Origin of the sequence: Stutzerimonas azotifigens (assembly GCF_013522725.1) — a bacterium.
Classification (GTDB): Bacteria; Pseudomonadota; Gammaproteobacteria; order Pseudomonadales; family Pseudomonadaceae; genus Stutzerimonas; species Stutzerimonas azotifigens_A.
Window position 1 is genome coordinate 173,014 of record NZ_JAAMRF010000010.1, and the last position, 56,724, is coordinate 229,737.

The following is a 56,724-nucleotide window of genomic DNA, read 5'->3' on the forward strand; positions in this document are numbered from 1 at the left end:
CTGGACAAGCGCTATATGCACAGCTGCCGCGACAACTTCCTGCGCGCCAGCCTGCACGACGGCCGCCTGACCAAGCGCGACATCGGCGCCAACATCAACTTCTTCATGAACGTACCGGTCACCCCCGAGGGCGGCCTGACCTTCGAGGACGGCATCTCCGCCCCCGGCAAGTACGTGGAAATGAAGGCCGAGCAGGACGTGATCGTGCTCATCTCCAACTGCCCGCAGCTGAACAACCCGTGCAACGGCTGGAATCCGACGCCGGCGCAGGTGTTGGTGTGGGATTGAAGCCCATCGGTGGATGACGCAAGCGGTCACCCATCCTACACCGAGCCTCGGCGATCGTAGGGTGGAAAACGGCGCAGCCTTTTCCACCGATGAACCCACCGAGCCACCCCGGACGACCGGGGATGAACGAATAAAGGCGGGACGGCCCGCCAAGCCCCCTGAGGCTCATGGAACATGTTCGACAAACTTCTGATCGCCAACCGCGGGGCCATCGCCTGCCGCATCCTGCGTACCCTGAAGGCACTCGACTGCCAGGGCGTGGCCGTCTACTCCGAGGCCGACGCCGCCAGCCTGCATATCCAGCAGGCCGACGAGGCGCACAGCCTCGGCGACGGCCCGGCCGCCGGCACCTACCTGGTGGTGGACAAGATTCTCGGCATCGCCAGGGCCACCGGCGCCAAGGCCATCCACCCGGGCTACGGGTTCCTCTCCGAGAACGCCGCCTTCGCCGAAGCCTGCGAGGCGGCGGGCATCGCCTTCGTTGGCCCGACCCCGGAGCAGCTAAGGGTATTCGGCTTGAAGCACACCGCCCGTGCGCTGGCCAAGCAGCACGGCGTGCCGATGCTCGAAGGCACCGAGCTGCTGGACAGCCTCGCCGAGGCGCTGGCCGCCGCCGAACAGGTCGGCTACCCGGTGATGCTCAAGAGCACCGCCGGCGGTGGCGGTATCGGCATGCGCGTCTGCCGCTCGGCCGCAGAACTCTCGGACGCCTTCGAGGCGGTCAAGCGCCTGGGGCAGAACAATTTCAGCGACGCCGGCGTGTTCATCGAGAAGTACATCCAGCGCGCCCGCCACCTTGAAGTGCAGGTGTTCGGCGACGGCCGTGGCGAGGTGATCGCCCTTGGCGTGCGCGACTGCTCGGTACAGCGGCGCAACCAGAAGGTCCTGGAAGAAACCCCGGCGCCCAATCTGCCGGCGGGCATGGCCGAGGCACTGTGCACGGCGGCAGTCAAGCTGGCCAAGGCGGTCAACTACCGCAGCGCCGGCACCGTCGAGTTCGTCTACGACAGCGAGGCCGAGCGCTTCTACTTTCTTGAAGTGAACACCCGACTGCAGGTCGAGCATGGCGTCACCGAGCAGGTCTGGGGCGTGGACCTGGTGCGCTGGATGATCGAGCTGGCCGCCGGCGATCTGCCGCCGCTGGCCGAACTGGTCAGCAGTCTTGAACCCAAGGGCCATGCCATTCAGGCGCGCCTCTATGCCGAGGACCCGGGCCGCGACTTTCAGCCGAGCCCGGGTCTGCTGACCGCTGTGGACTTCCCCGAGGCCGACGGGAATCTGCTGCGCATCGACACCTGGGTCGAGGCCGGCTGCGAGATCCCGCCCTACTTCGACCCGATGACCGCCAAGCTCATCACCTGGGCACCGACCCGTGACAAAGCCAGCGCCGCGCTCGACCAGGCGCTGGCAGGCAGCCTGCTCTACGGCGTCGAGACCAACCGCGACTACCTGCGCCAGATCCTTGCCTACGCGCCCTTCGCCGAGGGCAATCCCTGGACCCGCTGCCTCGAGGGTCTGAGCTACCGCGCCAGCACCTTCGAAGTGCTCTCCGCCGGCACCCAGACTACCGTGCAGGACTATCCCGGCCGGCTCGGCTACTGGGCGGTGGGCGTGCCGCCATCGGGGCCGATGGACAGCCGCGCGCTGCGCCTGGGCAATGCCCTGCTGGGCAACGCGCCCGATGCCGCGGGCCTTGAAATCACCATGAGCGGGCCGTTGCTGCGCTTCAACACCGATGCGGTGGTCGCCGTGACCGGCGCGGTCATCCCGCTGAAGCTGGACAACGTCGACCAGCCGATGTGCACGGCGATCCGGGTCGAGGCCGGCAGCACCCTGGCGCTGGGCACCATTGCCGGCGCCGGTGCGCGCACGTACCTCGCCGTGCGCGGCGGCCTTCAGGTGCCGGACTACCTTGGCAGCAAGAGCACCTTTACCCTCGGTCAATTCGGTGGCCATGCCGGCCGCGCACTGCGTGCTGGCGACGTGCTTCACGTCCTGCCCCTGACCGACGCCAGCGCGGGCGCCAGCCTGCCCGCAGAACTCTGTTCGGCGCTCCCGGCGGTACGCGAGATGCGGGTGATCTACGGCCCGCACGGTGCGCCGGAATACTTCACCGAAGGCTATATCGAGACCTTCTTCGCCACCGCCTGGGAAGTGCACTTCAACTCCAGCCGCACCGGCGTGCGCTTGATCGGCCCGAAACCCGAGTGGGTGCGCGAGAGCGGCGGCGAGGCCGGCCTGCATCCGTCGAACATCCACGACAACCCCTACGCCATTGGCGCGGTGGACTTCACCGGCGACATGCCGGTGATTCTCGGCCCGGATGGCCCGAGCCTGGGCGGCTTCGTCTGCCCGGTGACCATTATCGAAGCGGACCTCTGGCAGCTCGGCCAGCTCAAGGCCGGTGACAAGGTGCGTTTCGTGCCAGTGGACGTGACGACCGCGCGGGCGCTGGCCAAAGCACTGAATGAGGAATGCGCGACGCTCCGTGGGAGTAATGCCTGTGAGAGCGGTCTTGACCGCGAATCCGGTGCATCCCCCTTCGCGGTAGAGACCGCTGCCACGAAGAGCAGAGCCCTCACCTCCCCGATCGTTCTCGACATCGGCCAGGCCGACACCCGACTGGTGGCGCGGCTGTCCGGCGACACGCATCTCTTGCTGGAAATCGGCCAGCCGGAGCTGGACCTTGTGCTGCGCTTTCGCGCCCATGCCTTGATGCAAGCCTTGGAAGCAAAGCACCTTGATGGCGTAATTGACCTGACCCCCGGCATCCGCTCGCTGCAGGTGCACTACCAGCCGGAAACCCTGCCGCTGCAAACGCTGCTCGACACCGTCGCTGGCCTGTGGGACGCGGTGTGCTCGGCGCAAGATCTCAAGGTCCCCTCGCGCGTCGTCCACTTGCCGCTGTCCTGGGACGATCCGGCTTGCACGCTGGCCATCGAGAAGTACATGACCACCGTGCGCAAGGATGCGCCCTGGTGTCCAAGCAACCTGGAGTTCATCCGCCGCATCAACGACCTGCCCAACCTCGACGAGGTCTACCGCACCGTGTTCGAGGCCAGCTACCTGGTGATGGGCCTGGGCGACGTCTACCTCGGCGCGCCGGTGGCCACCCCGCTGGACCCGCGTCATCGGCTGGTCACCACCAAGTACAACCCGGCGCGCACCTGGACCGCGGAAAACTCGGTGGGCATCGGCGGCGCTTACATGTGCGTTTACGGCATGGAAGGCCCGGGCGGCTACCAGTTCGTCGGCCGCACGTTGCAGATGTGGAACCGCTACCGCGAGGTCGAGGCCTTTGGCGGCCAGCCGTGGCTGTTGCGCTTCTTTGACCAGATCCGGTTCTACCCGGTCTCGGCAGACGAACTGCTGAAGATCCGTCGCGACTTTCCACTAGGCCGCTACCCGCTGCGCATCGAGGAAACCGAGCTGCGACTGTCGGACTACCAGGCGTTCCTCGACCGCGAGGCAGAAGGCATAGCCGCCTTCCGCCAGCAGCAACGCGCGGCGTTCGATGCCGAGCGCCAGCGCTGGATCGAGTCCGGCCAGGCGCATTTCGAGAGCGAAGAAGTAGCCGTCGAACTCGACGAAGACGCCCCGCTGGGCGCTGGTGAACACGGCATCGAGAGCCACATTGCCGGCAACCTCTGGCAGGTGCAGGTGGAGCCGGGCGCGACGGTCGCGGCCGGCGACGTATTGGTCATCCTCGAGAGCATGAAGATGGAAATCCCTATCACCGCTCCGGTCGGCGGCGTGGTGAAGGACGTCCGCGTGCAACCCGGCTCCCCCGTGCGCGCCGGCCAGCGTGTGGTGGTGATCGAGCAAGCGTAGCCGGACCAAGCCCTACACCTGGGAGGACCACGCTCCACCGACCCACCAACCGGCCCCGAGCCGGCCCGAAATCAATGGCGGAAAAGGCTGCGCCGTTTTCCACCCCCCGAAGGACACGAGCATGAACGACACATTCGACCTGCGTCTCAACACCTTGCGCGCGGCCTATGCCTCCGGTGAAACCACCCCGCGCCGGCTGATCGCCCAGCTGAGCGAAAAGGCCGCTGCGCTCAACCCTGAGTTCAAGCTATTCATCCATCTGATGACAGCGGACGAACTGGAACCCTATCTCGCCGCACTCGACGGCAAGTCCCCCGCCGAGCTGCCGCTGTTCGGCGTCCCGTTCGCCATCAAGGACAACATCGACCTGGCCGGCATTCCCACCACCGCCGCCTGCCCGGCCTTTGCCTACACGCCAGGCACCAGCGCCACCATCGTCGATCAGTTGATCGCCCTCGGCGCTGTTCCGCTGGGCAAGTGCAACCTCGACCAGTTCGCCACCGGCCTCAACGGCACCCGCTCGCCTTATGGCGAATGCCGCAACAGCGTACTCCCGGACTACCCCTCCGGCGGCTCCAGCGCCGGCTCGTCCCTGGCCGTGGCACTGGGCGTGGCGAGTTTCGCGCTGGGCACCGACACAGCCGGCTCGGGTCGCGTGCCCGCGGCGCTAAACAACCTGGTGGGGCTCAAGGCGAGCCGTGGCCTGATCTCCACCGCTGGTGTGGTGCCGGCCTGCCGCACGCTCGATTGCGTCACCTACTTCACCGCCACTGCGGCCGAAGCCAGCCAACTGCTGGCGCTGACCGCCCGGCTCGACCCACGGGACGCGTACAGCCGCGCCAACCCGTCGTGGAACGACGGCTCGGCCTTCGGCAAGGTGGCTCGCTTTCGCTTCGGCGTACCGACGAACCTGGAATTTCTCGGCTGCTCGGAAAGCCCCACGCTGTTCGCGGCCACCGTTGAGCATCTGCAAGCGATGGGCGGCGAGCCGGTGGGGATCGATTTCGGACCGTTCCTCGAAGCCGCGCGTCTGCTTTATGAAGGCCCCTGGGTTGCCGAGCGCTACAGCGTTGCTGGCGAGCTGATCGAGCAGCAGCCCGACGCCGTGCTGCCGGTGATCCGCGCCGTGCTGGAGAAAGCGCCCGGCACAACCGCTGTGCAGCTGTTCCGCGCCCAGTACCGCCTGCAGGAACTCAAGGCAATCTGCGACCAGATCATGGACGAGGTCGATTGCGTGCTGACCCCAGCCTATCCACGCCCGGTCACCCTGGACGAGCTGCACGCCGAACCGGTCAAGCGCAACTCGGACTTGGGCTACTACACCAACTTCATGAACATGCTGGACTACGCCGCAGTGGCTGTGCCGGCCGGCACGATGCGCAGCGGGCTGCCTTGGGGCGTGACGCTATTCGGCCGAGTGTTCACCGACCAGTACCTGCTAAGCCTGGCCGATGCCCTGCAGCGCGAGACCACGCTGCCGCTGATTGGCATCAACGCCATCGATACCCCTGCCCCGGCCACATCGGCACGCAACGACCGCGCACGGGTAGTGGTCTGCGGCGCGCACCTGGACGGCCTGCCGCTGAACTGGCAGCTCAGGCAGCGCGGCGGGCGCCTGCTCGAAGCCACCCAGAGTTCGCCGGACTACAAGCTCTACGCACTGGCTGGCGGCCCGCCGTTCCGCCCGGGCATGGTCCGCGTTACCGAGGGCGGTGCGGTAATAGAGGTGGAAGTCTGGGAAATCCCCAGCAGCGAGCTGGGCTCCTTCCTCAGCGGCATCCCGGCGCCCCTCGGCCTGGGCAAGGTGCAACTGGCCGACGGGCGCTGGGAAACCGGATTCATCTGCGAGCCGTACGGGCTCGACGGCGCGCAGGACATCACCGGGTTCGGCGGCTGGCGCGCCTATATCAAGAGCCGGGGCTGAGCCCACAGCCGCATCGACGGCAGGCGCAACCGTCACGGTCGACAGGCGGCGCGTGCGGGTCGTTCGATCTCGGCTGTCGCTGACGTCAGACACTGGCGAAACAGCTGGTGAAGGGGCAGCTGCCGGTTGGCATGGCGGCTGACCAGCATCAGCTCGCGATGGAAGGTGGCGCTGCCCAGGGACAGGATGCGCACCGTCGGCGGACGTTCGAGCCAGAGGCCGGCGCAGGGCACCAGGGCGACGCCCAGGCCGCTTTCGACCATCTTCACGATGGCGTCGAGCTCGTCCAACTCCAGCCCCGGCCGCACGTCCAGGTGATGCTTGCGCAGGAAGCGGCTGACCTGGCGACCGCCGAAGGAGTTGCGGTCGTAGCGCACGAACGGCTGCTCGACCAGCAACGCGAACGGGTCGTCGCCCGGCAGGTCGATTGGCGTGATGAGCACGAACGGCTCCCGCTGGATCAGCTCGGCGTGCAGCTCCTTGGGTAGCGCGAAGGGTGGCCGGATCATGATCGCCAGATCGATGTCGCCGGAGTCGACCAGCGACAGCAGGTTCAGCGACACGCCGGGCACCAGCTTGGGCTCGACGCCGGGCGCCTCCTCCAGCAAGCGCAGCAGCACGGGCGGCAACAGGCCGGTCTGCACGGTGCTGATCGCGCCGATGCGCAGCGCGCCGCGGTACTCGTCCAACGTCTCGGGACGGCCCATCAGCGCAAAGGTTTCGATGATCTGCTCGGCCAGGGGCAAGGCGCGCCGCCCCGCGGCGTTGAGATGGGCAGAGCGACCGGTTCGATCGAACAGACGAAGGCCCAGCGCGCTTTCGAGGTTCTTGATCTGGGCGCTGACCGCCGATTGGGTGAGGCCTATCTTCTGGCCTGCGGCGGCGAAACTGCCGCACCGCGCGATCGCCAGCAACGTCTTGAGTTCACGAACCATGGTCACTCCGATCGATCGATTTCTTTAAGGCTCGCGGCAAAAGATATCCGCTGTTGGCGAGCCCCTCAAATCGGCAAGATGGCTCACAACCTACGATCAGCAGGAATCCTCGATGAGCCTCTCTCCTTTCCACCTCGCGATCCCCGTCTACGATCTCCCCGCTGCGCGGCACTTCTATGGCGAGGTGTTCGGCCTGGCCGAGGGCCGCTCCTCGGATCACTGGGTCGATTTCGATTTCTATGGCCACCAGCTGGTGATTCACGAGCATCCACGCACCGAGTCCCAGGAAGCGGCCCATACCAATGCTGTCGATGGTCACGACGTACCGGTGCCGCACTTCGGCATCGTCCTCAGCTGGCCGGAATGGGAAGCCCTGGCCGAGCGCCTGCGCGCCCGCGGTACGCAGTTCGTCATCGAGCCCTACGTGCGGTTCAAGGGCCAGGTCGGCGAGCAGGCCACCATGTTTCTCTTCGATCCTTGCGGCAACGCCCTGGAGTTCAAGGCGTTCAAGGACATGAGCCAGCTGTTCGCCAAGTGAGGGTGCCGCCCGCTTCGTGATCCGGAAGGCGCGGTCCCCGGGGTGTCAGCCGCGCCACGGCCAGACGGGTACCCCTGCACCCGTCCGGCGAGCCGGAAGAGCGGGCGTCTTTGCGTCAGGTCACTGACTCACCCACAATGCCCGGTCCCGCCTTAGCGAGACGCTTCGATGGATTCGCGCAAAGCCCTCGACGTTACAGCCGTTAGCCTGATGCTGCTCCTGTGCGTGACCTGGAGCATGCAGCAGATCGCCCTGAAAGCGACCGAGCCGGACTTCTCACCCGTGCTGCAGATCGCCCTGCGCTCGGGTATCGGCGCCCTGCTGGTGGCACTGCTGATGCTGTGGCGGCGCGAGCGGCTGACAGTATCCGACGGCATCTGGATCCCGGGCTGCCTGGCCGGCGCGCTGTTCGCGTTGGAGTTCCTGCTCGTCGGGGAGGCGGTGCAGCACACCTCGGCCGGACACGTGGTGGTGTTCGTCTATACCGCACCGGTCTTCGCCGCCCTGGGCCTGCACTGGAAGTTGCCGAACGAGCGCCTAGCGCCGCTGCAGTGGCTGGGTATCGGCCTGGCGTTCGCGGGCATTGCCGTGGCCTTCCTGCGCGGCGCCCGGACCGACACGGCGCTTGCCGGCATGCTCTGGGGCGACTTCCTCGCCCTGCTCGCCGGCGCTGCCTGGGGCGCGACCACCGTGCTGGTGCGCACTACCGCCCTCTCTTCCCTCCCGGCAACCCAAACGCTGCTGTACCAACTCCTGACGGGCTTCGTGCTGCTCTTGCCGGTGGCGCTGCTTGCCGGCTACACGCGATTCAACCCGACACCGCTGGTCTGGCTGAGCCTGGGCTTCCAGTCCATCGTCGTCTGCTTCGCGAGTTTCCTGATCTGGTTCGCGCTGCTGCGCCGTTACCTCGCCTCCCGGCTCGGCGTGCTGTCGTTCCTGACACCCTTGTTCGCCGTCGCACTCGGCGTCTGGCTGCTGTCGGAACCGATCGAGCCCGGCTTCATCGCCGGCGCCCTCCTGGCGCTGGGCGGTATCGTACTGGTCAGTGGCCATGGCTGGATTGCCGCCCTGCTCAAGCGCTGACCCAAACCATTGCGTCCGAGATAGACGCCGTCCTGCCGATTAGGGGCGGCCGAGCCCGTCGGGTTAGCATTAGCGTTTGCATTGACTATCGACGCAGGTGCTTGGCGAATGGCGGATTGGCTTGAAGGTGGCGGCGCGATGGCCGAGCAGGTCCGGCTGCATGACTGGGCGAATACGCCGCTGGGGCCGCTGGACACCTGGCCCGAGGTCCTGAAGACCACCGTGGCGCAGACCCTCAGCTCCCGCTTTCCCCAGGCGATCGTCTGGGGCGAGGCGCTGATCATGCTGTACAACGATGCCTTCGTACCCATCCTCGGCAAGAAACCGCCGGCCCTCGGCCGGCCGTTCAGCGAGGTCTGGCAGGAAGCCTGGAACGAAGTGAAACCGATTTCCGATGCGGCCTTTGCCGGGCGGGCCACCTACATCGAGGATTTCCCCCTCGTCATCGAGCGCAGCGGCTATCCCGAGCAGGCGTACTTCACCTTCTGCTACAGCCCGATCCGCGACCACAACGGCGCCATCGTCGGGATGATTGACACGGTCATCGAGACGACCGCGACGGTCCTGGCCCAACGCCGCCTGGCCTTTCTCGACGAGCTGGGCCGCGCGGTGGCGAGCGCGCCGGATGCCGAGGACATCATGGCCACGACCACCCGGCTGATGGCCGAGCACCTTTCGCTCTCCAATTGCGCCTATGCCGACATGGACCCCGACGAGGCCCACTTCACCATCCGCGGCGACTGGGCCGCGCCGGGCTCGCCGAACATCGTCGGTCATTACCGCCTGGCCGACTTTGGCAAGCAGGCGGTGAGCCGTCTCAGCGCGGGTGAGCCGTTGGTGATCAACGACAACCGGCAAGAACTGGGGGAGGACGAAGCGGCGACGTTTCAGGCCATCGGTATAGCCGCCACGATCTGCATACCCTTGCTCAAGGACGGGCGCCTGACCGCCCTGATGGCCATTCACGACAGGGTGCCGCGTTACTGGACCGCCTACGAGCTGTCGCTGATCGTCGAAGTGGCCGAACGCTCCTGGGCACACATCGAACGCACCCGGGCGAACGTCAAGGTACGCGAAGCGGTCGAGGCGCTGGCTCGCCTGAACGCGACCCTGGAACAGCGGGTCGAGGAACGCACCGCGAAACTGAGACAGACCGAGGCGGCGCTGCATCAGTCGCAGAAGCTCGAAGCGATCGGCCAGCTCACCGGTGGGGTCGCCCACGATTTCAACAACCTGCTGACCATCATCCGCTCGTCAGTCGACTTCCTGCGCCGCCCCAACCTCCCGGCCGAGCGCCGGACACGCTACCTGGACGCGGTCTCCGACACCGTGGATCGGGCGGCGAAACTGACCAGCCAGCTGCTCGCCTTCGCTCGCCGCCAGGCACTCAACCCCGAGGTGTTCGAGGTCGGCCAGCGCCTGGAGGTCATTACCGAAATGCTCGATGCGGTGACCGGCGGACGCATCGAGGTCAGGCTCGAACTGCCCGACCGGCCCTGTTTCATCCATGCCGATCTGAACCAGTTCGAAACCGCGCTGATCAACATGGCGGTCAACGCCCGCGATGCCATGCAGGGCCAGGGCCGGCTCGGCCTGCGCCTGACCCGCTGCGCCTCCAGACCACCGATACGGGGCCAGGCCGGCGCGGCCGGACCGCATGCCGCAATCGCGATGACCGACACCGGGCACGGCATCGAAGCCGACGCTCTGGAGCGAATCTTCGAGCCGTTCTACACCACCAAGGAGGTCGGCAAGGGCACCGGCCTCGGCCTGTCGCAAGTCTTCGGCTTCGTCAAGCAGTCCGGTGGCGATGTCGCGGTGTCGACCGAACCGGGCAAGGGCAGCACCTTTACCTTGTTTCTGCCAGAGGTAGCGGCCGAATGCACCGAGGCCAGACAGAGCTCTCGCACCCCTCCAGCGCCCATCGACGGCCGCCGGCGACGCATCCTGCTGGTCGAAGACAATCTCGAAATCGGCCGCTTCGCCGACCAGATCCTGCAGGACCTGGGCTACGAGACCCGCTGGGCAACCAGTGCCGAGCAAGCGCTCGAATGGGCAGGCGAGGAGGCCATGGCAGTCGATGCGGTGTTCTCCGACATCGTGATGCCCGGCATGGGCGGCATTGCGCTGGCGACCGAGCTGCGACGCCGGCGGCCGGGATTGCCCGTGGTGCTGACCTCCGGTTACAGCCATGTCCTGGCGCAGCAGGGCTACGAAGGCTTCGAGTTCCTGCGCAAACCCTACTCGGCTGACCAGGTGGCGCAGGCGCTCTCCCGTAGCATCGGTCTGGAGCTCGCGCCGGACTGCGAGGTTACGCTTTGAAATAAAAACTTCGCCCAACGGGTAGCAGGTTTCCGTGGTCCGACAGCTATTCCCCCTGGGTACTTGCGAGCAGATCACGATGACACCGGACCATCAGCGCGAACGCAAAGGCAGCGCGAACAGCGAGCGTGACGTCGCCAGTACGCTCAAATACCTCAGCACCCTGCGCGAGGAGATGCTCGACTCCATTGCCGGCAGCCAGGCACGGCTGGATAAGCTCGACCCGTCCTACCGCGACAGTGCGCGCAACCTGCTGGCGTACCTGGCGCTGCGACGCCACGACATCCGCCCGTTGCAAATGAGGCTCGCCGACATGGGCCTGTCCTCGCTCGGACGCTCCGAGGCGCACATTCTGTCGTCGGTGACAGCGGTTATCCAGGTGCTCGAACGCCTCCAGGAAAGCGCCACGGCCTCGTCTGGCATGGACGCGTCCGGGCCCGAGGCGCCTGACCTCAAACGCAGCCGCGAGCTGCTCGACGCCCATGCGCAGGCCCTGTTCGGCAGCCCGCCGGACGACCGTGACGTGCGCATCATGGTGACCATGCCGAGCGAGGCGGCTGACAACTATTCGCTGATCCGCGACCTGGTGGCCGCGAACATGGACGCCATCCGCATCAACTGCGCACACGACGGCCCCGACGTCTGGCTGCGCATGATCGAGCACCTGCGCCGGGCAGAGAAGGAGCTCGGCCGCGCCTGCAAAGTAATGATGGACCTCGCCGGGCCCAAGCTGCGCACCGGCGCCATCGAGGCGGGCCCCGCAGTGATCAAGGCCAAGCCGGTACGCAACGCGCTGGGTCAGGTGATGGAGCCCGCGCGCATCTGGCTGACCGACAGTGCCCGCCCTGCCCCGGCACCTTCTGACGCCGATGCGTCGCTGCCAGTGGACGGCGACTGGCTGGCCCGCCTGCAGGACGGCGAGTGCATTCGCTTCAAGGACGCACGCGACTCGCGTCGCCAGATGACGATCATCGAGCGCAACGAGCACGGCAGCTGGGCTCAGGCCGACAAGACCGCCTATTTCGTCCCTGGCCTGAAACTCAAGGCGCAGGCTGGCAGCAGCTCGATCGCATCCTTCCCGGCCGCCCCCCAGAAGATCCGCCTGCAGGAAGACGACCTGCTGTTATTGACCGACAGGCCCGACGGCGGCCGCGGCGCCACCTTCGACAGCGTCGGCAAGCTGCTCAGCCCCGCCAGCATCGGCTGCACCCTGCCCGAGGTGTTCGCCGACGTGCGCGCCGGTGAGCTCGTCTGGTTCGATGACGGCAAGATCGGCGGCGTGATCGAAGCCGTCGAACCGCACGTCCTGAAGGTGCGCATCACCCATGCCCCGGGCGGGGCGAACCTGCAGAGCGACAAGGGCATCAATTTTCCCCAGAGCGAACTGAGCGTGGGCGCGCTCGGCCCGCAGGACCTCGAGGCGCTGGCCTTCGCCGCGAAGCATGCGGATGTGGTGGAGATGTCGTTCGTCAACACCGCGGCCGATGTCCGGGGGCTACTCGCCGAGCTCGACCGGCTCGGCGCCGAGCGGCTGGGCGTGGTGCTCAAGATCGAGACCCGCAAGGGCTTCGAATGCCTGCCGGCCCTGCTGCTCGAGGGCATGCGCCGGTCCCGCTTCGGCGTGATGATCGCCCGCGGCGACCTGGCCGTGGAGGAAGGTTTCGAACGCATGGCCGAATTGCAGGAGGAAATCCTCTGCCTGTGCGAAGCCGCCCACGTGCCAGTGATCTGGGCGACCCAGGTGCTCGAAAGCCTGGCCAAGAAAGGCGCGCCGTCCCGCGCCGAGATCACCGACGCGGCCACTGGCGTGCGCGCCGACTGCGTGATGCTGAACAAGGGGCCGCATATCCTCAAGGCGGTCGCGACCCTAAACGACCTGCTCACCCGCATGCGCGCCCACCACGACAAGAAGCGGCAGATGCTCAGGCGCCTGGCGGTGGCCAGCCACCCGGTGTTCGAGGATGAGGGCCACGCCTGACCCACCCGGCCGCCGTTGGGCTTGCGCTCCGGCTTGCGCTGCTGCACGGCAGGCCGAAGCGGCGGTCCAAACGGAACACTCCACGACAGCGACCGACCAGATGCACCGCCAAACAGGTTTCAGCCGACCCCACCGGCGCCCCATGACCGTCCTGAAAACCCTCGTACCGCTGATGCTCCTGCTGGCGTCCCTGACGGCACGGGCAGAACCGGGGGCCGCGCTGCGCGAGGTGCTCGACGGCGCCGAGGCGCTCGCACCGCTGCAGACCCTGATCGTTGCGCAGGACGGCCGGATCATTGCCGAACGGGGGTATCGCGGGCATCGCACGACGGCCTCGACCAACATCAAGTCCGCGTCCAAGACCATCGTCTCGGCGCTGGTCGGCATCGCCATCGACAAGGGCGTGCTCGAAGGCGTCGACCAACCGGTGGCCGAACTGCTCGAGGGCGATCTGCCGGCCAACCCCGATCCCAGGCTACGCCAGCTGACCGTCGGCCATCTGCTATCGATGCAGGCGGGGCTCGGATCCACGTCGGGCCAGAACTACGGGGCCTGGGTCGCCAGCCGCAATTGGGTCAGGGCCGCGCTGGCTCGCCCGTTCGTGGACGAGCCGGGCGGCACGATGATCTATTCCACCGGTTCGACGCACCTGCTCTCGGCGATCCTGACGCGGCAGACCGGGCGCACCATGCTGCAGCTGGCCCGTGACTGGCTGGGACCGCTCGAAGGCTTCGCCATCACCAGCTGGACGCGCGATCCCCAGGGTATCTACATGGGCGGCAACGAGATGGCGATGAGCACCCGCTCGTTGCTGGCGTTCGGCGAGCTGTACCGCGCGGCGGGCCTCGCCCCCTCGGGGGAACGCGTGCTCTCGCAAGCCTGGATCGACGCCTCCTGGACTCCCCGCACGCGCTCGCACTACACCGGCGAAGATTATGGCTACGGCTGGTTCCTTACCCGCATCGCCGACGAAGACGTCCGCTACGGCTGGGGATACGGCGGCCAGATGATCTACGTGGTCCCGCAACGGGGCCTGACGGTGGCCATGACCTCGAGCGCGCAACCCTCGGGCGGCCAGGCTGGCCACCGCGCAGCCCTGCATCGCCTGCTCGGGCAGATCATCCTGGCCTTGGATGAAGACGCGTCGTAGCAGGCCCTGCAGAAACGATAAAAGGTCAAATGTAGAGCCGACATGTCCCATCCCGAACCCGACGCAGGAGGATCAGAACATAGCGTTCGAGCGTCAGCTGCCGGCTCGCCCGGCGCGGGCCTGTTCGCCCGCATCTCGTCGCCCCCATGGGCAACTGCACCTGCGCCTCGCTATGATCGGAGCCCATGACGTCTTCCCTCCCAACCCGCCAACCCTGCCCGCCCGGCGTCTGCGATTGCTCGCGCGACCGTCTGCTGGAGGCGCAGGATGCCGATCTCAGAATCCTCCGGTTGACCCGGCAGGAGGAAAAGCGACTACTCGAACGGCTGGCCGACATCCAGAGCCTGCCTGAACTGGAGCGCCTGCAACGGCTCATGCACGATCAGCTGGGTATTCGTCTGGAAGTGGCGCCGGGACTGACCGAAGTACGCAGCATGCGCGGCATCGGCATCTACATCCACGAACAACCCGGACTGTGCCGCAAGACGCGCCAGTCGATTCCACGGGCCATCCGCCAGGGGCTCGAAAAGCGCCCGGAAATCGCCTACGCACTGCTCAACACCCACGACCTGCTGCGCGACGCCTGAAGCGCACCAGGTTCGTCTGGCACCGTCATGCGGTTCAGGCTCAACGGAGATCATCAGTGGATCTGCTCTTTCTCGGCACCTCATCCGGCACTCCGACCCGGGCACGCAACGTCAGCGGGCTGGGGCTGCTCGAAGAGACCGGCAAGGGCTGGTACCTGGTCGATTGCGGCGAAGGCACCCAGCATCAGCTGCTGCGTACACCCTTGTCCCTGCATGAGCTGCGCGGGCTGTTCATCACCCACGTGCATGGCGACCACTGCTACGGGCTGCCCGGCCTGCTGGCCAGCGCCGGCATGCTCGGGCGCAAGGCGCCGCTGGAAATCATCGCCCCGGCTGGCATCGAGCCCTGGCTGCGAAGCACCTTCAGCCTGTCCCAGACCTACCTGTCGTTCGAGCTGGTCTTTCGCGCCTGTGAAACCCTCGGCCCCTGGCATTGCGGCACGCTGAAGGTCGAGGCCGTTGCCCTTTCCCACCGCGTGCCCTCCTACGGCTATCGCTTCACCGAGGCGCGACCCGACCCGCGACTGGATATCGACAGGCTCGACCGCCACGGCATTCCCCGCGGCCCGATCTGGGGCCGCCTGGTACGCGGGGAAGATGTCGAGCATGAAGGACGCATCCTGCGCGCCGACGACTACGTGCTGTTCACTCGCGAGCCCCGGCGAATCGTGGTCGGCGGGGACAACGACCGCCCCGAACTGCTCGCCGAGGCCTGCCGCGACGCACAGGTGCTAGTCCACGAGGCCACCTATACCCAATCCATCGCGGACAAGGCCGGCGAGACGTTCGGCCACAGCACGGCCGCCAGCGTCGCGGCGTTTGCCCAGTCCATCGGTCTACCCAACCTGGTGCTGACCCACTTCAGCGCGCGTTACCAGGCCGATCCGGCGCGCGGCCTGTCGATCGAGGATGTCCGCGCCGAAGCCGCGAGCCATTACCAGGGCGAGCTGTACCTGGCCCACGACTTCGCACGCCTGCGCCTGGGCCGTGACGGCACGCTGATGCTCGTCGCGCCGCCGCAACGCAGGGCAGGCAGCGCGGTCAGCGATTCGGCTGCGGGGTCAGGCGCAGGTACGGTTTGACCGCGCGATAGCCTTTCGGGAAGCGCTGCTTGATCTCTTCCTCGTCCTTGAGCGAGGGCACGATCACCACGTCATCGCCGTCCTGCCAGTTGGCCGGGGTGGCGACCTTGTGTTTGTCGGTCAGCTGCAACGAGTCGATTACCCGCAGAATCTCGTTGAAGTTGCGCCCGGTGCTCGCCGGGTAGGTGATGGTCAGGCGCACCTTCTTGTTCGGGTCGATGACGAACAGCGAACGCACGGTCAGGGTGTCGTTGGCGTTCGGGTGAATCAGGTCGTAGAGCTCGGAGACCTGGCGGTCGGCGTCGGCGATGATCGGGAAGTTGACCCGGGTGTTCTGCGTCTCGTTGATATCGTCGATCCACTTGATGTGGGAGTCCACCGGGTCCACCGACAGGGCGATGGCCTTGACGTTGCGCTGGGCAAACTCCTCCTTGAGCTTGGCAGTGAAGCCCAGCTCGGTGGTGCATACCGGGGTGAAATCGGCCGGGTGCGAGAACAGCACGCCCCAGCTGTCGCCCAGCCACTCGTGGAAGCGAATGCGGCCTTCACTGGAATCCTGTTCGAAATCAGGGGCGATGTCGCCGAGACGAATACTCATGGCTTCTCCTTCATTTGAGGGGTGGAAACCGAAGCACTATGCATCGGCAACCAGGCAGGCACGTAAGAATTAATAACGATTTAGTTATAACTTCTTGTCGCTACCGGCCGTCGCGCTCCGGCGTGAAGGTCACCGCAGGCGAACCGTCTGCATTTATCTGCTCGACCTGCAGTGGACGGCCCTCGGCATCGAGCCGAATCCGACCGATGCCGGCCGAGTTCCACAGCCGCTCCCCCGACTCGCTGCGGCTCGGCAGCCAGGGCTCGACCCGCACACGACGGCGCTTGGTGAACCAGTTGAGGGGCGAACGCGGCGAGTACAGCCAACGGTTGAGCCGATCGAAAATATCCAGCAGCCGGCGCGGGAATTCGTTCTTCACCCCGCTGCTGGTGATCTGCCAGAGCCTGGGTCCCTCGTAACGCCCGCGAATGTGCACCTCGTAGGCGAACGAATAGTGCACATCCCCCGACAGGATCACGTAGTTGCCGGGTGTGCGGGTGTGGCGAAAGATGTTCAGCATTACATTCGCCGCGCCCCGGTGGGCCATCCAGTTTTCCGCATCGACCATCAGTGACTGGCCCAGCCAGCTGAAGACCCGCTGCACGGTCTCGATCAGCTTGACGCCGAACATCGGCGCGGGGGAGACGATGATCACCGAGCGGTGGTCGAGCAGGTGTTGCTGGAAGTCGGTCAGTGCCTCCCAATCCATCAGGCCCGAGGGGCGGTTGAGGTTGCGCTCGCTGCGCCAGCGCCGGGTGCGCGTATCGAGCACCACCAGCGCCGGCTCGCTCGGCAGCACGTAGCCCCAGTCGTTCCAGCGCAGCATCGCGTCGACCACCTCGTCGTGCCGCGCGCAGTCGAGCCGGCCCTGCTCGACGTTGCTCAACAGCTGCTCGACGGCCGCCAGCGGCGCCTCGAACGCCTCCGGCTCGTTGCCCCAGGCCTGACACAGCAGGTAGCCGAGCAATGCGTTGCCGATGATGCGGCGTGAGAAGGGATGGCCGTAGGCGGTTTCTTCCCAGCGCGCGGTGAGGTTCCAATCGTCGGTGATGTCATGGTCGTCGAAGATCATCAGCGACGGCAGATGCGCCAATACCCGCGCCACCTGCGGCAGCCCGGCCCGGAACCCTTCCATGCAGGCCGCCTCGCGGGCGTAGCGCTCGGCCAGTTCCGCATCCAGCGGCGGCATTTCCGGCTCGATCAGCTGCCAGGGCACCGGCGACCAGACCAGCAGGTACATCGCCAGCACTTCACCGAGGGACACCAGATGGTTGTGGGCGCTGGAGGTGGTGAACACCGGCTTTTCGACACCGCCGAAGAACCGCTCACGCAGCGCCTCGTTGGATTTGAAGGCCGGCAGCAGCTGTTCGCGATGGTAATAGCTGGCCGGATGGGTCATCAGCGCATCGCTGTCGTCGACCACCGCGCCTTCCAGGCATTCGCCATAGAGGCCCAGGCGCCGGATCAACGCGTGGATCGCCACCAGCGTCGGCCCGGCGACGTCGTCGGCGTAGACCTGATCACCCGTCATCAGCAGCGCCGCCGGCCAACTCTCCGGCGCCTGGCGCGCCTCGGCCAGAAGCCCGTCGATCGGCACCAGGCCGTCCGGCGCGGCGTGATGCGGCTTGCGGCAGGAGCCGTGCAGCAAGTCGTCGAAGCGCGAGCGCACGACGAAGGCCGGTCGCTGCGCCCCCTCATAGATCAACTGGGGCGCCCAGTCGGCGATGCCCTGCTCGCTGCCCTCGCGGGCAATAAGCAGGTCGTACTCGACCAGCCGATCCAGCGGCAACGGCGAATCCAGGCGCACATCGATCAAGTGCAACCAGGCTGACGTACCGATACGCAGCACCCGGCACGCCTCACCTTGCAATGCCAGGCTGCGCGGCGCCTCGCCGTCGGGGTGCAATTCCAGCCGTAGTGTCAGCGCCTCGCTACCGACCAGCCAGATCACCACGCGGTCGGCTTGCAGCCTGCGCAACAACGGGCCGGCCAATACCGCAGGCAGGGGCGAAGGGGTGGCAAAGGCTACGCTGTCGTTCATGCATCGCTCGTTGACGGACGGTCGAGGATCAGAGTGTAACGAAGGTCGTGGGTTCGTCCGGGTGTCGATGCCCGGGGAAAGCAAACCCCAAGTGGGTTGGCTATAGGGGGACAGACTCCGCGGCAAGGGAGCTCAAAGAGAGGGAATTCACCCCCTCCCGACCGGCAAGTACGGGAATTCTCGGACCGGTTCTTCTGGCCTATCGCTGCCCTACAGGCCCGCAAGCTCATAGCCGGAAACGTTTATGAATGGCCTGCGCAAGCAAATCGATCGCTTCATCGGTCTGCGACGAGGCGGCTCGAATAAACACAACCTCGTGCTCGGATACGGCGGGCAACCCGTCGAGCATCTGCATGTGCTCCGTCATGCGGGCGCGGTCGATCAGGCTGATCGCCAGTCCGGCTTCCACAGAGGCCCTGACGGCTTGGCTGGACGGGCTGTCGAGTATCACACGCCATTTGCGCCCGTCTCGCTTGAGCGACTCCATCATAGCGTGCCGATAAGGGCATTCCGCGGCATACAGGGCCAGCGGCAGCGGATCGGTCCATTCGGACGGGCCAAGGGCCGCAGCACCTACCCAGACCGGCGTCGTGGACGTAAGGAACTGCCCTTGAGCCGTTTGATCGCCCTTGGGCTGGGCCACCACGGCGGCGTGCAGCTTTCCTCGCTCTACCTCGTCACGCAAGGTGTAGCTAGGCGCTGTTTTCACCTCCAGCACCACGTTGGGCCAGGCCGCCGCGAACACCGGCAGGATGTCGCGGATGACGTGGGCGGCGTAGTCGTCGGGCACGCCCAGCTTGATACGCCCCGCCAGACGAGTGCCCTGTAGCTCCGCAAGGACACGATCATGGGTCTGCAACAGATCTCTGGTCGAGGCCAGCAGGCGTTTTCCAAGCGGCGTGAGGGAGACCGACTGATTGTCCCGATCCAGCAAGCGCCCTTTTGCCACCGCCTCCAGCCGCTGGATATGCACGCTGATGGCTGCCGGGCTTTTGTGCAGGTGTTCGGCTGCCGCCTTGAATTTGCCAATGCGCGCGACGGCATGGAAGGTGCGGATCAGCTCGATATCCAGGATGGAAGACATGATTCAAAAAACCTGAACGAGTTCTGGATAATATTTTGATTTATTAGACTAGCCCGCCTCCGTAGGCTGTGTCCATGAACCAGACATCTCAAGCCTCCTTGCCCAGTCGTCACGCCGTGTCGAGTTGGCTGAAACGCATGCCGTTACCGCTGCTCGAGGCCGCGCTGGTCCTCACCTGGAGCTCCGGATTCGTCGGGGCGCGCTTCTCGATCGATCATGCGCCGGTGATGCTGGTGGTGTTCTGGCGTTGTGTCGTCGTGACGCTGGTTCTGTTGCCCTTCGTCGCCAGGCAGGTTCGGCTCGCCTCACCGGCCGTACTGCTGGAAAACGCAGGCATCGGCCTTCTGGCCATGGCGGGCTATCTCATCGGTGTAACCCAGGGGATCGCACTGGGCGTGCCTGCCGGGCTCGCCGCCTTGCTGGCCGACCTCTTGCCGATGGGTATGGCGCTACTGGCCACGATCGTGCTTCGGCAACGCCTCGCTCGGCGTGTCTGGCTGGGGCTGGCCATCGGCCTGGCAGGCGTCGTGCTGGTGACCCATGACGCGCTGGCTTGGGGCAATGCTCCGCTATGGGCGTACGGATTGCCAGTGCTTGGAATGCTTTCGCTCGCCGTCGCGACGCTGTGGCAGAGGCAACGCTCGAACGTGTCCAGGGCGTTGGGTCTGTTGCCCAATCTCTGGCTGCAATGTGCCGTTTCCTGCATCGCTTTCGCGGCCATCGCCGGTACGCAGGGCAGCCTGTGGCCAGTGGCGAGCGCAGGCTTTGCCTTGAGCGTGGCGTGGACGGCGGGCCTCGCGACCCTCGGCGGCTATGGGCTCTACTGGCTGTGCCTGAATCGGTCGTCGCCCACCCGGGTGGCGAGCGTCCTGTATCTCAGCCCCGCCGTGACCCTGCTGTGGGCCTGGGCCATGTTCGACGAGCCGTTGTCGTGGTTGATGCTGCTCGGCACCGCGATATCCGCGGCCGGCATCTGGATGGTCGTCCGCACGGAGTCTCGCCGATCCGACGCCTAGCGCGATGCCTGCGGAACCGACCTCGCCCGGCAAGGTGGCCAGCCCTCTTCTGTCGCCTGCGCCTTGAGAAAGTCGACGAAAGCCCTCAGCGGCGAAGGCATGTGACGGCGGCCGTGGTAGTACAGGTAAGGGCCATCGAAGGCCTGCCACCAGTCCTGCAGGATCGGCACGAGGCGCCCATCGGCGAGTGGCTCGCGCAGGAAATCCTCGAAGGTGTAGACGATGCCGAGCCCATTGATGGCGGAGCGGATCTTCAAGTCGTGGGAGGACGTGAGCAGTTGCCCCTGCGGAGGGATGCGCAGGATCCGGCCCTCCTTCTCGAATTCGAATACGCCCACCTTTCCACTCTCGAAGCGATGGCCGAGCAACTGGTGGCCTACCAATTCCTCGGGATGGCCAGGCGTACCGCAGGCTGCCAGGTAAGACGGGGCGGCGGCAGCGACGAAGCGCTGGCGGCGCGGGCCGATGGGCACGGCGATCATGTCCTTGGCAAGGCTCTCTTCATAGCGCACCCCGGCGTCATACCCGCCGGCAATGACATCGATAAAGGTGTTGTCCATGACCACTTCAACGTTGACGCCAGGGTACAGCCGAAGGAAGCGCGCCAGCAGGTCAGGCAGCAGAAAGCGCGCCACCGGCACCGGGACGTTGAGCTTGAGCGTGCCTACCGGGCGCTGGGCCTCGTCGTCCAGATCGTTGAACGCGGCGTCGATCTCCCGCAGCGCCGGGCGCAGGCGCTCCAGCAGTCGCTCGCCCGCGGCGGTCGGGGTGACGCAGCGCGTGGTGCGGTTGAGCAGACGCAGTCCCACGTCACTTTCCAGGCGCCGCACGCAGTCGCTCAGCGACGAGGCCGAGAGGCCTCGTTTCTGCGCTGCGGCGCGAAATCCACCGGCGTCCACCACGGCGGCGAACAGCACGACATCGGTCAGGTTGGGTTGGCGCATGGCAAATCCTCGGTTCCCGCAAACTGTACGCCAAGACGTACGGGCCATCCATGAATTCCCGGCTTATCCTCAAGTATCCGTACACCAATAATCCTCTCTCGCCCCGGCAGCCCCGGACAACCCACGACGAGAAGAGGATTCAGCCATGTGGAACTCACCCGACACGGCGAAGGACAAGACCGAAACGCCCCGAAGCTTTCTGCAAATCACCCGCGCCCTGATCGCAGGCGCCGCGCTTGCAGGCACCCTGGCCTCGGAAGCCAATACCCGAACCGAACCGAAACCGGACTGGTCGACCGGCGACATGCCCAGCCAGAAAGGTCGCATCGTACTGGTCACCGGCGGCACCAGCGGGATGGGTTACGAAGATGCGCTGGCACTGAGTCGCGCCGGCGCGGACGTGATCATCGCCGCACGCAACCCCGAGCGCGGTCAGGAAGCGATTGCCAACATCAAGCAGGCCGTACCCGAGGCACGCGTGCAGTTCGAAGCGGTAGATCTCGCCAACCTGGAATCGGTGCGCAGCCTGGCCAGCCGCCTGCAGGGGCGGCTGCAAAAGCTGGACGTGTTGATCAACAACGCCGCCATCATGGCGCCGCCGACCCGAGGTGTTTCGGCCGACGGATACGAGATGCAGCTGGCAACCAACTACCTGGGGCATTTCGCCCTGACCGGCCTGCTGATGCCACTGCTGCGTGAAAGCGAGGATGCCCGGGTGGTCAGCCTGTCGAGCATCGCCGCGGCTCGGGGCAGCCTGAACCTCGATGACCTGCAGGCCGAGCGGGAGTACAACCCCTACGCCACCTATGCCCAGTCCAAGCTGGCCGTGCTCAAGTGGGCCTTCGAGTTGCAGCGGCGCAGCGATGCGGCCGGATGGGGAATACGCAGCATCGCGGCTCACCCTGGCGTTGCCGTCACCGAGCTGATTGCCCGCGGCCCCGGTCTGGACAGCGAATTCGGCAAGGAATGGGCACAACGCCGCGGCAATTTCCACTCCGCGGCGCAGGGCGCTATTCCCACCCTTTACGCGGCGACGGCGCCAGAGGCGCTCGGCGGCACCTATTACGGGCCGACCGGCGAGAACGAAACCCGTGGCCCGCTGGGCTTCGCCAAGGTGCCCGAGGCCGCCGCCGACCGCTCGGATTCCGACGCGCTATGGCAGGTATCGGAGCGACTCACCGGCGTGACCTATCGCTGAACGGGTGGGCACGGGAACGTCCCATGCCCCTCGTCTCGCCACTCCCCAGGAGCGTTCTATGAACACGTCCCCTCTCACGCACCGCCTGAGCGTCCTCCTCAATGCCAAGGACCAGGAGCTACGCCCTGCGCTGCATGGCTTTGCGCTGTTCGTCTGCCTGTTCGCGGGCTACTTCATGCTGCGCCCGATTCGCGAATCGATGGGCATCACCGCCGGCGTGGAAAACCTGCAATGGCTGTTCACCGCGACCTTTTTTGTCATGCTCGCCGCCGTTCCGTTGTTCGCCTGGCTCAGCGCCCGTGTGCCGCGCCTGCATTTCGTCGATTGGGTGTACGGGTTCTTCTGCGCGAACCTGCTGCTGTTCGCCGCGCTGTTCCTGGTCCAGGCCGACAGCCCGTGGATGGCCAGGGTGTTCTACGTGTGGATATCGGTCTACAACCTGTTCGTGGTCTCGGTGGCCTGGAGCCTGATGGCCGATGTGTTCGACAGCGAGCAGGCCAAACGCCTGTTCGCCTTCATTGCCGCGGGTGCGAGCGTCGGCGGGCTGATCGGTCCTGCGCTCAGCGCCCTGCTGATCGGTCCGCTGGGAGAGTCAGGGCTGATGCTGCTTGCCGCCGTGCTTCTCGCTATCGCCATGCTGCTCAAGAAGGGGCTGATGCGCTGGCGAGAGCTTGGAGGCGCCGGCCGTCCAGGCGCGGCTCCGACCGAAAGCACCCACAGGCCCTTGCCCGGCAACCCGTTCAGCGGGATAACGGCAGTGTTGAAGTCACCCTATCTGTTCGGCATCGCCGTTTTCGTCGTGCTGCTGGCCACCGTCACCACCTTTCTTTACTTCGAACAGGCGCGTCTGGTGGCGGAGCACTTCCCGGATCGTGCGGCCCAGGTTCGCGTATTTGGCTTGATCGATCTGGTGGTTCAGGCAGGCGCACTGTTGTCCCAGGTGTTCATCACCGGGCGCGTCGCCCAGCGGCTGGGCGTGGGCGTGCTGCTGGCACTGGTGCCGCTGGTGATCAGCGTGGGCTTCGTCGGCCTGATGCTGGCGCCCAGCTTCGGTTTGCTCGCAGCGGTGATGATCGTGCGTCGCATCGGCGAATACGCGTTCGTCCGTCCGGGACGGGAGATGCTCTTTGCGCCCCTCGATGCCGAAAGCAAGTACAAGGCCAAGAATGTCATCGACACCGTGGTCTATCGCGCCGGTGATGCCATGAGCGGTTGGGCCAAGACCGCACTTGACATGCTCGGCCATGGCGCAGGCCTGGTGGCATTGATTGGCGCGCTGTGCGCACTGCTGTGGGGCTACCTGGGCTGGCAGCTCGGCAGAAGGGCCGATCAACGCTCGCAAACGACATTGGCCGTGTCCGTGGCCACCTGACCGTCAGAGCGCATCACTGTCCAGCGTAGCGCCTCGCCTGGGCGCTTGCTGGCTAAGGCCGGAAGCTGGGCGGCCCTGCCTGGGTATCAGGCGATGCTACGCACTCGAGCCAAATCCCTCGAAGGCGGAACCCCGAACTGCCGGCTGTACTCGCGGCTGAACTGGGACGGGCTTTCATAGCCAACGCGGTAGCACGCGCTCGAGACGTCCAGCCCTTCGTCGAACAACAACCGCCGGGCCTCCTGAAGCCGCAGCTGCTTCTGATACTGCAGAGGGCTCATCGCCGTGATGGCTTTGAACCGGTGATGAAAGGTAGAGGTGCTGAGGTTGACCAGCCGGGCAAGGTCTTCGATACACAGCGGCTCGGCAAAGTGCTTGTTCAGCCACTCGATCGCACGGCTGACCCTATGGGATTGCGTATCGGAGATCGCGATCTGATATAGCCGGCTGCCCTGCTCGCCCCGCAGCAACCGATAGTAGATTTCGCGTAGAGCAAGCGGCGCCAGTGCACCGATGTCCTCCGGTGTGTCCAGCAGGCGAACCAGACGATGCATCGCATCCAGCAAGCTGGTGTCGACGCGCTCCATGAACAGGCCGCGCCCCGGCGTGCCGTCCGGCACCGCGATGGGACTCACGTCCGCGATCAGCCGAGCGACTTCGCTAGGGTTGATATCGAGCCTGAAGCACAGGTATGGCTTATCGGGGCTGGCCTCGATGACTTGCCCGGATAGAGGGAGTTTCACCGACACCACCAGGTAGTTCAGCGGATCGTAGGTATACACCTCGTCCCACAGCCGAACCTCCTTGCGGCCTTGCACCATCACGCAGAGACCAGGCTCGTGCAGCATGTGAATGAGATCGGTCTTCGTGTCGGAGCGAATGAGTTGGAGCGCACCGATGGGTGAGCTGAATATTCCACTCTCAGGCGCGTGCCGAAGCATCAGGTCGGCCAGGGAAGCGAGGCGGTGATCAATCTCGAGGCTATCGCCAGGGACATTCATCGTGGAGCTCCGGCAGTCGAAGGAGCTAGATATTAGCTCGCACCGCTCAAGCCGCAAGATTCACCCTTGATCGATGGAGCGTGCTCTGGGCCGAGGCCGGCCCAGAGCGTTTGGCGGTATCTCGATGCAGTGTTCGCACGTGTGCCGCCTTTAGCTGATCAGCGCCACCGAGCGCGCAGTAGGGACGAGCTTCGGCAGCCTGGAGGCAGGGGTACGATCGGAGCCACCTTCGGCAACGCGCAAGCCTGGGGTGCGGTCCGAGCCGCCCTCGGCAACGCGGAAACCCGGCGTACGGTCCGAGCCATCCTCGGCAACGCGGAAACCTGGGGTACGGTCCGAACCGCCTTCTGCAAGCTCAGCCCTCAGGCTGGATTCAGCACCTGCGACAGCCAGGGATGTGCTGACCGGGGCCAGGGTGATACCAACGAACAAGGCGCTCAGAGCGGTGGCGATAAAGGTTTGGCATAGATTTTTCATCTGTGTGTCCTCACGGGTCGAATAATTGGTTGGCGATCCCAGCCAGGTCGGTGTCGTCCGTTTCGTGAGTTCAGGTTATGGACTGAGGCCCCTTGGGCGTTACGCAGAAAGTGCGGCGGTCATGCCTAATCCTGCATGGCGACACGGAACGCAGCGAGCGCCGCACTACCCATCGAACCAGCCCCACTCCCAGCGACTTCCACCGCCGGCAGTGGGGAGCAGCAAGGTGGGCACTTCTCAGCGTCAGCCTGCCGTGACCGTCATGCCGCCGTCGGCCATCACCACCGCGCCGACCATGAAACTGGCGCGATCCGAGGCCAGGAAGGCGACCACTTCGGCGATCTCTTCAGGCTGAGCCGCTCGACCGATGGGCGCACCTTCACCGTGCTGGCTCAGGAAGCCCGGACCGTCTTCCACTACATCGTTGAGGATGTTGGTGACCACATCGCCCACCCCGATGGCGTTGACGCGGATGCCATGTTCAATGGCTTCGAGCGCGAGGGTGCGGGTCAGCTGGGCCAGGGCGCCCTTCGAGGCGGTGTAGGCCGCAATGGTCGGGAAGGCGAAGTACGAGGCATAGGACGCGATGTTGACGATCGCGCCGGACTTGTTCGGCATCATCGCTTTCACGGCTTCGCGGCAATGCAGGAACGCGGCTGTCGCGTTGACGGCCTGGATGCGCTCCCAATCCTGGCGGGTCATGTCCACCACCAGCTTGTTGATGATGATCCCGGCATTGTTGACCAGGATGTCGAGCCGGCCGAATTGCTCTACCGCCAGGCCCACCGCCCGCTCGGCGGCGCCGTCTTCGGCGATGTCAGCCACCAGCGGTACCAGCCCGGGACGGGCCAGATCTTTGACGGCGGGGTTCAGATCCTCTGCGACGACCTTTGCCCCGCGTGCATGCAGCATTAATGCGATAGCTTTGCCGATACCGCTGGCAGCGCCGGTAACCAGTGCGACCTTGCCTTCTACTTCCTGCGGGACGGTATTTTTGATGTCAGCCATGATGCTTCCTCCAGAGTCGAGGCCAGGCGAGACAGTCGCCGGCCCGCACCCATTGGGGTGCTGTCGTTGATGACGGCTCTACTGTCTCGCAGCATGGCGGGCGCGGCTTTTGGAGGCTTGCCCAGGCTGTCGGGGTTTTGCGCCAAGGTGCGCCTGGGCGATCTACTCCTTGAAGCGCCAGCGCGCCCCGGTGTCAGGCAGTGGTATGTAGTCGTCGTCGCCCGGCACATCGGAAAAGCGGCGTAAGCGCCAATCTTCGGCCGCCTGGAGAATGCGGTCCTGCCGGCTGGAGACGAAATTCCAGTAGATGTGGCGAGGCCCGTCGAGCGGCTCGCCGCCCAGCAGCATCAGCCGCGCGCCTTTAGGTGCGGCGATGATGACGTCACTGCCAGGGCGCAGCACAACCAGCTGGTCGGCACCGAAACGCCCCGCCTCGCCAACCACTTCCACCTCGCCCCTGACCACATAGAGGGCGCGCTCGATATGTTCGGCAGACAGGCGATAACGGGCGCCAGCCTCTAATTGCAGATCCGCGTAGAACAGGTCCGAGAAGGTACGAGTTGTCGCGCGGCGGCCTTCGAGCGACCCCGCCAGCAGCCGCAGCGCTACGCCATCACCCTCAAGTGTCGGCAGCGCAGGGGCGGTCAGATGCTGGAAGCCCGGTTCGGTTTCTTCATGCGCTTCGGGCAATGCCACCCATGCTTGCAGCCCCATGAGCGTGCCGCCACTGGCCCGCACTGGGTCGCTGGAGCGCTCGGAGTGGACGATGCCGCGGCCAGCAACCATCAGGTTCACCTCGCCAGCCTGAAGCTGCTGGATATGCCCGGCGCTGTCGCGGTGGAGCATTTCGCCCTGGAGCAGGTAGCTGATGGTAGAGAGACCGATGTGCGGATGCGGCCGGGTATCCATGCCCTCCCCGGCGCCAAAAACCACGGGCCCGAAGCTGTCGAGAAAGACGAAAGGCCCCACCATGCGCCGCTGCGCCGAGGGCAGCGCTCGGCGTACATCGAAACCACCGATGTCGCGTACGTTGGGCAGGACGACTTGTTCGATCGAGGCGGTGGCGGTGTGCAGGGTCATGGTGGTCTCGCTCAGCGGCTGCGTGAATGTGAGGCCACTCTAGGCCGGCTAGCTTTTCAGCAAAACCTGGATAATATGCATCGAAACGTTCGAGGAATTAGAAATGATATCCGACCCCGGCACCCCTACGCTGGATCAGCTGCGTGTGTTTCTCACCGTTGTCGAGGTCGGCAGCTTCGCCGGGGCGGCGCGCAAACTGCACCGCGCGACGTCAGTGGTGAGTTATTCGATCGCCAACCTTGAAATGCAGTTGGGCGTCAGCCTCTTCGACCGCAAGACCACACGCAAACCGCAGCTGACCGATGCCGGCCGCACCGTACTGGCCGAGGCCCGCACCATCTATAACGGCATCGACGGGTTGCGCGCCAAGGTCCGCGGCCTGCTGCACGGACTGGAAGCCGAGGTGCACCTAGTGCTGGATGTGATGCTTCCAAGCGAGCGGGTGGTCGATGCACTCAAGGCGTTTCGCGAACACTTTCCAACGGTCTCTCTACATTTGCACATCGAGGCGCTGGGCGCGGTGACCCAACGCGTGCTCGACCGTGGCGCGACCCTGGGGGTGAGCGGCCCGCTGACGATGAGCATCGACGGAATCGAGCGCATCGGCGCGGGCAAGGTCGCGCTGATCCCGGTCGCCGCGCCAACGCATCCGCTCGCCACCACTGGCCCACACGCGCCGGGTGCCGGGCGCGAGCATGTTCAGCTGGTACTGACCGATCGCTCCAGGCTCACCGATGACCAGGAGTTTGCCGTCGTCGGCACCCGCACCTGGCGGCTGGCTGACCTGGGCGCCAAGCACATGCTGCTTTGCGAAGGCATCGGCTGGGGCAACATGCCAGAGCCCATGGTGCGCGACGATCTGGCCAGTGGCCGGTTGGTCCCGCTTGAGCTACCGGATTGCTCTGGCGGTGACTACCTGTTCGATGTCATCTACCGCACCGACACGCCGCCGGGACCTGCGGCCAGTTGGCTGATCGAGCGGTTTCGCGAGCAGGCCCAGGCGGACTAGTGTTCGATAAAGTCGAACGTAACAGTCGATATTACCCGGCTTTTGCCGAACCTAACCTCATGCGAAAGTGCTCTCCATCGCGGCGACACACCGTCAGCCACTACGTTGAGGAGACATCCCATGGCAAAGGTTCTGGTTCTTTACTACTCGTCCTACGGTCACTTGGAAACGATGGCCCACGCCGTGGCCGAGGGCGCCCGCGCTGCCGGTGCGCAGGTCGACGTCAAGCGGGTGCCTGAAACGGTGCCCGAAGAAATCGCCCGTAAAGCCCACTTCAAGCTCGACCAGTCTGCGCCGGTGGCAACGGTCGCCGAACTCGAACACTACGATGCGATCATCGTAGGGACCGGCACTCGCTTCGGCCGTATCAGCAGCCAGATGGCCGCGTTCCTCGATCAAGCGGGCGGCCTCTGGGCCCGCGGCGCCTTGAACGGCAAGGTCGGCGGCGCCTTCACGGCTTCGGCCACCCAGCATGGTGGCCAGGAAACCACGCTGTTCTCGATCATCACCAACCTGCTGCACTTCGGCATGACCATCGTCGGGTTGCCGTACAGCCACCAAGGGCAGATGGGCGTCTCGGAAGTCGTCGGCGGCGCACCCTATGGCGCCACCACCATCACAGATGGCGACGGCTCACGTCAGCCCAGCGAAACCGAGCTGGCCGGTGCGCGCCACCAGGGCGAACTCATCGCCCGTACCGCCACCAAGCTGTTCGGCTGATCCAGAGGGCCCGCGATCGGGCCCTCTCCAACCCGATTCCGTACAAGGACCGCAGGCCATGACCACCGCCGCCGAACTGCTGCAGCTGCATTTCGCCACCCTCGTTGACGACCACGGGCGCTGGAAGACATTGATCGCTGACGACCTGCTCTGGGAATTGCCCTTCGCGCCGACGCTTGGGCATCCGGCCCGCCTGGTCGGACGCGAACAAGTGCTGAGCCATGTGGGCTGGTTCGTTGGCGCGGTCGAAAACTTCCGCTTTTACGACCTGATTATTCATCCCGGTGCCGATCTGTCCGAGGCCAGTGCCGAGGTCAAGGCCGAAGGACTGATCAAGCCGACCGGCCGTATCTATCGGCAGGACTACGTGCTGTTCGTGCGGGTGGAGAACGGCAAACTCGCCTTCATCCGCGAATATTTCGACCCGGTGCAAGCCGCCATCGCGCTGGAGGCCCCCATACCTGCGCTCGCGGGCTGAGACACAGCGCGTTGCACCCACGCGCCGTGGGCCCTGCGGTTGGTGAAAAAGACAGTGAAAGAATGACCTGGCACCTTCGAATACTTAAACTCGCCCGGACATGATTTCTCCTTTCGGAAACCCAGATGGACCTTCAGCATCGCAACAACGTAAACGTGATGGGCAACGGTCCAGCCACATTGGTTTTTTCTCATGGATTTGGCTGTGATCAGACCATGTGGCGCTTTCTCACCGACCAGTTCGCCGGCCAATTTAGAGTCGTTGTGTACGACCTGGTGGGCGCCGGTCAGTCAGACGTCAGCGCGTACGATCGTGACAAATACGGCACATTGGCCGGATACGCCCAAGACCTGAACGAAGTCATCGATCAGTTTGCCAGCGGGCCAGTTGTCCTCATCGGCCATTCGGTCAGCGCGATGATCGACGTGCTAGCGGACCGCCAAGTGCCAGGGCGAATTGCCGCCCACGTCATGGTTGGCCCTTCCCCGTGCTACATCGACTCTGACGGTTACGTGGGAGGTTTCACGCTGGAGGACATCGAGTCGCTGCTCGACAGCCTCGATGACAACTATCTCGGCTGGTCCAGCAATATGGCTCCCGTCATCATGGGGGCCCCAGGGCAACCCGAGCTCGGTGCGGAGCTGACGAATAGCTTTTGCCGCACCGACCCCGACATCGCCAAGCACTTCGCTCGAGTAACGTTTATGTCCGATAACCGACGCGACGTCGCCGGTTTGACCACGCCGACGCTAATCCTGCAGTCAACCGATGACCTGATCGCGCCTATCGCAGTCGGCGAATACCTCCGCGCTTCGATGCCTAATAGCTCGCTTGTCCTGGTCGACAATGTCGGCCACTGCCCCCACATGAGTGCCCCCGGTGCTTGCGCCGATGCCATGGACGTTTTTCTACGGCCATGGAAGGGCACAGATGCCGGATCATGAGTCTACGCATCTCGATCCGCAGGCGCTTTTTGAGGAGGCGCCGTGCGGGCTGCTGGTGACGAAAGAGGACGGCACGATCCTGCGAGCCAACCATACCTTCAGCCAGTGGATCGGCTTCAGCGAGCCGGAGTTGCAAGGGCGGCGCTTTCAAGACCTGCTGAGCATGGGCGGGCGCATATTTCACCAGACGCACTGGGCACCGCTGATGAAACTTCAGGGATCCGTCGCGGAGGTCAAGCTCGATATCCTGCATCGCGACCGACGTGCTGTCACCATGCTGATCAATGCCGTCAGGCACGAGCGCACCAGTGGCGTTCAGCACGAAATGGCGCTGTTCGCCATCGTCGATCGGGACAAGTATGAGCGGGAACTGCTCAAGGCTCGGAAACTGGCTGAGGAGCTATTGAGACAGAAGTCCGCAGCCGAAGCCGATCTGCAGAAAGCCCAGGCTGAGCTAAGCAAAGCGTTCGAAGAAGCTCAGCGCCGTGCATCGTTCGCCGAGCAAATGGTTGCCATCGTAAGCCATGACCTGAAGAACCCGCTGACCGCTATCAAAATGGCCTCCGACATGCTCGCTCGCGGTGGACGCACCACCCGGGAGTCAAATGTACTTGGCTACATTACGCAATCAGCGAACCGTGCCGAGCGCCTGATTGCGGATCTGTTGGACCTTACATTGGCCAGAGTCGGACGAGGTATCGTAATTACTCCTGCTTCGGTCGACTTACGTGAGCTTGTCGGTCTATGTGTAGACGAACTACGCATTGCGTTTCCGCAGGCAAAGCTGATCCACAACCCAGTCCAAACTGGGATGGCACGTTTGGACGCTGACCGGGTGCAGCAACTTATCGGCAATCTGGTTGGCAACAGTGTGGCCTACGGTGATTTACAGCGGCCGATTACTGTTACCTCACAGCTGGAAAATGACACCGCTTTCGTCTCGGTGCATAACTACGGCCCAGCCATTCCCGCATCGCTGTTGTCCGGGTTGTTCGAGCCGATGACCCGAGGCGGCGAGGCGGAAAGCGGAGTGCGCAGCGTAGGTCTTGGATTGTTCATCGTGCGAGAAATCGCCAAGGCGCATGGCGGTGACGTAACCGTCAGCTCCGATGAAGAGCGCGGCACTTTGTTCACGGTCAGCTTTCCGCTCAGTTGACGCATGCGTTTTCTCTGACCGTTGCCGGGTAGATTCCGCCTGCAACGGCAACGTTCGCCAATGCGCTTTCTAAGCTATGCAATGAGCCGACGAAGTATGGGGCATCGATTTCTGTGAATACCGAACCTGCCGTTTCCACTGCCCATGCCGTGCGCATTCCCGCCGAGTCCATGGCGCAGTACATGCCGAGCGAGCACCTCGCGCTGCCGCAGCGGCCCGGTTTGCAGGACGTCGTTCTTCAACTCTTCAAACACCACAGCATCACCGAGCCCGTACTGGTTCCGGCGGTGGCCGAACCGCTGCTGGTGATGGTGCTCGCCGGTTCGGCGATCGTCGAAGAGCGTGCGTTAGGGGGTGAATGGGAGTCGGCCGAGGTCAATGTCGGCGACTTTTACCTCACCAGCACCGACCTCCCTTACGAAATGCGCTGGCAGACCCGAGGCGGCGAAACGTTCGAGGTGATGCACCTGTACCTTGCCCACTCGCTGCTGGACCAGGCCTCCCGTGACGTGTGGGGAAGCCAGGCGGGGCCGGTAAGCTTTCTCGACATCTCCGGTGGGCAGGACGAGCTGGTGCGGATGCTGCTCGAACAGCTGCGCCTGGAGCTGGTCGAGCGCCATGAGCCCAGCCCGCTCTTCGTTCACAGCCTGGCCCAGGCGTTGACGGTCCACCTGATCCGCACCTACCGCGACCCGCACGCGACTACCCGGCGCAGCAACGCGCTGCAGGCCTACAAGCTGCGTCGGGTCATCGACATGATGAATGCGCGCTTGGCCGAAGACTTTTCCCTGGCTCAGCTGGCCGAGGCCGCGCAACTGAGTGAATACCACTTCAGCCGATTGTTCAAACGCGCCACCGGCGTGTCGCCGTCGCAATACTTCATCCGGCTGCGCATGGCCCGTGCTCGCCAGTTGCTGCTGGACACAGATCAAAGCGTCATCGACATCGGCATGGAAGTCGGCTATTCAAGCCCGAGCCACTTCTCGCAAGTGTTCCGGCGCGAAGTGGGTGTGACGCCAAGCGCCTATCGCAGCCCAGGGCGCGCTAGAGGTTCTGTGGTTTGAACCGGTCGGAATAATCCAGCACACGACCGGCGACACGAAACTGCCCTTTTCCTCGGTAGTGCAAGGTTTCCGGCTCGGTGACGGCTGGCGCCACGTGGGCTTGGACGATCTCCCAGATGAACAGGCCGTACTCGTCGACCTGCCGGTCATCCACCAGGCGGCACTCGAAGTTCGCGTAGCACTCATCGATCAGCGGGGCATTTACCCGCGAGCCAGCCATGGCGGTGAGCCCAAAGGCCTCGAACTTGTCCAGCCGTGAGCCGGTGCAGTTGCCGATGCCGACGACGGCATCGGCAAGGTCCGCGGTCGGCACGTTGATCACGCACTCGCCGCTGCGGCGGATCAGGTCATAGCTGTGGTTGCCGTCCCAGAGGTAGCAGCCGAAGAGCGCGGGTGTGAACTGCAGCATCGTGTGCCAGCCCATCGTCATGATGTTGGTATCGCCTTGCCAGGCGGAACTCACCAGCACAATCGGGCCGGTTTCCAGATGACAGCGGGCATCGTGCAAGGGAAAGTCGGTTTTGCTGTAGCGGGCCATGGGCGAGGCTCCTGTTCAGTTTTGGACGAGCCCAGATTGCACGGATACCGCCTTTTATGCTGTCGCGCCCAAGCCTGCGCTGTCGGGAAATTGCGCGAAAAAAAAAGCCGGGAAATGCCCGGCGTTATCGCTTGCTGACGTTCATCGGCTGGCATCGAGCACCAGCTTGCCCCGTGTGTGTCGAGCCCAGCTCTTGCGCAAGGCGCCTTCGGCCCCTGACAAGGGAAGCACCTCGACGTCGATCCTGAGCTTGCCCACGTCGAACAGCGCAGCGATCTTTTTCAGCTGAGCGCCATCGGAGCGCGTCGCAAAATGCTTGCCCGAGGCGCCGACCGTTTTGGCCTGAGCCGCATCCGGTGGGCTAACCGGCGAAACCAGTACGCCACCTGCCTTCAACACCGCCCAGGAACGCGCCTGGGTATCCCCACCGACGAGATCCAGCACCACGTCGACCGCATCGACCGCCGTTTCGAAGGGCGTCTGGGTGTAGTCGATCATCTGGTCTGCGCCCAGCGACTTCAGGTAGTCGTGGTTACGGGCCGACGCGGTGGCGATCACGGTCGCACCGGCGATCCGAGCCACCTGCACCGCCATGCTGCCGACGCCCCCGGCTGCTCCGTGGATCAGAACCGTCTGGCCGGCTTTGATCTGCGCCTGCTCATGCAGTGCCTGCCAGGCGGTGAGCGCCGCGGCCGGAACGCCGCTGGCCTCTAGTGCCGACAACCGCGCCGGCCGATGCGCCAGTCGATCGGCACTGGCAACCACTTCGGTGGCGTAGCCGCCGACGATCCCGATGAAGCCAAACACCTCGTCCCCTACCGCGAACCCTTCGACGCCGTCGCCTAGCTGCGCTACCCGTCCGGCCACTTCAACGCCAGGCGTGTACGGCAGCTCCAGTGGAATGAAGGCTTTCATGGCGCCGGACAAGATCTTCCAGTCAATCGGGTTGACGCCGCTGCCCGCCACGCTGATGAGCACTTCGCCTCGGCCCGGCACAAGCGCCGGACGTTCTTGCAGAGTCAGCCCCTCGGGCTGCCCATATTGCGCTACGCGAATCGCTTTCATGATGTGCTCCTCAGTCAGCTCGAGAGTCAGGCGCGACGCGCATCAAGGCTGAAACGGCCGGCGCCGAACGCCACGACCTGCAACAGCCCGCCAGCCATGGCGATGTTCTTGAAGAAGTGGATGAGCTGGTTCTGGTCGCCAAGCTGGTTATGGAAGGCGAGCGCGGTGACGACAGTGAACGCCGCAAGGCCGGCGGCCACCAGGCGAGTCCGATAGCCAAGCACCAGCGCGACACCGCCAACCAGTTCGACGAGGATGGCCAGCGCGAGGGCCAGGGTCGGAAACGGCAGACCGACCGATTCGATGTAGCCGATCATGCCGGCCGGCGCGCTGATTTTCGAAACGCCTGAGAGAATGAAGATGGCACTGAGCAAAACGCGCCCGGCAAGCGCCGCCGAAGCGGAGATAGCGATGGTGTTATTGCTAGTGGAGAGTGCGATGGACTGTGTCATGACGAGTTTCCTCTGACTGGGCCACCCCTTTGGTAGCCGCAATGAGGTCATCATGCGCGCCGGCAACTTAACTAAATAGCCGTCCGATATCGAAGATTATGTTCTGAAAAATAGAATAGTTACCAAGCGGAAGTGTCACTCATCGGTGCGGAAGTTGGTTTCCTCACCACGCCTGGAAGCCAAAGGCCCGGGAATACCGGACCTTTGGCACCTTTCGCCATGGAGCGCGGGTTGTAGCAGTCCCGATCATTCACGGGGAGAGACTGGGTCCGATTTCAGCGCTTCCCCCCCTGGGCCTGGACCGGAGGCCTCAAGCGCAGGTTCGCCCCGGGTCTTGTAGAGCGACAGCAACACCCCGCCGGCGAGCAACCCTAAGGTGACTGCCAACGAGACGACGGAGGGGATCTTGCCGATGATGCCGACCAGGGTGATCTTGGTGCCAATGAATATCAGGATCAGGGCGAGTGCGTACTTGAGGTAAGCGAAGCGATGAATCAGCGCTGCCAACGCGAAGTACAACGCACGCAACCCGAGGATCGCGAAGATGTTCGACGTGTAGACGATGAAAGGATCCTGCGTGATCGCGAACACGGCGGGCACGCTGTCCACGGCGAACACCAGATCCGCGCATTCGATCAGTATCAGCGCGAGGAAAAGAGGCGTAACCCATAGCACCGCCTTTCCGCCTTCTCCGGGTTGCCGGACGAAGAAGCGCTGGCCGTGCAGACGGTCGGTTACCCGCAGATGACGGCGAAGGAACCTGACCAGCAGGTTGCCCTCGAGGTCGGGGTGGTCATCGACCGGGCTGAACAGCATCCTGGCGCCCGTCACGGCCAGGAAGACGCCGAACCCGTAGAGAATCCAGCTGAACTGGTGAATCAGCGCAGCGCCAAGCCCGATCATTATCGCGCGTAGCACCAACACACCCATGATCCCCCAGAACAACACCTTGTGCTGGTACTGACGAGGAATGGCCAGGGAGCTGAATATCATTGCCATGAGAAAGACGTTGTCCATGGACAACGACTTCTCGACGAGAAAGCCCGTCAGGTAGTCCATGCCGGCATCGCTGCCTTTCTGATGGAACACCCAAAGGCCGAACAGCAGGCCGGCGCTGATATAGCCGCCCGACAACAGCAGACTCTCGCGCACACCGATCTCTCGATTGTCACGGTGCAGGACACCGAGATCGAAAACCAGCAGAGCGAAGACGATGGATATGAAAACCAGCCACAGCCAGGTGGCCGTGCCGAAGAACTCGGCAAGGAGAAACGGTTCTAGGGCGTTCATCGAGCCCCTCCTCAGTCGTAATTAACAGACTGTGATTCCGACATCGCGGTATTAACCGCCAGAGGGGCCCGGCATCACCGGCTCAATATACGGCCGCGCCGAAAACGATACAACGGGGAAATTCGCGGCCCGTTATTCTACTTTGTTATCAGCTGATGACGTCATTGGCGGAAAGCCGCGGTCGCCTGCCAGTGCCGTTCCGCTCAGCCGAAGGGCAGGACGACCCTGACCTCCAGCCCGCCGCCCTGGCGATTGCGCAGCGTGAGCGTTCCGCCGTGTTCGAGGACGGTCGCCCGCGCCGCAGCCAGGCCCAGCCCGACGCCACCGGTGTTCCGGTTGCGCGAACCCTCGATGCGAAAGAACGGCATGAACACCGCCTCGTGATGTTCCGGGGCGATTCCCGGCCCCCGGTCGAGCACGCGAATTTCCGCCCGGCTAGGTCGAACGATCAATCGAACGCAGGGGTCGCGGCCATACTTGATGGCGTTATCCACGAGATTGACGAGCATCCTTTTGATGCCGATAGGGCGCCCCACATAGGCGAAGCGGCTCGGGCCGCTCAAGCCGAAGCCCGTTCCCGCGTCCTTGAAATCGTCGGCCACCGTATGCAGCAGCTCGGCCAGGTCGAACGGAATGGCGGGTTCGAGCCGTGCGTCGTCACGAAAGAAATCCAGGGCGGAATTGACCATCGCCTGCATCTCATCCACATCGCGGAACAGCTTCGATTGCTGCTCGGCATCCTCGATGAATTCGCCGCGCAATCGCATGCGCGTCAGGGGCGCTCGCAAGTCATGGGAGATGGCCGCCAGCATCTGCGTCCGGTCGTGTAGAAAATGCTGCAGTTGCGCCTGCATGGCATTGAAGGCGAGGATCGCCTGGCGAATCTCCTGCGGCCCTTCCACGGGAATCGGCGGCGCCCGGAAATCCCGGCCGAAACGCCGCGCACCCTCGGCGAAACGCTCCAGCGGGCTGGCCAGGTGCCGCGTCGCGACCAGGGCAACGAGGATCGTCGACAACAACACGAGGCCCAGAACGATCAGATTGCGCGGCAGCTCGTTCAGCCCCCAACCCCGCGTCGGCATCGAAAACACGACCCAGGAGCCATCGCTGAGCTCGATCAGCAAGGCATAGCGCCTGTCGGTCCGGTTCTGCGGCCAGTCGCTGGGCTCGTACGCCTCGATCGTCGCCGTGGGCCTGCCCAACAGATCGCGCAGGAGCGCCGCCCCCTTTCGGAAACCGGGATCGTCGAGGCGGGGCAAGCGAGCCTCTTCGTGCCGTTGCACCCACTGGATGGCGAACGCCTGATCGCTGGCGGCGCGGGCGATCTCGGGGCGCTGCCCCGGCGGCACCGCATCGAGGATGCGAGTGATGGCGGCGAGCTTTTCCATCAAACCGGTTTCCAGCAAGGGTGGCCGGGCCCAGCCGCCGGCCAGCACGCTGAACAGTCCGTTGAGTGCCAGTGCGGTCAGCATCGCGACCATCGTCGTCGCTGCGATCCAGCGCGCCACCGTATAGCGCGGCCGACGAAACCTGGCCAACGCCTGGCGAAGCAGGTTCATCGCTTCACCACCACGTTCGGCGTGAACAGATAGCCACCGTTGCGAATGGTACGAATCATGGGCGCGCGGTTGGGATCGGTCTCCAGCTTGCGGCGCAACCGGCTGACCTGGACATCCACGCTGCGATCGAAGGCGTCGTAGGCTTCGCCCCGCGCCATGTCGAGCAATTGCTGACGCGTCAGCACCCGCAGCGGGTGCTCGGCAAAGACCAGCAGCAGCTCGAACTCTCCGCTCGACAGCGGAATCATGACCTTGTCCGGCGAACGTAACTCACGTCGCGTGACATCCAGCTGCCAGCCGGCGAACTCCAAGATCGGGCGCGGCTTGTCGTTCCAGACGCTTCTGACCTCCCCCGTGCGGCGCAGCACGGCCCGTATCCGCGCCAGGAGCTCGCGGGCATCGAACGGCTTGGTCAGGTAATCGTCCGCCCCCAACTCGAGCCCCACGACGCGGTCGCTCAACTCCCCCATCGCCGTCAGCATGATGACCGCTATCCCATGTTCGGCGCGCAGCCGCTGGCAGAGCATCAGCCCGCTCTCGCCGGGGAGCATCACGTCCAGGATCACCAGGTCCGGCATCTGACGTTCCACGGCTTGCCACAGCGTCGGTCCGTCCGTGGCAGTGTCTACGCGATAGCCGTGCTGTTCGAGAAACTTCTTCAGCAGGGCGAGGACTTCGAGGTCATCGTCGACAAGTAATAGATGGGTCACGATGGGCACGTGCGGACTTGTTGGAAGTGGATATCTAAAACCATTCGACGAGTTACGTCATATATTTCAATCCGGCAACAAACCTACCAGCGCGCAACACAGCGGAAATCTTGGAGCAAAGAATCGCAGGCAGCATCGCGATCATTTCCCACCGAGATATTCCAGATGCCAACTAACCCTTCCACTTCGCGTTTTACTCGCCTTCTGTTTGCCGGACTCGTCTTGGTACTTGCCAGCGGTTGCGCCAGCCAACCGGCGGACACGCAACCGGACGCCTGTGGCAACGTCGCCTATGGCTACTACGACCCGGCAGAGCCCGTCAATCGAGGCATCTTTGCTTTCAACCGAACGCTCGACGACTACGCCCTGGCACCTGTGGCCCGGGGTTATCGCCGTCTTCCGGAGTTATTTCAGAGTGGCGTCCACAACTTTGTCGCCAACTTCGGCGAGCCCAAGGTATTCATCAATGACCTGTTGCAAGGCAACTTCAGACGCTCGGCCAATACCGCCGGCCGTTTCTTCATCAACACCACGGCGGGCATCGTTGGCTTGATCGATGTCTCGGGTAAGTTGGGAATAGAACGACACCGATCCGACTTCGGCCAGACATTCGGTGTCTGGAATATTGCAAGCGGGCCCATCGTCGAACTTCCACTGTTCGGCACTTCCAATCTGCGAGACGCGACCGGCCGAGTACTGAGCTTCGCGGTAAGCCCCTTCGGCGACAACAGCGATACCGTGGATACCCTGGGCACCATCAATACCGTCGGCGGCGTGGTCGACGGCCGAGCGGAAAACCTGCCGCTGACTGACGAACTGCGCAAACGGCCTGATTACTACGCAGCGCTGCGCGATGCCGTCGCGCAACATCGCTCCAATTTCGTCGCGGAAGGCAAGCGGGGCACGCCCGCAACCTCCACCCACGCGTGCGAACGGGGTGAAGCCGATGGCGATTGATCAACCGCTGGTACTGCATCGCCGCATGAGGGCACCGGATCAATCCTCGCTGCACTGCCGCGAGATCGAACTGCGCCTGGACGACGACGGCCGCCATCTCGTGCTCAGCCGATACACCGAGCTGTACCGGGAGGAGCAAACCGCCTGGTGTTCCATCAGCCATCACCACATGCCGCTGGTGAGCGTGATCCGCTGGATGATCGAGAACGGAACGCCCTGACGACGTCGAGCATCGGGGTTCGATACGACACGTGCGCCGGTTAGATGAGGTGGGGGCCGCAGCAACCGCGTGTGCCCCACTGCATACCCACACGCCAAGCCATCAGGCCAACCAGGGATTGGCCTGCAGATGCCGGGCCTCGAATGCCTTGATCTGATCGGTGCGCTGTAGCGTGCTGCCGATGGCGTCCAGCCCCTGCAGAAGCGCTTCCTTGCGCAGGGCGTCGATGGCGAATTCGATCGCGCGCCCGCCATCGAGGGTGATGGTCTGCGCCGCGAGGTCGATGCGGATCGACGACGACTCGGGCCTGGCGACCCTTTCACCGAGCTCCCGCAGCGGCGCATCGCTCAGCTGGATGAGCAGCAGGCCGTTGCGCTGGCAGTTGTCGAAGAATATCCCGGCGAAGCTGGTTCCGATCACTGCCCGGATGCCGAGTTGCTTGAGCCCCCACACGGCGTGTTCGCGGCTCGAGCCGCAGCCGTAATTGGGCCCGACGACCAGGAAGCGGGCCTCGTTCCAGGGCTTTTGGTTGAGGATGAAATCCGGGTTCGGCTCGCCGTTCGGCAAGAAGCGCAGGTCGAAGAACACGCCCCGGTCGAGGCCGTTGCGGTCGATGCCCTTGAGGAACTGCTTGGGCATGATCACGTCGGTATCGACGTTGGCGGCGAGCATGGGCGCGGCCGTGCCGCTGATGTCAACGAAGGGTTCCATCTCAGGCCTCCAGGGGCAGCGAACGTACATCGGTCAAACGTCCCGAGACCGCCGCGGCTGCGACCATCGCGGGGCTCATCAGGTGGGTACGCGCACCCGCGCCCTGGCGCCCTTCGAAGTTGCGGTTGGTGCTGGAGGCGCAGCGATCGCCGGGTGCCAGGACGTCGTCGTTCATCGCCAGGCACATCGAGCAGCCCGACTGGCGCCATTCGAATCCGGCATCCAGAAACACCTGGGCCAGCCCTTCGGCCTCGGCCTGGGCACGCACCTGGGTGGAACCGGGGACGACCATGGCCCGCACGTGGGGCGCGACCTTGCGGCCGCGCACGACACGGGCGGCGTCGCGCAGATCCTCGATACGGGCGTTGGTGCACGAGCCGATGAAGGCATGGCTGATCTCGATGGCCGTCAGACGCTCCCCCGCCGTGAGGCCCATGTAGCGAAGGGCGCGCTGAAGATCCTGGCGGCGAATGGCATCCGGCTCGTCCTGCGGGTCCGGCACCCGATCGCCGATGGCGGCGGCCTGGTCGGGGCTCGTGCCCCAGGTGACCATCGGCTCCAGGGCACCGGCGTCCAGCTCGATGTCGATATCGAATTCGGCGCCTGGATCGCTGTAGAGCTCCCGCCAGCGCGCGACGGCCTGGTTCCAGAGCGCGCCTTTCGGCGCCCGGGGCTTGTCGGCCAGGTAGGCATATACCTTGTCGTCCGGCGCCATGAAGGCGCCGCGCGCCCCCGCCTCGACCGCCATGTTGCAGATCGTCATCCGTGCTTCGACGCTCAGGGCCTCGATCGTCGGGCCGGCAAACTCGATGGCGTACCCGGTGGCGCCGGACGCGCCGATGCGGCGAATCAACGCCATGATGATGTCCTTGGACGTCAGGCCGACGCCAAGCTCACCATGGACCCTCACACGCATGGTTTTGAGCCGCTTGTAGACCAGCGTCTGGGTCGCCAGCAGGTGCTCGATCTCCGAGGTGCCGATACCGAAACCGAAGGCCCCCAGCGCCCCGTAGGTGGTGGTGTGACTGTCCCCTGCCGCGACCACCATGCCGGGCAGGATGAAGCCCTGCTCGGGGGCGACGACATGTTCGATGCCCTGGCGCTTGTCCAGCACATCGAAGAGTTCGATGCCGAAGTCCCGGCAGTTCTCGGCGAAGTAGGACACCTGCCGCGCGCCACCCGGGTCGGGCATGGTGGCGATGCGGTTAGGGCTCGTGGGATTGACGTGATCCACCACCGCCAGCGTGGCAGCCGGCCGCCAGACCTTGCGATCCGCCTCGCGCAGACCGCTGAAGGCCTGCGGGCTGGTGTATTCGTTGGCGACTTGCCGGTCGATGTAGAGCAGCACATGCCCCTGGTCGTCGAGGTCGCAGACGCTATGGGAGTCGATGTGCTTTTCGTAGAGGGTTCTGGGGCGGTTCATGGCCGTTCTCGCTTTTGCTTGTCGTCCAGGGCAGCGCAGCGCCCGGCTGCCAGGCCTGCCTCGCCAGCATATTGAGCGCCACTGGCCGCTCAAAGAGCGCCAGCGGGGTTTAAGAATTCACGATTCGTGAACGATGTGGCGACGCCCGCCAGCGGAGGCACGCGGGACAGTACGCATGGAAAAGGTGAAGAGGCGCCGGCTGGCTCATCCGGCGCCCTGAACTCAGCTGAAAAAGACCATCGCTTCGTCGAACAACAGGTCCGGGACTTCTTCCGGCAGGTAGTGCCCGGCGGGAAGTGCCTTGCCCTGCACGTTGGTCGCGACCCGCTGCCACTCCGCCAGCGGATCGAAGCAGCGGCCGACGACACCCTCGGCGCCCCACAGCACCAGCAATGGCATCTCCAGTTGGCGGCCCGCCTCGCGGTCCTGCCTGTCGTGCTCCAGGTCGATCCCCGCGCTGGCGCGATAATCCTCGCAGATGGCGTGCGCCGCGCCCGGCAGGCTGAGACAGCGCAGGTACTCGGCGAACGCCTCGTCGGTGAACGGCTGCATGCCGGCGCTGCGCGTGCCCATCACGCTGCGCAGATACAGCTCCGGATCGCTCTCGAGCAAGGCTTCGGGCAGCGGAGCCGGGCGGATCAGGAAGAACCAGTGCCAGTAGGCACGGGCGAACGCCTCGTTGGTCTGTGAATACATCGCCAGGGTCGGAGCGATGTCCAGCAGGATCATCCGCCGGACCGCCTTGCCGTGATCGGACGCCAGGCGATGGGCGACCCGCGCGCCGCGGTCATGGGCGAGCACGTCGAAGGTCGAGAAGCCCAGGGTCTTCATCAGCTCCAGGGCGTCGCGCGCCATTTCACGCTTGGAGTAGGCGTTGTGGTCATCGCCGCCGGCGGGTTTGTCGCTGTCGCCGTAGCCTCTGAGGTCGGCGGCGACCACCGTGAAGTGCCGCGCCAGCCGGTCGGCGATCTTGTGCCAGATGACATGGGTCTGCGGATGGCCGTGAAGCAGTAGCAGGGCCGGCCCGGTGCCGCCCTTGCGGTAGGCGATGCGCACGCCATTGACCAGGCACTCGTCCTTCTGGAACTCAGCGAACATACCTCTCACTCCTCTTTATTCAATGCCCGACATGCTAGGTAAGCCGAAGGCGAGCGCAAGCCGCGAGACCGTGTCCTGATCATTCATGAATCGTGCATGGTCGGGACGGCGCTATAGCGACAACTGCCTGAAATGCTCGGCCAGGAACTCGACGCACACCCGCAGCTTGGCGGAACTCGACAGCCGGGTCGGATAGACCGCCCAGACGTTGGCGCTTTCACTATAGTCCGGCAGCACCTGGACGAGCTTGCCCTGCTCCAGCAGCGGCTTCACGTCCCACATCGAACGCAACAGGATGCCGCGATCATTGAGCGCCCACTGCAGGACGATCTCGCCATTGTTCGAGGACAGCGGCCCACTGACGCGCACGCTCTGGGCCTTCCCGTTGCGCTCCAGCTGCCAGACGCCGAAGGCGTTGTTGCGCTCCTTGAGCACCAGGCAGTCGTGCTGTTGCAGGTCCTCCAGGCTCGTCGGCGTGCCGCGACGGGCCAGGTAGTCGGCGCTGGCGCAGAGCACGCGCCGGTTGGTGACCAGGCGCTTGCTGATGTGCTGGCCTGGCAGGTCGTCACCTACGCGGATCTCCAGGTCGAAGCCCTCGGCGACGATGTCCACGACCCGGTCGAACACCTCCAGACGGATCTCCAGCTCCGGATAGCGTTCGGCGAGTGCCGATATCGCCGGCGCCACGTGGTTGCGGCCGAAGCCGAAGCTGCTGCTGATGTGCAGTTGCCCCCGTGGGGTCAGTCGTGCCTGGGAGAGTTCGTCGAAGAGGTCGTCCAGGTCGCCGAGGATGCGTACCGCCCAGCGCTGCGTACGTTCACCGTCGTCAGTCAGCGCGATCCGCCGGGTCGTGCGATGCAGCAACTTGGTCTGCAGCACGCCTTCGAGCATCTGGATGCGCTTGCTGACATAGGCGGGCGACAGGCCCAGCTCGTCTGCCGCGCCGGCGAAGCTCTGCTTTCGGATGACAGTGAGAAACACCCGGAGATCTTCCGGCAGCGGCAATTGATCACGAACTGTGTTCATAGATTCCACATTACGCCAGCTTTAAACACGAACTCGAAATATAGCATGGCGATCGCCGCCACCTGCGAGGCGGCCAAATCGAGTCCTCACCACAAGAACAAACAGAGGAATGCCGCCATGCCCAGGCTCCCCGCACCCGACGTCCCTGTCCGCGCCGTTCGGCGCCACTGCCCTCTGCCCACCTCCTGTGCCTCAACCGGCGAACAGCGGAGCGTGCAGCCGTGAACAAGCCCATCCACGCCCCCTCCCCGGCCGCGACCGGGAACGCCTCGGACCTCGCGGCGAAAATAGGTTTTTTCCTCGGCCCTCTGCTGCTGCTGGTCTGCCTGGTCATCGACCCGCCGGCTGGCATGTCGGCCGACGCCCTGCACGTGGTGGGGCTGGCCTTGCTGATGGCGACCTGGTGGTCGACCGAGGCCCTTCCGATTCCGATCACGTCCCTGTTGCCGATCCTGCTGGTGCCGGCGCTGGGCATCGACAGCATAGGGAACGCGACAGCCAGTACGGCAACCCGATCATCTTTCTCTTTCTGGGCGGGTTCATGCTCGGGCTGGCCATGGAGCGCTGGAACCTGCACAAACGCATCGCCCTGCGCACCTTGCTGATCGTCGGCAGCCATCCGGCTCACCAGGTCGCGGGCTTCATGCTCGCCACGGCATTTCTCAGCATGTGGGTCAGCAACACGGCCACCACCATCATGATGCTGCCCATCGGCTTGTCCGTGATCGGCATGCTCGATCGCGGCGGCCAGGGCAACCCGGCCGAGCGCGAACGGTTCGCCAACGCCCTGCTGCTCGGTATCGCCTATGCGGCGAGCATCGGCGGTATCGCCACGCTGATCGGCACCCCGCCCAACGCATTGCTGGCGGCCTTCCTGCAGAACAACTACGGCGTGCATATCGGGTTCGGCCAGTGGATGCTGATCGGGCTGCCGGTCTCCATCCTGATGCTCGCCTTCACCTGGTGGTGGCTGACGCGTCGCGGTTTCGGTCTCTCGGGGCAAGGGACCCACACGCTGCTCCGCGAGGAGCTCGCGGCGCTCGGGCCGTTATCCCGGGGCGAGAGGCTGGTCAGCCTGGTGTTTTCCCTAACGGCCCTGGCCTGGATCTTTCAGCCGGCCCTCGCCATTCATGTTCTTGGTCTAAACGATACGAGCATCGCCATCGCCTCGGCCGTTGCACTGTTCATGATCCCCGTCGATGCGAAAAAGCGGGTGTTCCTGATGGACTGGCAGTCCGCCGTGAAGCTTCCGTGGGGAGTCCTGCTGCTGTTCGGCGGCGGCCTGTCGCTGGCTGCGGTGATCCGCACTACCGGCCTTGCCGAGTGGATCGCCCAAGGCCTCGGCGCCTTCGGCACGCTGCCGGCACTGCTTCTGCTGGGATTGGTCGTGCTGGTGATCATCTTCCTCACCGAGGTCACGTCCAACACGGCCACCGCAGCCGCCTTCCTGCCCTTGCTGGGAGCGGTCGCCAGCGCCCAGGGGTTTGCCGTCGAGTTGCTGGTGGTTCCCGCAGCGATAGCGGCCAGCTGCGCTTTCATGCTGCCAGTGGCCACACCGCCTAACGCCATCGTGTTCGGCACAGGACACATGCGCATCAGCACGATGGTCAACGCAGGGTTCGCACTCAACATCGCAGGCCTGGTGATCGTCACCGGCCTCTGCTACCTGCTGGTTGGCCTGATGCTCTGATAAACATCGACCCGGAGACGAAAAGCCAGGCATTGCCTGGCTTGTTCGTGCATTCGGCCGCCTACTTCATATGCAAGCTACTCGGCGCCATAGCGTTGTCGGTCAAAGGAAGAGCCGAGTCCAGCCTGGACTGACACCGCAACCGCGCTTTTCCACTTATATAAAGCAGAGGACGGGCAAGCCGTCCCGATGCCGGGTTGGAATTCGCCAGGCCGGCGTCCAGTGAGTTTGGTAGTTGGCCAACATCCGCGCGCCAGCCGTTTCCTAACTGCGCTGCGGCGCTTACTCGCCACTCAAGCTTCAATCGTCGTGTGGCCTTTCTGCTTCCTTAGCAGGACGCGGGCGAACGCACCCCATACCTGTTTGTCACCTCGCCCGCTACCTAGCGTAACGCTTGATGCACGCATTTGTGGCGCGACGGTGTTGTTAGGTACCGCATAGGTGCATGACCCATCCGCTTCCCAACCGATCTGTCTCCTTGGTGAAACAGAACATGCGTTTCGTGCGTGAAACGAAATAAATAACTGATTTAAAAGGCTTTTTATTTTTTCCAGAAACTGGCTTTTCGCTGGCATTGTTCATGCTTAAGACAACGTACCGTATATGAAACGAACCAGAGATTATTCATGGCCATTTCCGAACTCCAGGCGTACCGCACTTCACCGGCTTCCGTGACCAGCCGCACGACGTCCGCCCCCGTCGAGATCGAATTTCGTGGCGTCGCAAAGTCCTTTCCCAAGAAAGGCAGCCCGGACGCGATGCCCGTGGTTCAAGAGGTGAATTTCAGCATTCGGCGCGGCGAAGTGGTGTCGATCATCGGCCCGTCCGGCTGCGGCAAGAGCACCATGCTCAACATGGGCTCGGGCCTCTACATGCCGAGCGCAGGCGACGTGTTCATTTCTGGCGAAAAAGTCAGCGGGCCAGTGCGCAAGGTTGCCTTCATGCTGCAGAAGGACCTGCTGATGCCCTGGCGGACCATTCGCCGCAATATCGAACTGGGCCTGGAGATCGAGGGCGTGCCGAGCGCGCGTCGCGCCGAAGTCGCCAACGCGTTGCTAGTCAAGTGCCATCTGGAGGGGTTCGGCGATCATTACCCGTTCCAGCTCTCCGGCGGGATGCGCCAGCGCGCCGCCCTGGCTCGCACGCTTGCCATCGACCCGCAGGTGCTGTTCCTCGACGAGCCGTTCTCGGCGCTCGATGCGCAGACCAAGATGATCCTGCAACAGGATCTCGCCCTGATGCTTCATGAACAGCAAAAGACCGCGCTGTTCATCACCCATGACCTTGTCGAGGCGATCGCCATGTCCGATCGCATCCTGGTCATGAGCGCCCGCCCCGGGACGCTCATCGAAGAAATCAAAGTGAATCTGCCGCTACGCGAGAACCCGCTCGAGCGCCGCAAGCTTCCGGAGATCGGCCCCCTGGCCGGCCGCCTGATGGAGCTGTTGAAGGTTGGCGAGAGTACGGATCTGCACTGAACACGCACCCCTTTTCCGGAGACGAGCATGATCAAAAATTTCGCTGCACGTGTTGGCAAGCGCGCCCTTCTGGCCGTAGCCCTGAGTACAGCCATGGGAACCCAGGCGGCCGAACTGCAGAAGGTCACCTACCTGTTGCCGGCCCCCCCGAACTCGCCGGCCTTCGCGCCCTGGATCATTGCCCAGCACAAGGGCTACTACGGCGAGAAGGGCCTGCAGGTGAATTTCGTCGCCGGAAAGGGTGGCGTCGACGTGGCCAAGCAAATCGGAGCGGGCAACGCTCTGGTCGGCGGCGCGATCGGTGACACGCCCATCGTGGTGCGCGCCAACGGTGTTCCGGTCAAGGCCGTAGCGGTATTAGGCGCCGGGGGCGTGACCATGGTCGCCACCGATGCCGATCAGAACATCGACTCCCTTGCCGCCCTCAAGGGCAAGACGATGACCGTGATGTCCTACTCGGACACCACCTATTACGCCCTGCTCGCCTCGCTGAAGAAAGCCGGCCTGACGACGAACGATGTCAACGTGCAGGCCGCCGGCCCCGCCGGCGTCTGGCAGCTGTTCTCAGCGAAGAAGGCCGTAGCCATGGCAGGCGTGCCGGACTGGGTGGTGAACGCCGAGGAAGCCGGCATGAACGTCAGCCTGATCCCGCAGACGGAGATCTTCGAGAGCATGGCCCAGGCGATCCTCGCCTCGGACAAGGCGATCGAGAGCCAGCCCGAGGTGGTTGGCGGCGTGGTCCAGGCCACCCTGCGCGGCATGCGCGACATCATGCAGGACCCTGCAGCGGCGGCCGCCACCTTCGCCGAGGCCGTGCCCTCCTACAAGGGCAAGGAAGCCAGCCTCGAGAAGATTTTCAACCTCTACCGCGAACACGTCTACGCCAACCAGGCCACGCCTGGATACATCGACCCGCAGCGTCTGGAAAGCGTCCGCCAGTTCTACGTGAGCGAGGGCATCGTCAACCGCGAGACGCCCCTGGACGAGCTCTACACCAACCAGTTCGTGGAGGCGGCCCAGGTCGCCAACAAATAACGCTCCCGCCGTTCGAAAGGTACGTCGTCGATGAAAAGCCTCAACAACCCGGTGGCTGGCAGCTTGATCCTGCTGGCCGTGTTCCTCTCGCTCTGGCAATGGGGCCCGGGCCTTATGGGCATGCCCGAGTTCGTCATGCCCAACCTGACCCGCGTGATCGTCGAATTCGGTGCGATGTCGCAGCACAGCAACCTGCTTGAGCATACGCTGATCACCGCGTTCGAAATCATCGTGGGCTTCGCCCTGGGGGCTCTGCTGGGTGTTGTAATCGGCGTCAGTCTCGGCCTCTCGCCGAATGCCGAGGCCATCCTTTCGCCCTACATCCTCGCGCTGCAGATCGCGCCGAAGGTGGCCTTCGCACCGCTGTTCGTGATGTGGCTGGGCTACACCATCTACCCGAAGATCCTCATCGCCATTCTGATCGTTTTCTTCCCGGTAATGATCAACGTGCTTTCGGCGATCCGTACCGTCGACCCGGACATGGTCAACCTGGTCCGCGCGATGAACGCCAACCGCTGGCAGATCTTCCGCCTGGTGGAGTTCCCCTCGGCCATGGCCGCGCTGTTCTCCGGCCTGCGCATCGCCTCCACCCTGGCGGTGATTGGCGTGACCGTCGGCGAGCTGGTCGGCGGCAACAAGGGCCTCGGCTTCCTGCTGGTGAACTCCGAGGGCCAGGGCAACACCGCCGGCGTGTTCGTCGCCATCGTCATGCTGACGCTGATTGGCGTGCTGGCCTACGCGGCGGTGGTCTGGGCGGAGAAACGCGTCCTGCACTACATGCCCAAAGCCAACCTGAGCACGGTGTGAGGGGCTGATCATGCACAACCTTCTCAATGGTCGCCGGGTACTGGTCACCGGTGGCGCCCGCGGACTGGGCCTGGCGTTCGCCGAGGCGATCGCCGGAGCTGGGGCCCGGGTGGTCATCGCCGACATCCTCGCCGAACCGCTCGAGGCCGCGGCCCAGACCCTGCGCCAACGCGACCTCGACGTTCAGGCGCTGCGACTGGACCTTGCCGACCCGGCCTCGGTCGAGGCGTGCGCCGCTAAGACAGTCGAGATGCTCGGCGGGCTGGACGGGCTGGTCAACAACGCCTCGATCACCAATTCCGGCGGCAAGAACCTGGAGGAACTTGAGATCGAGATGTTCGATCGGGTTCTGCAGGTCAATGTGCGCGGTACCTGGCTGATGACCCGGGCCTGCCTGCCGGCGCTGCGCGCCAGCGGTCGCGGTGCGGTGGTCAACCTGGCGTCCGACACGCCGTTGTGGGGCGCGCCGAACCTGCTGGCCTACGTGGCCAGCAAGGGGGCGGTCATCGCCATGACCCGCTCGATCGCCCGCGAAGTCGGCGACGATGGCGTCACCGTCAATGCCATCGCGCCTGGCCTGGTGGAAGTGGAAGCCACCGCCTACGTGCCCGAGGCCCGCCATCAGCATTACAAGCAGCAGCGGGCGATCCGGCGCGCGCAATTACCGGAGGATGTGAACGGCGCGGTGCTGTTCGCCCTCTCCGACCTTTCCCGCTTCATCACTGGACAGACCCTGCCGGTAAACGGCGGGTTCGTCATGCCTTGACTTGGAGAACCGACCATGACTGATCTCAATCAACAGGCTGCCCCGAAGTCCTACGACCGCCCCGAAGGCGCCAGCTTCGCCGAGTGGTGCGAGTCGCGTATCGCCCGCTTCTCGACCCGTAGCTACGACTGGGACGCACTGAAATTCCAAGCTGACTACGATCCCAAATACCGCCGCGCACAGATGCGCTACATCGGCACCGGCGGAACCGGTGTGACCGCGGACACCAACACCATCCCGTCCGAGCACTTCACTTTTTCCACCATGATCATCCCGGCCGGCAACATCGGCCCGTCGCACATCCACATCGACGTCGAAGAAGTGTTCTTCGTCCTGCGCGGCAAGATGAAGGTCATCATGGAGAAGGATGGTGAGCGCTTCGAAGCGATCCTCACCGACCGCGACGTCATCTCGGTGCCGCCGGGCGTCTACCGCGAAGAGCACAACGTCGGCGAAGAAGACGCGCTGATGTGCGTGATGCTCGGCGCCAAGAAACCGATCACCCCCACGTATCCGCCAGAGTCCCCGCTGGCGAAGATCAAGCGCGGTTGATAGCCATGACGCTCGCATCCGTCTCTTCGATCCCTCCGGTGGAGCGCCCGCTACTCGACCAGCTGGACATGGCGTTTCCTCTGCGTCACCTGGTATTTCCCGAGGCGCACACCGCCGTTCGTGAAAGTGGCCAGGGACCAACCGTGGTTCTGCTGCACGGGATCGGCTCGGGTGCGGCGTCCTGGCTACAGGTGGCCCAACGGCTCTCCGGGCAGGCCCGGGTTGTCGCCTGGGACGCACCGGGTTACGGCCGATCCTCGCCGCTGGCCGAGGCGCGTCCGCGTGCCGAGTCCTTTGCCCGACGCCTGGATCACGTGCTCGAAGCCCTCGATATCGAGCGCTGCGTGCTGGTCGGCCATTCGCTCGGCGCAATGACCGCCCTGGCCTGCGCCACCGGCCAGGCGGCGTCGCGCATCGCCCGGGTGATGCTGATCAGCCCGGCGCGCGGTTATGGCGCCGCCGCGCGCCAGGACATTGGCGAGCAGGTGCGTGCCGGTCGCTTGAGCAACCTGGAGCTGCACGGGGTCGAGGCGATGGCCGAGGAGCGCAGCCATCGCTTGCTCTCGGCGCGCGCGTCGGTCACCCAACTGGACTGGGTGCGCTGGAACATGGCGCGGCTCAACCCTGCCGGTTACCGGCAGGCCGTCGAGCTGCTCTGCGGGGACGACCTGCTGCGCTTCCCGCCCCTGGCGATGCCTTGCGAGGTGCACTGTGGTGAGGACGACGGCATCACCCAGCCGGGCGAGTGCCAGTTGATCGCCGGTCACCTGCATGCGCGCTTTTCCCTGATTCCCCGGGCCGGTCATGCCAGCCCGATCGAACAACCCGAGGCGGTGGCCGAACGCATCGCCTCCGCCCTCAAGGCCTCACTGGAAGGAACACGTCCATGACCGATCTCGAATCGCTCAAAGAGACGCAAGAAAAATACATCGTTCCCGGTCTGGAGCGCGGGCTGTTGCTGCTCTGTGAGTTCAGCCGGCAGAACCGAACCCTGACCGCGCCGGAGCTGGCGCGACGCCTGAAGCTGCCGCGTTCGACCATCTTCCGCCTGCTCACCACCCTCGAGACCATGGGCTTCGTCACCCGTAGCGGCAACGAGTACCGCCTGGGCATGTCGGTGCTGCGCCTGGGCTTCGAGTACCTCGCCTCGCTGGAGCTGACCGAGCTCGGCCAGCCGCTGTTGGCGCAGTTGAGCAACGCCATCCATTACCCCTGCAACCTGGTGGTGCGCGACGGCCGCTCGATCGTCTACGTCGCCAAGGTCTCGCCTCCCACCGTGTTCAGCAGCGCGGTGAACGTCGGTACCCGACTGCCGGCCCACGCCACGGTACTCGGCCGCATCCTGCTCGAAGACCTGTCGCTGGCCGACCTGCGCGACCTCTATCCAGAAGAAGTACTGGAAAGCCACTCGCCCTGCACGCCCAAGACCGTGCTGGACCTGTTCGATCTGGTGCAGAGCGACCGCCAGCGCGGCTACGTGATGGGCGAAGGCTTCTTCGAGTCGACCATTTCCACCGTCGCCGCACCGGTGCGCAACCACAGCGGCAAGGTGGTGGCCGCCCTCGGCGCAACGATTCCCTCGGCCCATATCGGCGGTGACCGTATCGAGGAGCTGGTCCGCCAGGTGCGTCACAGCGCCGACGAGCTGTCGCGCCTCCTGAACTACAACCCGAACGTCGCCCATGCCGCGACCCTGATGAGGGGCTGAAGATGAGCATGCATAACCTCGCCGGCAAGGTCGCGGTAGTGACCGGCGGTTCGTCCGGCATCGGCCTCGCCACTGTCGAGCTGCTGCTCGAGGCCGGTGCCGCGGTGGCGTTCTGTGGCCGCGACGCCGATCGCCTGGCCAGCGCCGAAGCGGCCCTGCGCCAACGCTTTCCCCAGGCCGTGCTCTATGCGCAGCGCTGCGACGTGCTCGACGCCGAACAGATGCAGCGCTTCGCCGCAAACAGCCAGGCGAAACTCGGTGCCGCCAGCATGCTGGTCTGCAACGCCGGCCAGGGCCGCGTCTCGACTTTCGCCGACACCAGCGACGAGGCCTGGCAGGAGGAGTTGAACCTGAAGTTCTTCTCCATCATCCGTCCCGTGCGTGCCTTTCTGGCGCAGCTGGAAAGCCAGCCCGACGCGGCCATCGCCTGCGCCAATTCGCTCCTGGCCAGCCAGCCGGAGTCGCACATGGTGGCCACCTCCGCGGCCCGCGCCGGGGTGAAGAACCTGGTGCGCTCGCTGGCCGTCGAGTTCGCCCCCAAGGGCATCCGGGTCAACGGCATTCTCATCGGCCTGGTCGAGTCGGGCCAATGGCGGCGCCGTTTCGAGGCACGCGAGGAGCGCGACCTCGACTGGGCGCAATGGACCGCCCGACTCGCCCGCAACAAGCAGATTCCCCTGGCGCGCCTGGGTTCGCCCCTCGAGGCGGCTCGCGCCCTGTTCTTCCTCGTTTCCCCGCTGTCCGCCTACACCACGGGTAGCCATATCGATGTTTCCGGAGGCTTGTCCCGTCATGTCTGAAGAAGTCCGCAACGAGAAGCCGATGGTCACCGTCGGCACCGCGATCACCGCCTTTCTCGAGCAGTGTGGGGTCAAGGCCGCCTTTGGCGTCATTTCCATCCATAACATGCCGATCCTGGATGCCTTCGGCATTCGCCAGAATATCCGCTTCGTGATGGCGCGCGGCGAGGCCGGGGCGACCAACATGGCCGACGCCTATGCCCGTGCGGTCAGCGGCCTGGGCGTATGCCTGACCTCCACCGGCACCGCGGCGGGCAACGCCGCCGGCGCGATGGTCGAGGCGCAGACCGCCGGCACGCCGCTGCTGCATCTCACCGGGCAGATCGAGACGCCCTACCTGGACCAGGACCTGGCCTACATCCATGAGGCCCGCGACCAGCTGACCATGCTCAAGGCGGTGTCTAAGGCCGCCTTCCGCGTGCGCAGCGCGGAGACCGCGATCAGCACCCTGAAGCTTGCCGTGCAGACCGCGCTGACCGCGCCCACCGGCCCGGTCAGCGTGGAAATCCCGATCGACATCCAGTCCAGCTTCATCCCCATGCCGACCGATCTGGCGCCGCTGCCGATTCCCGTCGCCGTGCCGACGGAGGAGGCCCTGGATCGGGTCGCCGAGCGCCTTGCCGGCGCCAGGCGCCCGCTGCTCTGGCTGGGCGGTGGCGCCCGCCACGCCGGCCCGCAGGTCAAGCGCCTGATGGACATGGGTGTCGGGGTGGTCACCTCGACCCAGGGCCGCGGTGTGGTCAATGAGGACGATCCGCGCTGTCTCGGCGCCTTCTCGCAGAACAAGCGCGTCGAGCGGTTCTTCCAGAGCTGCGACGCGTTGCTGGTGGCCGGCTCGCGGCTGCGCAGCAACGAGACCTTCAAGTACGCGCTGAAGCTGCCCGAAGCCACCTACCGGATCGACGCCAACCCGGCGATCGAGGGCCGCTGCTACCACAGCGACCTGTTCATCTGCGGTGACGCGGCGCTGGCCCTGGACGGCCTGGCCGATCGCCTGCAGGGCCGCCTGCGGGTCGAGCCCGGCTACCTCGCCGAGTTGCGCGAGGTGCGCCAGCAGGCCCGCGACCAGCTGGTCGACGAGCTCGGCCCCTACGCGGTGCAGGTCGAGCAGCTGCAGGCCCTGGCTGGGCGTAACTTCTCCTGGGTGCGCGACGTGACCCTGTCCAACAGCATCTGGGGCAACCGCCTGCTCAACCTGTTCCACCCGCGTGCCGGCATCCATGCCCTGGGAGGCGGCATCGGCCAGGGGCTGGCGATGGGGATCGGTGCGGCGGTGGCGGCGGCGGAAACCGCGCCCGCGCGCAAGGTGTTCACCCTGGTCGGCGACGGCGGCTTCATCCTCAACCTCGGCGAGCTGGCGACCATGGTCCAGGAGCGCGCCAACATGGTCATCCTGCTGATGAACGACCAGCGCTACGGGGTCATCAAGAACATCCAGGACGCGGTGTACGGCAGCCGCCACTGCTACGTGGAACTGACCACCCCGGACTATGCCAAGCTGGCCGAGTCCCTTGGCCTGCGCCATGCGCGAGTGGGCGACCTGAAGGATTTCGCCGGCGCGCTGGACAGCGCCCTGAGCCAGCCGGGCCCCTTCCTGCTGGAAGTGGACATGCTCAGCGTCGGCCCCTTCAACACCCAGTTCGCCGGACCGCCGAACAGCGCCACCCGATTCCAGAAGGCCAGCGCCTGAGGAGCCAGACCATGCTCAACATCACCATGATCGGCTGCGGTGCCATCGGCATCGGTGCGCTGGAACTGCTGGAAAAAGACCCCGACCTACGCGTCGACGCGGTGGTCGTGCCCGCCGAATCGCAGGAGCTGATCCGTCAGCGCCTGGCGAGCTTCGAGCGTCCGCCGACCGTACTGACCGAGCTGCCGGCCGACGCGCGCCCCGACCTGCTGGTCGAGTGCGCCGGGCACCGGGCCATCGAGCAGCACGTGCTGCCGGCCCTGGCACGCGGTATTCCGTGCCTGGTGGTCTCGGTCGGTGCGCTGTCCGAGTACGGCCTGGCCGAGCGCCTGGAAGCGGCGGCGCGCGAAGGCGGCACCCGCATCGAGCTGTTGCCCGGCGCCATCGGCGGCATCGATGCGCTGTCCGCGGCCAAGGTCGGCGGGCTGGAGTCGGTGCTCTACACCGGCCGCAAGCCGGCCGGCGCCTGGAAGGGCACGCCCGCCGAGCAGATCTGCGACCTGGACAACCTGGATGAGGCGACAGTGATCTTCCAGGGCAGCGCCCGCGAGGCAGCCATCCTCTATCCGAAGAATGCCAACGTCGCCGCCACCCTGTCGCTGGCCGGGCTCGGCCTCGACCGCACCGAGGTGCAGCTGATCGCCGACCCGCACAGCAGCGAGAACGTCCACCAGGTGGAAGCCCGCGGCGCCTTCGGCGGCTTCGAGCTGACCCTGCGCGGCAAGCCGCTGGCCGCCAACCCGAAGACTTCCGCGCTGACCGTCTACAGCGTGGTCCGCGCCCTGGGCAACCATGCCCATGCCATTTCCATCTGAGGCCCGCCCATGAACCTCGACGACATCCAACCCATCTGCATCGCCGGCCAATGGCGCCTGGGCTCCGGGGCACTCTACGCCACCACCTATCCGGCAACCGGCGAAGTAGTCACGCAACTGCATGCCGCCGGCCTCGACGACGTCGAGCAGGCGATCCAGGGCGCCCAGCACGCCTTCGTCCATAGCGGCTGGGCGCAGCGCAAGCCCCACGAGCGGGCCACGGCGCTCTACCGCGTGGCCCAGCTGATCCGCGAGCGGAGCGAAGAGCTGGCCCAGCTGCAGCGCCTGGACAACGGCAAGCCGATCAAGGAAACCCGCAACCTGGTGGCCAGCGCCGCCGGTACCTTCCAGTTCTTCGCGGCGGCCTGCGAGACGCTAGAAGAAGCGATCACCCCGTCGCGCGGCGACTTCATGACCATGAGTGTCTACGAACCCATGGGCGTGGTGGCTGCGATCACCCCATGGAACTCGCCGATCGCTTCCGAAGCGCAGAAGATGGCTCCGGCACTGGCCGCCGGCAACGCAGTGGTGGTCAAGCCGGCGGAAATAACGCCGCTGGCCGCCCTGGCGCTGGCGCGGATCTGCGAAGAGGCCGGCGTGCCGCGCGGGCTGATCAGCGTGCTGCCGGGCAAGGGCTCGCTGATCGGCGACGCGCTGACCCGCCACCCACTGGTCAAGCGCGTGTCCTTCACCGGTGGCACCAGCACCGGCAAGCACATCGCGCGCATCGCCGCCGACAAGATGATGCCGGTGTCGATGGAGCTGGGCGGCAAGTCGCCGACCATCGTGCTGGAGGATGCCGACCTCGACCATGCAGTCGCCGGCGTGCTCTACGGCATCTTCAGCAGCTCCGGCGAATCCTGCATCGCCGGCTCCCGGCTGTTCGTCGCGCGCTCGCTCTACGGTACCTTTATGGACCGCCTGGTCGAAGGCGCCCGTGGCATCCGCATTGGCGACCCGGCCGACGAGGCCACCCAGATGGGCCCGCTGATCTCCGCCGCCCACCGCGAGAGCGTCGAGCGCTACGTGGACATCGGACTGTCCGAAGGCGGACGCCTGCTCTGCGGCGGCGAGCGCCCCCAAGGCGCGACCTTCGACAAAGGTCACTTCTACAGCCCGACCATCCTGGAAGGCCTCCCCAACACGGCCCGCCTGTGCCAGGAGGAGGTCTTCGGCCCGGTGCTGGCGGCCCTGCCCTTCGACGACGAGGCCGACCTGATCGACCAGGCCAACGACAGCGTCTACGCGCTGGCCGCCGGCATCTGGACCCGCGACTTCCAGAAGGCCTGGAAGCTCGGCCGCGCCATCCAGGCCGGCACCGTCTGGATCAACACCTACAAGCAGTTCTCCATCTCCACCCCCTTCGGCGGCTGGCGCGACAGCGGCCTGGGGCGCGAGAAGGGGCGTCTCGGCATTCTCCAGTACA

Annotated in this window: 51 protein-coding genes and 1 pseudogene (2 of these 52 cut by a window edge); 33 read left to right on the forward strand and 19 right to left on the reverse strand. The window is 65.0% G+C overall.

All coding sequences use genetic code 11. The features are described 5' to 3' along the window. From G7026_RS18685 to atzF, 3 genes are all read left to right on the forward strand, one after another. Window positions 1–288, forward strand: partial view of an urea amidolyase associated protein UAAP2 gene (locus tag G7026_RS18685; protein WP_181072418.1) — the 3' portion only. Its footprint begins 348 nt before the window's first position; only the last 288 of its 636 coding nucleotides appear in the window; its start codon lies off the left edge, out of view; the stop codon is at window positions 286–288. Window positions 289–462: 174 nt separating this feature from the next. Next, on the forward strand, window positions 463–4,119 hold the full coding sequence (gene uca, locus G7026_RS18690) for an urea carboxylase (RefSeq protein ID WP_181072419.1): 3,657 nt from the start codon (window positions 463–465) through the stop codon (window positions 4,117–4,119). 121 nt (window positions 4,120–4,240) lie between these two features. Then, the gene (atzF, locus tag G7026_RS18695) at window positions 4,241–6,043 is read left to right on the forward strand and encodes an allophanate hydrolase (protein WP_181072420.1); all 1,803 of its coding nucleotides are present in this window, start codon (window positions 4,241–4,243) and stop codon (window positions 6,041–6,043) included. A gap of 32 nt (window positions 6,044–6,075) precedes the next feature. On the opposite strand, the gene G7026_RS18700 is transcribed toward atzF, so the two are convergent. Further along, window positions 6,076–6,978, reverse strand: coding sequence for a LysR family transcriptional regulator (locus tag G7026_RS18700; protein ID WP_181072421.1), 903 nt, complete (start codon window positions 6,976–6,978; stop codon window positions 6,076–6,078). A 112-nt stretch (window positions 6,979–7,090) separates the two neighbouring features. On the opposite strand from G7026_RS18700, the gene G7026_RS18705 reads away from it, so the two are divergent. The 7 genes from G7026_RS18705 (at window position 7,091) to G7026_RS18735 (ending at window position 15,718) form a co-directional block, all read left to right on the forward strand. After that, the gene (locus tag G7026_RS18705; RefSeq protein WP_181072422.1) at window positions 7,091–7,516 is read left to right on the forward strand and encodes a VOC family protein; all 426 of its coding nucleotides are present in this window, start codon (window positions 7,091–7,093) and stop codon (window positions 7,514–7,516) included. Window positions 7,517–7,684: 168 nt separating this feature from the next. Beyond that, window positions 7,685–8,599 (forward strand): DMT family transporter, encoded by a 915-nt coding sequence (locus G7026_RS18710; RefSeq protein ID WP_181072423.1) that lies wholly within the window; start codon window positions 7,685–7,687, stop codon window positions 8,597–8,599. Window positions 8,600–8,707: 108 nt separating this feature from the next. Next, the gene (locus G7026_RS18715) at window positions 8,708–10,921 is read left to right on the forward strand and encodes an ATP-binding protein (RefSeq protein WP_181072424.1); all 2,214 of its coding nucleotides are present in this window, start codon (window positions 8,708–8,710) and stop codon (window positions 10,919–10,921) included. A 79-nt stretch (window positions 10,922–11,000) separates the two neighbouring features. Then, window positions 11,001–12,899 carry a pyruvate kinase gene (locus G7026_RS18720; RefSeq protein ID WP_181072425.1) on the forward strand — a complete coding sequence of 633 codons (1,899 nt, stop codon included), beginning with the start codon at window positions 11,001–11,003 and terminating at the stop codon, window positions 12,897–12,899. Window positions 12,900–13,041: 142 nt separating this feature from the next. Continuing rightward, window positions 13,042–14,049 carry a serine hydrolase domain-containing protein gene (locus G7026_RS18725; RefSeq protein ID WP_181072426.1) on the forward strand — a complete coding sequence of 336 codons (1,008 nt, stop codon included), beginning with the start codon at window positions 13,042–13,044 and terminating at the stop codon, window positions 14,047–14,049. A 185-nt stretch (window positions 14,050–14,234) separates the two neighbouring features. Next, on the forward strand, window positions 14,235–14,636 hold the full coding sequence (locus tag G7026_RS18730; protein WP_181072427.1) for a hypothetical protein: 402 nt from the start codon (window positions 14,235–14,237) through the stop codon (window positions 14,634–14,636). Between the two features lie 56 nt (window positions 14,637–14,692). Continuing rightward, on the forward strand, window positions 14,693–15,718 hold the full coding sequence (locus G7026_RS18735) for a ribonuclease Z (protein ID WP_181072428.1): 1,026 nt from the start codon (window positions 14,693–14,695) through the stop codon (window positions 15,716–15,718). Here G7026_RS18735 and G7026_RS18740 read toward each other — a convergent pair. The 3 genes from G7026_RS18740 to G7026_RS18750 all read right to left on the reverse strand — a co-directional run bounded on the left by G7026_RS18740 (window position 15,678) and on the right by G7026_RS18750 (window position 19,441). Next, window positions 15,678–16,316, reverse strand: coding sequence for a peroxiredoxin (locus G7026_RS18740; protein WP_181072429.1), 639 nt, complete (start codon window positions 16,314–16,316; stop codon window positions 15,678–15,680). The genes G7026_RS18735 and G7026_RS18740 overlap by 41 nt on opposite strands. 100 nt (window positions 16,317–16,416) lie before the next feature. Next, complete coding sequence (locus G7026_RS18745; protein WP_181072430.1) at window positions 16,417–18,357, reverse strand: alkaline phosphatase D family protein; 1,941 nt, start codon at window positions 18,355–18,357, stop codon at window positions 16,417–16,419. A gap of 226 nt (window positions 18,358–18,583) precedes the next feature. Beyond that, window positions 18,584–19,441, reverse strand: coding sequence for a LysR family transcriptional regulator (locus tag G7026_RS18750; RefSeq protein WP_181072431.1), 858 nt, complete (start codon window positions 19,439–19,441; stop codon window positions 18,584–18,586). A 74-nt stretch (window positions 19,442–19,515) separates the two neighbouring features. Between G7026_RS18750 and G7026_RS18755 the strand changes: the two genes are divergently transcribed. Further along, on the forward strand, window positions 19,516–20,457 hold the full coding sequence (locus tag G7026_RS18755) for a DMT family transporter (RefSeq protein ID WP_181072432.1): 942 nt from the start codon (window positions 19,516–19,518) through the stop codon (window positions 20,455–20,457). Here G7026_RS18755 and G7026_RS18760 read toward each other — a convergent pair. After that, on the reverse strand, window positions 20,454–21,401 hold the full coding sequence (locus G7026_RS18760; RefSeq protein ID WP_181072433.1) for a LysR family transcriptional regulator: 948 nt from the start codon (window positions 21,399–21,401) through the stop codon (window positions 20,454–20,456). The two genes, G7026_RS18755 and G7026_RS18760, sit on opposite strands and share 4 nt — an antisense overlap. Before the next feature lie 145 nt (window positions 21,402–21,546). On the opposite strand from G7026_RS18760, the gene G7026_RS18765 reads away from it, so the two are divergent. After that, window positions 21,547–22,599 (forward strand): SDR family oxidoreductase, encoded by a 1,053-nt coding sequence (locus G7026_RS18765; protein WP_181072434.1) that lies wholly within the window; start codon window positions 21,547–21,549, stop codon window positions 22,597–22,599. Between the two features lie 58 nt (window positions 22,600–22,657). Beyond that, complete coding sequence (locus tag G7026_RS18770) at window positions 22,658–23,971, forward strand: NTP/NDP exchange transporter (RefSeq protein WP_181072435.1); 1,314 nt, start codon at window positions 22,658–22,660, stop codon at window positions 23,969–23,971. Between the two features lie 86 nt (window positions 23,972–24,057). On the opposite strand, the gene G7026_RS18775 is transcribed toward G7026_RS18770, so the two are convergent. From G7026_RS18775 to G7026_RS18790, 4 genes are all read right to left on the reverse strand, one after another. Continuing rightward, the gene (locus G7026_RS18775) at window positions 24,058–24,972 is read right to left on the reverse strand and encodes an AraC family transcriptional regulator (RefSeq protein WP_181072436.1); all 915 of its coding nucleotides are present in this window, start codon (window positions 24,970–24,972) and stop codon (window positions 24,058–24,060) included. 150 nt (window positions 24,973–25,122) lie between these two features. Next, window positions 25,123–25,449: a hypothetical protein gene (locus tag G7026_RS18780; protein ID WP_181072437.1), complete on the reverse strand. Its 327-nt coding sequence runs from the start codon at window positions 25,447–25,449 to the stop codon at window positions 25,123–25,125. A gap of 243 nt (window positions 25,450–25,692) precedes the next feature. Next, complete coding sequence (locus G7026_RS18785) at window positions 25,693–26,457, reverse strand: SDR family NAD(P)-dependent oxidoreductase (RefSeq protein WP_181072438.1); 765 nt, start codon at window positions 26,455–26,457, stop codon at window positions 25,693–25,695. Window positions 26,458–26,619: 162 nt separating this feature from the next. Then, a complete protein-coding gene (locus tag G7026_RS18790) occupies window positions 26,620–27,537 on the reverse strand; it encodes a pirin family protein (RefSeq protein WP_181072439.1) in 918 nt (305 codons plus the stop codon). Between the two features lie 103 nt (window positions 27,538–27,640). On the opposite strand from G7026_RS18790, the gene G7026_RS18795 reads away from it, so the two are divergent. From G7026_RS18795 to G7026_RS18820, 6 genes are all read left to right on the forward strand, one after another. Then, entirely contained in the window at window positions 27,641–28,546 is a 906-nt protein-coding gene (locus G7026_RS18795; protein ID WP_181072440.1) for a LysR family transcriptional regulator, read from the forward strand. 120 nt (window positions 28,547–28,666) lie between these two features. Continuing rightward, a complete protein-coding gene (gene wrbA / locus G7026_RS18800; RefSeq protein ID WP_181072441.1) occupies window positions 28,667–29,266 on the forward strand; it encodes an NAD(P)H:quinone oxidoreductase in 600 nt (199 codons plus the stop codon). A 58-nt stretch (window positions 29,267–29,324) separates the two neighbouring features. Then, entirely contained in the window at window positions 29,325–29,744 is a 420-nt protein-coding gene (locus G7026_RS18805; RefSeq protein WP_181072442.1) for a nuclear transport factor 2 family protein, read from the forward strand. A 125-nt stretch (window positions 29,745–29,869) separates the two neighbouring features. Then, entirely contained in the window at window positions 29,870–30,688 is an 819-nt protein-coding gene (locus G7026_RS18810) for an alpha/beta fold hydrolase (protein ID WP_181072443.1), read from the forward strand. Next, entirely contained in the window at window positions 30,675–31,844 is a 1,170-nt protein-coding gene (locus tag G7026_RS18815) for a PAS domain-containing sensor histidine kinase (protein WP_181072444.1), read from the forward strand. The genes G7026_RS18810 and G7026_RS18815 overlap by 14 nt, the downstream gene beginning before the upstream one ends. A gap of 170 nt (window positions 31,845–32,014) precedes the next feature. Further along, entirely contained in the window at window positions 32,015–32,908 is an 894-nt protein-coding gene (locus tag G7026_RS18820; RefSeq protein WP_181072485.1) for a helix-turn-helix domain-containing protein, read from the forward strand. On the opposite strand, the gene G7026_RS18825 is transcribed toward G7026_RS18820, so the two are convergent. From G7026_RS18825 to G7026_RS18850, 6 genes are all read right to left on the reverse strand, one after another. After that, complete coding sequence (locus tag G7026_RS18825; protein WP_181072445.1) at window positions 32,889–33,446, reverse strand: flavin reductase family protein; 558 nt, start codon at window positions 33,444–33,446, stop codon at window positions 32,889–32,891. The two genes, G7026_RS18820 and G7026_RS18825, sit on opposite strands and share 20 nt — an antisense overlap. A 141-nt stretch (window positions 33,447–33,587) precedes the next feature. Further along, window positions 33,588–34,511: an NADP-dependent oxidoreductase gene (locus G7026_RS18830; protein ID WP_181072446.1), complete on the reverse strand. Its 924-nt coding sequence runs from the start codon at window positions 34,509–34,511 to the stop codon at window positions 33,588–33,590. A gap of 26 nt (window positions 34,512–34,537) precedes the next feature. Continuing rightward, window positions 34,538–34,963, reverse strand: a complete 426-nt coding sequence (locus G7026_RS18835) for a DoxX family protein (RefSeq protein ID WP_181072447.1) — start codon at window positions 34,961–34,963, stop codon at window positions 34,538–34,540. A gap of 246 nt (window positions 34,964–35,209) precedes the next feature. Further along, complete coding sequence (locus G7026_RS18840; protein WP_181072448.1) at window positions 35,210–36,253, reverse strand: TerC family protein; 1,044 nt, start codon at window positions 36,251–36,253, stop codon at window positions 35,210–35,212. Between the two features lie 203 nt (window positions 36,254–36,456). Continuing rightward, window positions 36,457–37,812: an ATP-binding protein gene (locus tag G7026_RS18845; RefSeq protein ID WP_181072449.1), complete on the reverse strand. Its 1,356-nt coding sequence runs from the start codon at window positions 37,810–37,812 to the stop codon at window positions 36,457–36,459. Then, a complete protein-coding gene (locus G7026_RS18850; protein ID WP_181072450.1) occupies window positions 37,809–38,522 on the reverse strand; it encodes a response regulator in 714 nt (237 codons plus the stop codon). The genes G7026_RS18845 and G7026_RS18850 overlap by 4 nt, the downstream gene beginning before the upstream one ends. 165 nt (window positions 38,523–38,687) lie before the next feature. Here G7026_RS18850 and G7026_RS18855 point away from each other — a divergent pair, with 165 nt between their 5' ends. Then, window positions 38,688–39,479, forward strand: coding sequence for an MlaA family lipoprotein (locus G7026_RS18855; RefSeq protein WP_181072451.1), 792 nt, complete (start codon window positions 38,688–38,690; stop codon window positions 39,477–39,479). Beyond that, entirely contained in the window at window positions 39,469–39,699 is a 231-nt protein-coding gene (locus G7026_RS18860; protein ID WP_181072452.1) for a hypothetical protein, read from the forward strand. Before G7026_RS18855 ends, G7026_RS18860 begins: the two co-directional genes overlap by 11 nt. A 102-nt stretch (window positions 39,700–39,801) precedes the next feature. Here G7026_RS18860 and leuD read toward each other — a convergent pair whose 3' ends face one another. From leuD to G7026_RS18880, 4 genes are all read right to left on the reverse strand, one after another. Then, window positions 39,802–40,410: a 3-isopropylmalate dehydratase small subunit gene (leuD, locus tag G7026_RS18865; protein ID WP_181072453.1), complete on the reverse strand. Its 609-nt coding sequence runs from the start codon at window positions 40,408–40,410 to the stop codon at window positions 39,802–39,804. Window position 40,411: 1 nt separating this feature from the next. Further along, complete coding sequence (gene leuC, locus G7026_RS18870; RefSeq protein WP_181072454.1) at window positions 40,412–41,833, reverse strand: 3-isopropylmalate dehydratase large subunit; 1,422 nt, start codon at window positions 41,831–41,833, stop codon at window positions 40,412–40,414. Between the two features lie 222 nt (window positions 41,834–42,055). After that, window positions 42,056–42,931 (reverse strand): alpha/beta fold hydrolase, encoded by an 876-nt coding sequence (locus G7026_RS18875; RefSeq protein WP_181072455.1) that lies wholly within the window; start codon window positions 42,929–42,931, stop codon window positions 42,056–42,058. Between the two features lie 111 nt (window positions 42,932–43,042). Continuing rightward, window positions 43,043–43,957: a LysR substrate-binding domain-containing protein gene (locus tag G7026_RS18880; RefSeq protein WP_181072456.1), complete on the reverse strand. Its 915-nt coding sequence runs from the start codon at window positions 43,955–43,957 to the stop codon at window positions 43,043–43,045. Window positions 43,958–44,190: 233 nt separating this feature from the next. Here G7026_RS18880 and G7026_RS18885 point away from each other — a divergent pair. From G7026_RS18885 to G7026_RS18940, 12 genes and pseudogenes are all read left to right on the forward strand, one after another. Further along, window positions 44,191–45,647 (forward strand): annotated as a pseudogene (locus G7026_RS18885) (SLC13 family permease). A 626-nt stretch (window positions 45,648–46,273) separates the two neighbouring features. Then, the gene (locus G7026_RS18890; RefSeq protein ID WP_181072457.1) at window positions 46,274–47,125 is read left to right on the forward strand and encodes an ABC transporter ATP-binding protein; all 852 of its coding nucleotides are present in this window, start codon (window positions 46,274–46,276) and stop codon (window positions 47,123–47,125) included. 93 nt (window positions 47,126–47,218) lie between these two features. Then, entirely contained in the window at window positions 47,219–48,160 is a 942-nt protein-coding gene (locus G7026_RS18895; protein ID WP_181072486.1) for an ABC transporter substrate-binding protein, read from the forward strand. A 30-nt stretch (window positions 48,161–48,190) separates the two neighbouring features. Beyond that, window positions 48,191–48,967, forward strand: coding sequence for an ABC transporter permease (locus G7026_RS18900; RefSeq protein WP_181072458.1), 777 nt, complete (start codon window positions 48,191–48,193; stop codon window positions 48,965–48,967). A 10-nt stretch (window positions 48,968–48,977) separates the two neighbouring features. After that, window positions 48,978–49,733 carry an SDR family oxidoreductase gene (locus G7026_RS18905; protein ID WP_375138214.1) on the forward strand — a complete coding sequence of 252 codons (756 nt, stop codon included), beginning with the start codon at window positions 48,978–48,980 and terminating at the stop codon, window positions 49,731–49,733. 15 nt (window positions 49,734–49,748) lie between these two features. Then, window positions 49,749–50,285, forward strand: a complete 537-nt coding sequence (locus G7026_RS18910) for a cupin domain-containing protein (RefSeq protein ID WP_181072459.1) — start codon at window positions 49,749–49,751, stop codon at window positions 50,283–50,285. Between the two features lie 5 nt (window positions 50,286–50,290). Then, the gene (locus tag G7026_RS18915) at window positions 50,291–51,175 is read left to right on the forward strand and encodes an alpha/beta fold hydrolase (protein ID WP_375138215.1); all 885 of its coding nucleotides are present in this window, start codon (window positions 50,291–50,293) and stop codon (window positions 51,173–51,175) included. Then, window positions 51,172–51,993 (forward strand): IclR family transcriptional regulator, encoded by an 822-nt coding sequence (locus G7026_RS18920; RefSeq protein ID WP_181072460.1) that lies wholly within the window; start codon window positions 51,172–51,174, stop codon window positions 51,991–51,993. The genes G7026_RS18915 and G7026_RS18920 overlap by 4 nt, the downstream gene beginning before the upstream one ends. 2 nt (window positions 51,994–51,995) lie before the next feature. After that, window positions 51,996–52,793, forward strand: coding sequence for an SDR family oxidoreductase (locus tag G7026_RS18925; protein ID WP_181072461.1), 798 nt, complete (start codon window positions 51,996–51,998; stop codon window positions 52,791–52,793). A 22-nt stretch (window positions 52,794–52,815) separates the two neighbouring features. Beyond that, window positions 52,816–54,483: a thiamine pyrophosphate-binding protein gene (locus G7026_RS18930; protein WP_181072492.1), complete on the forward strand. Its 1,668-nt coding sequence runs from the start codon at window positions 52,816–52,818 to the stop codon at window positions 54,481–54,483. 11 nt (window positions 54,484–54,494) lie between these two features. Further along, entirely contained in the window at window positions 54,495–55,298 is an 804-nt protein-coding gene (locus G7026_RS18935; protein ID WP_181072462.1) for an aspartate dehydrogenase, read from the forward strand. A gap of 9 nt (window positions 55,299–55,307) precedes the next feature. Next, a protein-coding gene (locus G7026_RS18940; protein WP_181072463.1) for an aldehyde dehydrogenase crosses the window boundary here: on the forward strand, window positions 55,308–56,724 show its 5' portion. Its footprint extends 68 nt past the window's final position; only the first 1,417 of its 1,485 coding nucleotides appear in the window; the start codon lies at window positions 55,308–55,310; its stop codon lies beyond the right edge, outside the window.

What these genes read in the sequence shown, in the direction of transcription:
- G7026_RS18925 (WP_181072461.1), top strand. Translation starts at nt 51,996, where the DNA reads ATGAGCATGCATAACCTCGCCGGCAAGGTCGCGGTAGTGACCGGCGGT.
- G7026_RS18930 (WP_181072492.1), top strand. Translation starts at nt 52,816, where the DNA reads ATGGTCACCGTCGGCACCGCGATCACCGCCTTTCTCGAGCAGTGTGGG.
- G7026_RS18745 (WP_181072430.1), bottom strand. Translation starts at nt 18,357, where the DNA reads ATGAACGACAGCGTAGCCTTTGCCACCCCTTCGCCCCTGCCTGCGGTA.
- leuD (WP_181072453.1), bottom strand. Translation starts at nt 40,410, where the DNA reads ATGGAACCCTTCGTTGACATCAGCGGCACGGCCGCGCCCATGCTCGCC.
- G7026_RS18840 (WP_181072448.1), bottom strand. Translation starts at nt 36,253, where the DNA reads ATGAACGCCCTAGAACCGTTTCTCCTTGCCGAGTTCTTCGGCACGGCC.
- G7026_RS18890 (WP_181072457.1), top strand. Translation starts at nt 46,274, where the DNA reads ATGGCCATTTCCGAACTCCAGGCGTACCGCACTTCACCGGCTTCCGTG.
- G7026_RS18785 (WP_181072438.1), bottom strand. Translation starts at nt 26,457, where the DNA reads ATGGCTGACATCAAAAATACCGTCCCGCAGGAAGTAGAAGGCAAGGTC.
- G7026_RS18765 (WP_181072434.1), top strand. Translation starts at nt 21,547, where the DNA reads ATGTGGAACTCACCCGACACGGCGAAGGACAAGACCGAAACGCCCCGA.
- G7026_RS18755 (WP_181072432.1), top strand. Translation starts at nt 19,516, where the DNA reads ATGAACCAGACATCTCAAGCCTCCTTGCCCAGTCGTCACGCCGTGTCG.
- G7026_RS18780 (WP_181072437.1), bottom strand. Translation starts at nt 25,449, where the DNA reads ATGAAAAATCTATGCCAAACCTTTATCGCCACCGCTCTGAGCGCCTTG.
- G7026_RS18845 (WP_181072449.1), bottom strand. Translation starts at nt 37,812, where the DNA reads ATGAACCTGCTTCGCCAGGCGTTGGCCAGGTTTCGTCGGCCGCGCTAT.
- G7026_RS18705 (WP_181072422.1), top strand. Translation starts at nt 7,091, where the DNA reads ATGAGCCTCTCTCCTTTCCACCTCGCGATCCCCGTCTACGATCTCCCC.
- G7026_RS18935 (WP_181072462.1), top strand. Translation starts at nt 54,495, where the DNA reads ATGCTCAACATCACCATGATCGGCTGCGGTGCCATCGGCATCGGTGCG.
- G7026_RS18825 (WP_181072445.1), bottom strand. Translation starts at nt 33,446, where the DNA reads ATGGCCCGCTACAGCAAAACCGACTTTCCCTTGCACGATGCCCGCTGT.
- G7026_RS18700 (WP_181072421.1), bottom strand. Translation starts at nt 6,978, where the DNA reads ATGGTTCGTGAACTCAAGACGTTGCTGGCGATCGCGCGGTGCGGCAGT.
- G7026_RS18855 (WP_181072451.1), top strand. Translation starts at nt 38,688, where the DNA reads ATGCCAACTAACCCTTCCACTTCGCGTTTTACTCGCCTTCTGTTTGCC.
- G7026_RS18725 (WP_181072426.1), top strand. Translation starts at nt 13,042, where the DNA reads ATGACCGTCCTGAAAACCCTCGTACCGCTGATGCTCCTGCTGGCGTCC.
- G7026_RS18910 (WP_181072459.1), top strand. Translation starts at nt 49,749, where the DNA reads ATGACTGATCTCAATCAACAGGCTGCCCCGAAGTCCTACGACCGCCCC.
- G7026_RS18830 (WP_181072446.1), bottom strand. Translation starts at nt 34,511, where the DNA reads ATGAAAGCGATTCGCGTAGCGCAATATGGGCAGCCCGAGGGGCTGACT.
- G7026_RS18905 (WP_375138214.1), top strand. Translation starts at nt 48,978, where the DNA reads ATGCACAACCTTCTCAATGGTCGCCGGGTACTGGTCACCGGTGGCGCC.
- G7026_RS18820 (WP_181072485.1), top strand. Translation starts at nt 32,015, where the DNA reads ATGGCGCAGTACATGCCGAGCGAGCACCTCGCGCTGCCGCAGCGGCCC.
- G7026_RS18875 (WP_181072455.1), bottom strand. Translation starts at nt 42,931, where the DNA reads ATGTTCGCTGAGTTCCAGAAGGACGAGTGCCTGGTCAATGGCGTGCGC.
- G7026_RS18860 (WP_181072452.1), top strand. Translation starts at nt 39,469, where the DNA reads ATGGCGATTGATCAACCGCTGGTACTGCATCGCCGCATGAGGGCACCG.
- uca (WP_181072419.1), top strand. Translation starts at nt 463, where the DNA reads ATGTTCGACAAACTTCTGATCGCCAACCGCGGGGCCATCGCCTGCCGC.
- G7026_RS18770 (WP_181072435.1), top strand. Translation starts at nt 22,658, where the DNA reads ATGAACACGTCCCCTCTCACGCACCGCCTGAGCGTCCTCCTCAATGCC.
- G7026_RS18895 (WP_181072486.1), top strand. Translation starts at nt 47,219, where the DNA reads ATGGGAACCCAGGCGGCCGAACTGCAGAAGGTCACCTACCTGTTGCCG.
- G7026_RS18920 (WP_181072460.1), top strand. Translation starts at nt 51,172, where the DNA reads ATGACCGATCTCGAATCGCTCAAAGAGACGCAAGAAAAATACATCGTT.
- G7026_RS18795 (WP_181072440.1), top strand. Translation starts at nt 27,641, where the DNA reads ATGATATCCGACCCCGGCACCCCTACGCTGGATCAGCTGCGTGTGTTT.
- G7026_RS18775 (WP_181072436.1), bottom strand. Translation starts at nt 24,972, where the DNA reads ATGAATGTCCCTGGCGATAGCCTCGAGATTGATCACCGCCTCGCTTCC.
- G7026_RS18805 (WP_181072442.1), top strand. Translation starts at nt 29,325, where the DNA reads ATGACCACCGCCGCCGAACTGCTGCAGCTGCATTTCGCCACCCTCGTT.
- G7026_RS18835 (WP_181072447.1), bottom strand. Translation starts at nt 34,963, where the DNA reads ATGACACAGTCCATCGCACTCTCCACTAGCAATAACACCATCGCTATC.
- G7026_RS18915 (WP_375138215.1), top strand. Translation starts at nt 50,291, where the DNA reads ATGACGCTCGCATCCGTCTCTTCGATCCCTCCGGTGGAGCGCCCGCTA.
- G7026_RS18730 (WP_181072427.1), top strand. Translation starts at nt 14,235, where the DNA reads ATGACGTCTTCCCTCCCAACCCGCCAACCCTGCCCGCCCGGCGTCTGC.
- G7026_RS18750 (WP_181072431.1), bottom strand. Translation starts at nt 19,441, where the DNA reads ATGTCTTCCATCCTGGATATCGAGCTGATCCGCACCTTCCATGCCGTC.
- wrbA (WP_181072441.1), top strand. Translation starts at nt 28,667, where the DNA reads ATGGCAAAGGTTCTGGTTCTTTACTACTCGTCCTACGGTCACTTGGAA.
- G7026_RS18790 (WP_181072439.1), bottom strand. Translation starts at nt 27,537, where the DNA reads ATGACCCTGCACACCGCCACCGCCTCGATCGAACAAGTCGTCCTGCCC.
- atzF (WP_181072420.1), top strand. Translation starts at nt 4,241, where the DNA reads ATGAACGACACATTCGACCTGCGTCTCAACACCTTGCGCGCGGCCTAT.
- G7026_RS18815 (WP_181072444.1), top strand. Translation starts at nt 30,675, where the DNA reads ATGCCGGATCATGAGTCTACGCATCTCGATCCGCAGGCGCTTTTTGAG.
- G7026_RS18710 (WP_181072423.1), top strand. Translation starts at nt 7,685, where the DNA reads ATGGATTCGCGCAAAGCCCTCGACGTTACAGCCGTTAGCCTGATGCTG.
- G7026_RS18760 (WP_181072433.1), bottom strand. Translation starts at nt 21,401, where the DNA reads ATGCGCCAACCCAACCTGACCGATGTCGTGCTGTTCGCCGCCGTGGTG.
- G7026_RS18720 (WP_181072425.1), top strand. Translation starts at nt 11,001, where the DNA reads ATGACACCGGACCATCAGCGCGAACGCAAAGGCAGCGCGAACAGCGAG.
- G7026_RS18715 (WP_181072424.1), top strand. Translation starts at nt 8,708, where the DNA reads ATGGCGGATTGGCTTGAAGGTGGCGGCGCGATGGCCGAGCAGGTCCGG.
- G7026_RS18740 (WP_181072429.1), bottom strand. Translation starts at nt 16,316, where the DNA reads ATGAGTATTCGTCTCGGCGACATCGCCCCTGATTTCGAACAGGATTCC.
- leuC (WP_181072454.1), bottom strand. Translation starts at nt 41,833, where the DNA reads ATGAACCGCCCCAGAACCCTCTACGAAAAGCACATCGACTCCCATAGC.
- G7026_RS18880 (WP_181072456.1), bottom strand. Translation starts at nt 43,957, where the DNA reads ATGAACACAGTTCGTGATCAATTGCCGCTGCCGGAAGATCTCCGGGTG.
- G7026_RS18900 (WP_181072458.1), top strand. Translation starts at nt 48,191, where the DNA reads ATGAAAAGCCTCAACAACCCGGTGGCTGGCAGCTTGATCCTGCTGGCC.
- G7026_RS18810 (WP_181072443.1), top strand. Translation starts at nt 29,870, where the DNA reads ATGGACCTTCAGCATCGCAACAACGTAAACGTGATGGGCAACGGTCCA.